53 protein-coding genes (2 of these 53 cut by a window edge) are annotated in these 57,671 nt (G+C 60.8%); 25 read left to right on the top strand and 28 right to left on the bottom strand.

Annotated features, from left to right (window positions below; translation table 11 throughout):
• Positions 1-443, top strand: the end of a protein-coding gene (locus tag NKH43_RS03110) for a lipopolysaccharide biosynthesis protein (protein ID WP_352856535.1). It extends 1,099 nt beyond the left edge of the window; 443 of the gene's 1,542 nt are visible here — the last part of the coding sequence; the start codon falls outside the window, past its left edge; the stop codon is at positions 441-443.
• 181 nt (positions 444-624) lie between these two features.
• Here the strand turns inward: NKH43_RS03110 and NKH43_RS03105 are convergent, their stop codons facing one another.
• On the bottom strand, positions 625-1,707 hold the full coding sequence (locus tag NKH43_RS03105; protein WP_352856533.1) for an NAD-dependent epimerase: 1,083 nt from the start codon (positions 1,705-1,707) through the stop codon (positions 625-627).
• A 305-nt stretch (positions 1,708-2,012) separates the two neighbouring features.
• A complete protein-coding gene (locus NKH43_RS03100) occupies positions 2,013-2,723 on the bottom strand; it encodes a helix-turn-helix transcriptional regulator (protein ID WP_031193850.1) in 711 nt (236 codons plus the stop codon).
• 289 nt (positions 2,724-3,012) lie between these two features.
• Between NKH43_RS03100 and NKH43_RS03095 the strand changes: the two genes are divergently transcribed.
• A complete protein-coding gene (locus tag NKH43_RS03095) occupies positions 3,013-4,752 on the top strand; it encodes a sensor histidine kinase (protein WP_352856531.1) in 1,740 nt (579 codons plus the stop codon).
• A 182-nt stretch (positions 4,753-4,934) separates the two neighbouring features.
• Here NKH43_RS03095 and NKH43_RS03090 read toward each other — a convergent pair whose 3' ends face one another.
• Complete coding sequence (locus NKH43_RS03090) at positions 4,935-5,609, bottom strand: LuxR C-terminal-related transcriptional regulator (protein ID WP_352484593.1); 675 nt, start codon at positions 5,607-5,609, stop codon at positions 4,935-4,937.
• 511 nt (positions 5,610-6,120) lie between these two features.
• Between NKH43_RS03090 and NKH43_RS03085 the strand changes: the two genes are divergently transcribed.
• The 5 genes from NKH43_RS03085 (at position 6,121) to NKH43_RS03065 (ending at position 11,106) form a co-directional block, all read left to right on the top strand.
• Positions 6,121-6,843 carry a nucleotidyltransferase family protein gene (locus NKH43_RS03085; protein WP_031193847.1) on the top strand — a complete coding sequence of 241 codons (723 nt, stop codon included), beginning with the start codon at positions 6,121-6,123 and terminating at the stop codon, positions 6,841-6,843.
• 47 nt (positions 6,844-6,890) lie between these two features.
• Complete coding sequence (locus NKH43_RS03080) at positions 6,891-8,027, top strand: DegT/DnrJ/EryC1/StrS family aminotransferase (protein WP_352589439.1); 1,137 nt, start codon at positions 6,891-6,893, stop codon at positions 8,025-8,027.
• Positions 8,024-8,698, top strand: a complete 675-nt coding sequence (locus tag NKH43_RS03075) for a sugar transferase (protein ID WP_031193846.1) — start codon at positions 8,024-8,026, stop codon at positions 8,696-8,698. Before NKH43_RS03080 ends, NKH43_RS03075 begins: the two co-directional genes overlap by 4 nt.
• Before the next feature lie 74 nt (positions 8,699-8,772).
• The gene (locus NKH43_RS03070) at positions 8,773-9,777 is read left to right on the top strand and encodes an SDR family NAD(P)-dependent oxidoreductase (protein ID WP_023718555.1); all 1,005 of its coding nucleotides are present in this window, start codon (positions 8,773-8,775) and stop codon (positions 9,775-9,777) included.
• A 66-nt stretch (positions 9,778-9,843) separates the two neighbouring features.
• Positions 9,844-11,106, top strand: a complete 1,263-nt coding sequence (locus tag NKH43_RS03065; RefSeq protein ID WP_023718554.1) for a polysaccharide biosynthesis/export family protein — start codon at positions 9,844-9,846, stop codon at positions 11,104-11,106.
• A 47-nt stretch (positions 11,107-11,153) separates the two neighbouring features.
• Here NKH43_RS03065 and NKH43_RS03060 read toward each other — a convergent pair whose 3' ends face one another.
• Positions 11,154-12,452 (bottom strand): HlyD family type I secretion periplasmic adaptor subunit, encoded by a 1,299-nt coding sequence (locus NKH43_RS03060; protein WP_352856528.1) that lies wholly within the window; start codon positions 12,450-12,452, stop codon positions 11,154-11,156.
• A 242-nt stretch (positions 12,453-12,694) separates the two neighbouring features.
• Positions 12,695-14,446 carry a type I secretion system permease/ATPase gene (locus NKH43_RS03055; RefSeq protein ID WP_023718552.1) on the bottom strand — a complete coding sequence of 584 codons (1,752 nt, stop codon included), beginning with the start codon at positions 14,444-14,446 and terminating at the stop codon, positions 12,695-12,697.
• A gap of 408 nt (positions 14,447-14,854) precedes the next feature.
• Between NKH43_RS03055 and NKH43_RS03050 the strand changes: the two genes are divergently transcribed.
• A complete protein-coding gene (locus NKH43_RS03050) occupies positions 14,855-15,547 on the top strand; it encodes a N5-glutamine methyltransferase family protein (protein WP_023718551.1) in 693 nt (230 codons plus the stop codon).
• A gap of 87 nt (positions 15,548-15,634) precedes the next feature.
• Here NKH43_RS03050 and NKH43_RS03045 read toward each other — a convergent pair whose 3' ends face one another.
• From NKH43_RS03045 to NKH43_RS03000, 10 genes are all read right to left on the bottom strand, one after another.
• Positions 15,635-15,901: an acyl carrier protein gene (locus NKH43_RS03045; protein WP_023718550.1), complete on the bottom strand. Its 267-nt coding sequence runs from the start codon at positions 15,899-15,901 to the stop codon at positions 15,635-15,637.
• Between the two features lie 55 nt (positions 15,902-15,956).
• Complete coding sequence (locus NKH43_RS03040) at positions 15,957-17,513, bottom strand: class I adenylate-forming enzyme family protein (protein ID WP_352856526.1); 1,557 nt, start codon at positions 17,511-17,513, stop codon at positions 15,957-15,959.
• Complete coding sequence (gene asnB / locus NKH43_RS03035) at positions 17,510-19,531, bottom strand: asparagine synthase (glutamine-hydrolyzing) (RefSeq protein ID WP_352856524.1); 2,022 nt, start codon at positions 19,529-19,531, stop codon at positions 17,510-17,512. The genes NKH43_RS03040 and asnB overlap by 4 nt, the downstream gene beginning before the upstream one ends.
• Before the next feature lie 3 nt (positions 19,532-19,534).
• A complete protein-coding gene (nadE, locus tag NKH43_RS03030; RefSeq protein ID WP_352856639.1) occupies positions 19,535-20,518 on the bottom strand; it encodes an NAD(+) synthase in 984 nt (327 codons plus the stop codon).
• The gene (locus NKH43_RS03025; protein WP_352856522.1) at positions 20,515-23,253 is read right to left on the bottom strand and encodes an AMP-binding protein; all 2,739 of its coding nucleotides are present in this window, start codon (positions 23,251-23,253) and stop codon (positions 20,515-20,517) included. Before NKH43_RS03025 ends, nadE begins: the two co-directional genes overlap by 4 nt.
• 267 nt (positions 23,254-23,520) lie before the next feature.
• Positions 23,521-23,769, bottom strand: coding sequence for a hypothetical protein (locus tag NKH43_RS03020; RefSeq protein ID WP_352856520.1), 249 nt, complete (start codon positions 23,767-23,769; stop codon positions 23,521-23,523).
• 11 nt (positions 23,770-23,780) lie between these two features.
• Positions 23,781-24,212, bottom strand: a complete 432-nt coding sequence (locus NKH43_RS03015; RefSeq protein WP_352639384.1) for a hypothetical protein — start codon at positions 24,210-24,212, stop codon at positions 23,781-23,783.
• A 98-nt stretch (positions 24,213-24,310) separates the two neighbouring features.
• Positions 24,311-25,210 (bottom strand): proline iminopeptidase-family hydrolase, encoded by a 900-nt coding sequence (locus tag NKH43_RS03010; protein WP_352639386.1) that lies wholly within the window; start codon positions 25,208-25,210, stop codon positions 24,311-24,313.
• Between the two features lie 173 nt (positions 25,211-25,383).
• On the bottom strand, positions 25,384-25,983 hold the full coding sequence (locus NKH43_RS03005) for a helix-turn-helix transcriptional regulator (protein ID WP_352856518.1): 600 nt from the start codon (positions 25,981-25,983) through the stop codon (positions 25,384-25,386).
• Entirely contained in the window at positions 25,983-26,108 is a 126-nt protein-coding gene (locus NKH43_RS03000) for a hypothetical protein (RefSeq protein WP_352856516.1), read from the bottom strand. Before NKH43_RS03000 ends, NKH43_RS03005 begins: the two co-directional genes overlap by 1 nt.
• Before the next feature lie 301 nt (positions 26,109-26,409).
• On the opposite strand from NKH43_RS03000, the gene NKH43_RS02995 reads away from it, so the two are divergent.
• The 10 genes from NKH43_RS02995 to NKH43_RS02950 all read left to right on the top strand — a co-directional run bounded on the left by NKH43_RS02995 (position 26,410) and on the right by NKH43_RS02950 (position 37,104).
• On the top strand, positions 26,410-28,083 hold the full coding sequence (locus tag NKH43_RS02995; RefSeq protein ID WP_352856514.1) for an ABC transporter substrate-binding protein: 1,674 nt from the start codon (positions 26,410-26,412) through the stop codon (positions 28,081-28,083).
• Between the two features lie 107 nt (positions 28,084-28,190).
• Positions 28,191-29,219 (top strand): ABC transporter permease, encoded by a 1,029-nt coding sequence (locus tag NKH43_RS02990; RefSeq protein ID WP_352856512.1) that lies wholly within the window; start codon positions 28,191-28,193, stop codon positions 29,217-29,219.
• A complete protein-coding gene (locus NKH43_RS02985; RefSeq protein ID WP_352856510.1) occupies positions 29,219-30,193 on the top strand; it encodes an ABC transporter permease in 975 nt (324 codons plus the stop codon). Before NKH43_RS02990 ends, NKH43_RS02985 begins: the two co-directional genes overlap by 1 nt.
• Positions 30,183-31,205, top strand: coding sequence for an ABC transporter ATP-binding protein (locus NKH43_RS02980; protein WP_352856508.1), 1,023 nt, complete (start codon positions 30,183-30,185; stop codon positions 31,203-31,205). Before NKH43_RS02985 ends, NKH43_RS02980 begins: the two co-directional genes overlap by 11 nt.
• On the top strand, positions 31,202-32,188 hold the full coding sequence (locus NKH43_RS02975; protein ID WP_352856506.1) for an ABC transporter ATP-binding protein: 987 nt from the start codon (positions 31,202-31,204) through the stop codon (positions 32,186-32,188). Before NKH43_RS02980 ends, NKH43_RS02975 begins: the two co-directional genes overlap by 4 nt.
• 345 nt (positions 32,189-32,533) lie before the next feature.
• On the top strand, positions 32,534-33,742 hold the full coding sequence (locus NKH43_RS02970; RefSeq protein ID WP_352856504.1) for an ABC transporter substrate-binding protein: 1,209 nt from the start codon (positions 32,534-32,536) through the stop codon (positions 33,740-33,742).
• 11 nt (positions 33,743-33,753) lie between these two features.
• On the top strand, positions 33,754-34,527 hold the full coding sequence (locus NKH43_RS02965; RefSeq protein ID WP_352856502.1) for an ABC transporter ATP-binding protein: 774 nt from the start codon (positions 33,754-33,756) through the stop codon (positions 34,525-34,527).
• Complete coding sequence (locus NKH43_RS02960) at positions 34,520-35,230, top strand: ABC transporter ATP-binding protein (protein ID WP_352856500.1); 711 nt, start codon at positions 34,520-34,522, stop codon at positions 35,228-35,230. Before NKH43_RS02965 ends, NKH43_RS02960 begins: the two co-directional genes overlap by 8 nt.
• Positions 35,231-35,237: 7 nt before the next feature.
• Complete coding sequence (locus tag NKH43_RS02955; RefSeq protein WP_031193840.1) at positions 35,238-36,125, top strand: branched-chain amino acid ABC transporter permease; 888 nt, start codon at positions 35,238-35,240, stop codon at positions 36,123-36,125.
• 1 nt (position 36,126) lies between these two features.
• The gene (locus NKH43_RS02950) at positions 36,127-37,104 is read left to right on the top strand and encodes a branched-chain amino acid ABC transporter permease (RefSeq protein WP_352856499.1); all 978 of its coding nucleotides are present in this window, start codon (positions 36,127-36,129) and stop codon (positions 37,102-37,104) included.
• 19 nt (positions 37,105-37,123) lie between these two features.
• Here the strand turns inward: NKH43_RS02950 and NKH43_RS02945 are convergent, their stop codons facing one another.
• The 4 genes from NKH43_RS02945 to NKH43_RS02930 are packed head-to-tail and all read right to left on the bottom strand — an operon-like array spanning position 37,124 to position 41,150.
• Complete coding sequence (locus NKH43_RS02945) at positions 37,124-38,296, bottom strand: ABC transporter ATP-binding protein (protein ID WP_023718531.1); 1,173 nt, start codon at positions 38,294-38,296, stop codon at positions 37,124-37,126.
• Positions 38,289-39,431 (bottom strand): extracellular solute-binding protein, encoded by a 1,143-nt coding sequence (locus NKH43_RS02940; protein ID WP_352856497.1) that lies wholly within the window; start codon positions 39,429-39,431, stop codon positions 38,289-38,291. Before NKH43_RS02940 ends, NKH43_RS02945 begins: the two co-directional genes overlap by 8 nt.
• A gap of 22 nt (positions 39,432-39,453) precedes the next feature.
• Positions 39,454-40,275, bottom strand: a complete 822-nt coding sequence (locus NKH43_RS02935) for an ABC transporter permease (RefSeq protein ID WP_023718529.1) — start codon at positions 40,273-40,275, stop codon at positions 39,454-39,456.
• Positions 40,272-41,150 (bottom strand): ABC transporter permease, encoded by an 879-nt coding sequence (locus tag NKH43_RS02930; protein ID WP_023718528.1) that lies wholly within the window; start codon positions 41,148-41,150, stop codon positions 40,272-40,274. Before NKH43_RS02930 ends, NKH43_RS02935 begins: the two co-directional genes overlap by 4 nt.
• 247 nt (positions 41,151-41,397) lie before the next feature.
• On the opposite strand from NKH43_RS02930, the gene NKH43_RS02925 reads away from it, so the two are divergent.
• The 7 genes from NKH43_RS02925 to NKH43_RS02895 all read left to right on the top strand — a co-directional run bounded on the left by NKH43_RS02925 (position 41,398) and on the right by NKH43_RS02895 (position 48,359).
• Positions 41,398-42,324 (top strand): ArsR/SmtB family transcription factor, encoded by a 927-nt coding sequence (locus NKH43_RS02925; protein WP_352856495.1) that lies wholly within the window; start codon positions 41,398-41,400, stop codon positions 42,322-42,324.
• A gap of 4 nt (positions 42,325-42,328) precedes the next feature.
• Positions 42,329-42,490: a hypothetical protein gene (locus tag NKH43_RS02920; protein ID WP_352844719.1), complete on the top strand. Its 162-nt coding sequence runs from the start codon at positions 42,329-42,331 to the stop codon at positions 42,488-42,490.
• 18 nt (positions 42,491-42,508) lie between these two features.
• Positions 42,509-44,020 (top strand): arabinosylfuranosidase ArfA, encoded by a 1,512-nt coding sequence (gene arfA, locus NKH43_RS02915; RefSeq protein ID WP_352856492.1) that lies wholly within the window; start codon positions 42,509-42,511, stop codon positions 44,018-44,020.
• A 50-nt stretch (positions 44,021-44,070) separates the two neighbouring features.
• Positions 44,071-45,162, top strand: coding sequence for an ABC transporter ATP-binding protein (locus NKH43_RS02910; RefSeq protein ID WP_023720713.1), 1,092 nt, complete (start codon positions 44,071-44,073; stop codon positions 45,160-45,162).
• 19 nt (positions 45,163-45,181) lie between these two features.
• Positions 45,182-46,099, top strand: coding sequence for a carbohydrate ABC transporter permease (locus tag NKH43_RS02905; RefSeq protein WP_051409714.1), 918 nt, complete (start codon positions 45,182-45,184; stop codon positions 46,097-46,099).
• A complete protein-coding gene (locus tag NKH43_RS02900; RefSeq protein ID WP_352484059.1) occupies positions 46,096-46,944 on the top strand; it encodes a carbohydrate ABC transporter permease in 849 nt (282 codons plus the stop codon). The genes NKH43_RS02905 and NKH43_RS02900 overlap by 4 nt, the downstream gene beginning before the upstream one ends.
• 95 nt (positions 46,945-47,039) lie before the next feature.
• Positions 47,040-48,359, top strand: a complete 1,320-nt coding sequence (locus NKH43_RS02895) for an ABC transporter substrate-binding protein (RefSeq protein ID WP_352856490.1) — start codon at positions 47,040-47,042, stop codon at positions 48,357-48,359.
• A gap of 181 nt (positions 48,360-48,540) precedes the next feature.
• On the opposite strand, the gene minE is transcribed toward NKH43_RS02895, so the two are convergent.
• From minE to NKH43_RS02850, 9 genes are all read right to left on the bottom strand, one after another.
• Positions 48,541-48,813 (bottom strand): cell division topological specificity factor MinE, encoded by a 273-nt coding sequence (gene minE, locus NKH43_RS02890; RefSeq protein ID WP_023720709.1) that lies wholly within the window; start codon positions 48,811-48,813, stop codon positions 48,541-48,543.
• Positions 48,810-49,625: a septum site-determining protein MinD gene (minD, locus tag NKH43_RS02885; RefSeq protein ID WP_023720708.1), complete on the bottom strand. Its 816-nt coding sequence runs from the start codon at positions 49,623-49,625 to the stop codon at positions 48,810-48,812. Before minD ends, minE begins: the two co-directional genes overlap by 4 nt.
• A gap of 19 nt (positions 49,626-49,644) precedes the next feature.
• Positions 49,645-50,364: a septum site-determining protein MinC gene (gene minC, locus NKH43_RS02880; protein ID WP_031194495.1), complete on the bottom strand. Its 720-nt coding sequence runs from the start codon at positions 50,362-50,364 to the stop codon at positions 49,645-49,647.
• Between the two features lie 233 nt (positions 50,365-50,597).
• Positions 50,598-51,599: a substrate-binding domain-containing protein gene (locus tag NKH43_RS02875; protein ID WP_031194494.1), complete on the bottom strand. Its 1,002-nt coding sequence runs from the start codon at positions 51,597-51,599 to the stop codon at positions 50,598-50,600.
• Between the two features lie 107 nt (positions 51,600-51,706).
• Complete coding sequence (locus tag NKH43_RS02870) at positions 51,707-52,759, bottom strand: ABC transporter permease (protein WP_352484056.1); 1,053 nt, start codon at positions 52,757-52,759, stop codon at positions 51,707-51,709.
• Entirely contained in the window at positions 52,759-54,276 is a 1,518-nt protein-coding gene (locus NKH43_RS02865; RefSeq protein WP_352494489.1) for a sugar ABC transporter ATP-binding protein, read from the bottom strand. The genes NKH43_RS02870 and NKH43_RS02865 overlap by 1 nt, the downstream gene beginning before the upstream one ends.
• Complete coding sequence (locus tag NKH43_RS02860) at positions 54,273-55,271, bottom strand: LacI family DNA-binding transcriptional regulator (protein WP_352548902.1); 999 nt, start codon at positions 55,269-55,271, stop codon at positions 54,273-54,275. Before NKH43_RS02860 ends, NKH43_RS02865 begins: the two co-directional genes overlap by 4 nt.
• 258 nt (positions 55,272-55,529) lie before the next feature.
• Complete coding sequence (locus tag NKH43_RS02855; RefSeq protein WP_352856487.1) at positions 55,530-56,636, bottom strand: glycosyltransferase; 1,107 nt, start codon at positions 56,634-56,636, stop codon at positions 55,530-55,532.
• Positions 56,637-56,644: 8 nt separating this feature from the next.
• On the bottom strand, positions 56,645-57,671 hold the 3' portion of the coding sequence (locus NKH43_RS02850; protein WP_023720701.1) for a GumC family protein. It continues 524 nt past the right edge of the window; 1,027 of the gene's 1,551 nt are visible here — the last part of the coding sequence; its start codon lies beyond the right edge, outside the window — the gene reads right to left on this strand; its stop codon occupies positions 56,645-56,647.

The following is a 57,671-nucleotide window of genomic DNA, read 5'->3' as shown; positions in this document are numbered from 1 at the left end:
CACGGGCCGCCCTACTTTCCTCTGGCGGCGCCATAGCGATGGCCATCCCGATGCTTGCGATTATTGAACCTCTGTTGAGCTGGTTCGGCGGAGATTTCAGTACAGCGGCACCCGTCGCGCGGATACTCATTCTCGGATATGTCTTTGTCGCGCTATGCGGACCCCAGATGCTCCTCTTGATGATGACTGGAAACGAATGGGCGGCAGCCGCAACCATGATCGCCGGCGCCGCGGCCAGCATCATGGGCTGTGCCGCAGGAATTGCGCTCTACGGCGCGCCGGGCGCCGCAGTGGGCCTCGCGCTTGCGTTGGCGATTTGGAATGTGGCGATGTCGATTTATATCAGCAAACGGCTGAAAATTATCCCTGGGCTGATCTTTGCGCTGGCGTCGCTCAGAACGCGCGCAGTCGACGGCCAGCCGCCTCATTGGTTCCTGCGCTGATCTGATGTTATCGCGCCCGATACTCGACGGCATCAGCGTTCAGAAATTTCGAGTCCAAGATTGTGTCGGATAGAGGCTGGCGGGGGCGGCTTTGGGGCCGACACTCGCTTTATTCTCTGTCCGAAAAAATGCGAAATCTCAAATTTGCCGAGTGGCAGATCGTTGCCCGACAAGGCGCGGCCTACACCGTGGCCTCATCATTCACCGACGTTTGTTGCCGTATGCTGACCGCGGCATCCGTTCCATGAAAGTCCCGGTACCATTCGACAAAGCGTTGCACTCCGTCCTCAAGCGGTGTCGCCGGGGCGAAGCCGACGGCCTTGCGGAGATCGCTGACGTCGGCGCGCGTCTCCAGAACGTCGCCAGGCGGCAACGGCACATCCACGCGAAGCGCCCGGCTGCCAAGGGCGGTCTCGATGATCGAAATCAGCCGGTTGATCTCCTCGGGCCGGTCGTTGCCGATATTGTAGACGCGACACGGCGCGGAACTTGTAGCAGGGTCGGCGGTGCAAGGGTCCCAATTCGGATCGGGCCGCGGCGGTGCAGCGAGTGCCCGAACCACGCCCTCAGCGATATCGTCGACATAGGTGAAGTCTCGCCAGACGCGGCCGGCATTGGCTACTTCGATTGGCTTGCCCTCGATGATCGCGCGCGTGAACAAATAGACCGCCATGTCGGGCCTGCCCCAGGGGCCATAAACGGTAAAGAAGCGCAGTCCCGTCACGGGCAGGTCGAACAAATGGCTGTAGGAATGCGCCATGAATTCATTCGAACGCTTGGTGGCGGCGTAGAAGCTGACGGGATGATCGGCGCCGTGGTGCTCGGAAAACGGTATGGTTCGATTTAAGCCATAGACGGAGCTCGAGGAGGCGTAGACGAGATGACTGACGCCGTAATGCCGGCAGCCCTCAAGGACGTTTAGAAACCCCACTATGTTCGATTGCACGTAGGCGTGCGGGTCAACAATTGAATGACGCACGCCGGCCTGAGCCGCGAGATGGACAAAGTGTGAGGGGCGAACGTTTGAAAACAGCAACTGAACGCGCGCGGCATCCGCCAGATCCATTCGTATCGGCGTGAACTCCGCCTCGCTACAGAGGCGTGCAAACCGCGCTTCCTTGAGCCGCAGATCGTAATAGGGTGTGAAATTGTCGACGCCCACGACTTTGACACCCAGACGCAAAAGCCGCGAGGCCACGTGAAAACCAATGAAACCTGCTGCGCCGGTGACGACGATCGGTCCTGTCCGTGCAAGTCTCTTCACCGCTTGATCCGAACGCGATCGGGCGATTTCCACTTTCTCCGCTGCGGCAAGGACAGACTCGCTGCATAGATCGTTGTCCAACTTGTTGCCTTTCGAATTCCGTTCGACAGTACCGAATTGCCGGTCCGAGATTCCAGATTCCGATATTTACGTCAGCGCATCGAACCTGGTGGAGTTCAGGTAATGTCGGTGCCACGAACCGCGCAACGCGATGCGCGACCTGCCAAATCATGACACTCCAAATTGCGTCGTCTGGATCCCGGACGGACGCCGGCGTCCGGCGATTGCATTTAAGTGGCGGGCCCTTATGGCAGGACCGAAATACGCCCAAGAAGGGCCACCAGTTCCGCCTGGCGTTTCGTTTCGGTCTTGGCGAACAGCGAGGCAAGCTGGGAACGGATCGTGGTGCGGCTGAGACGCCAGCTGCGAGCGATCTCCAAAGGTGCGTCGCCCTGAGCCAAACGCAAGGCGAGGTGCGTTTCTGCGCTCGTCAAGCCAAACATTCTTTGCAACGTGCGAGGATTTGGCCCCGACCTGTTGTCCCGGTCCAGCAACGCCACGATGCTCGTTCCGTCGGGAGCAATAACTCCGTTCTCGTTCAGTATCACCGGCCGGTCGCCCCTGCTGCGGATTACCACCCAGGATAACGAGCCCGGCAGGAATTGGCCCGGAACATTCGCGATCAGCCGCCTTAGGGCGGCCGTAAGCCCGCTCGCCGTGTCAGCCGCTTCGCCCTGGCGCTCAAGCGTGGTTTGGGCGGCTGCGTTCCACTCGACTACTTTTCTTTCGCGATTCAGCACGAGATAGCCACAGCCAATGCGATCAAGCACGCCGGTTATGGATTCCAGACTACGGCCTTTTGGTTCCCCGAGCCTTGCGTCCAATGGATCCGATGCGCGATCGGGAAGGTGACCAGAAGAGGGTCGCGTATTCCGCGCGTCAAAATCGTACTTGGTCCTCGTAGCAATGTACCTACCGCCCGAAGAAGCATCAACATGTCTATCGATCAGATTCATTTTCTACCCCTAACCCAAAGTTTCACACACGCCCGAAAATAAGTATTCGGGATTCGGATAGTCTTTTATGTTTAGATGGATTCTAGTCTTCTATGCGCTGACGGATAACGTGTTCATCACCACCTTGAAAACTCAATATGATCTGACAGTTCTAAGGCAGCTCATAGCCCCTGCTGCATCCGATAAAATGCGCGCTATGATAGCGGTATGGCAATCCGGCAGTGGTACTAAGCTGTACGTTTTTTGCTCTAGTCTCGACGGGCTAGTCAGAAGGTTGTAGTCTGTGTCCATGAGCTCGCAGTCGCGCAGGTCGAATTCGAACCCGTCGGGCAGATTGCTAACTCATATTGCCTCTGCATCCGTACTAGCTGCCACACTGATATTTGAAATAAAATCGTCAGCCTATATTGGGCAAGGCGCCAGTTTTCTGGAATTTGTTCCGGCTATTATTATTATCGCTTATCTCGAAGATCGTGCGCCTGCGCTCGCTGCGACCATTCTGATGGTGGCGGTCGGCCTTTGGGCGCGAGGATACGATCAGATTTCAAATGGCGATTGGGCACGCGCAATCCTGCTTCTGGTTTCGGGTGGGGTGATTGCCATGACGTTCCATCGCCTGCGGCAGGACTTGCGTGAGCTGCTGGAAGTCGCGGAGGCCAGGCTCGCTGCCGTCGAGGCGACCGAAAGCCGCTATCGTTGGGCCTTCGAACGTGCTGCCATGGGATTCGCGAACACCAACGAGAAAGGTGAGTTGCTGCAATCCAACAGACGCCTTTGTGAGATGACCGGGTACAAGGAGGAGGAGCTTTCCCAATTGCAGCTCGATACGCTCGCCCACCCGAACGACCGGGACACCTTGGCGCAATTGTTGGCGGGCCTAGGCAACGACATTGCTTCGTTCGTTTCGGAGGTCCGTCTTTTAAGAAAGGACGGTACGGCATTCTGGGCCAGGCTAACGCTTTCTTCGTCCGTGCCCGAGGGGGGACTCTCGGAGAGCATCTTCGTGGTGGTCGACGATATTTCGGAACGACGAGCTGTTCACGAAGCGCTTCGGGCTCAGAAGGAATGGCTAGACCTCGCTCTGTCTGCTGGACGCTTGGCCACGTGGCGGATCGACCTTAAAGACGGGACAGTCACAGGCTCGGACACGTTCTGGGACGTTCTCGGCTTGGCCCAGGCCAATAGCCGCAGTTTGGAGGAACTATCAGCTGTCGTTCATCCGGCGGACTGGCCAAAGCTGGCGGCATCGAGAAAGTCCGCATCATCGGTCATGAATTACGATGTCGAGATACGCGTCCGCCGACCGGACGGGCATATCCGCTGGGTTGCCCTGCGCGGAAGGGAGGAAGGACATGATGATGGAGGACAGCGGCTTGGAGTGGCTGCCGACCTGAGCGAGAGACGACAAACCACGCTGCTGCGCGCCGCGGCAAAGAAGCGGGAGCGCATTATGCTCGAACAACGCCACAGGTTCGGCAACGTTTTCGCGGTGATCACGGCGCTCGTGAAAATGGTCGATGTTCCTGGAAACAATGTTGCCAAATACAAGGAAATGCTGATCGACCGGATACGCGCGCTCGAGGCAACCCATCTGCTTCTTTCACGCAACGGCAGCGTATCGGGGGCGCTAAACGATCTCGTTGCTCAAGAGTTGCAACCATATATGGGAACACGCGCCATATCGGTCAGCGGTCCTTCCGTGGTGATGTCGGGAGGGGCCGCCGAGAGTTTTGCAATGATCGTCCACGAGCTTGCCACCAATTCCATGAAATATGGAGCGCTTGGCGATCCAAAAGGCCGGATCGACGTAAGCTGGACATTTGCACCTGAAGACACAGGCAGTGAGATCGTGTTCGAGTGGGTGGAATCGGGACGGCGGCGGACCTCGAGCGTAGTCCGTCATGGCTTCGGTTCCATGATAATCGGAGTAGATGGAGCGCCGCTCGTCGGTCACTCTCCCAAACTGGAAATGACTGACCACGGGTTGCGGTATTCGCTGCGGCTGTCACGCAAGGAAATCGGATCCTAGTGCAGTGCTCCGATCGAAAAGCAGATACCTAAAAGACGCGTCGCGCTGAATGGCCTTGGAGATGCGCTTAGGTTCTTTTCCAGGGATGTCGTTGGCCAAAGGCCGCAGCGCAGTTTCGGTATATGCAGTATATGCATGAAAGCTTGGGCGCCGTTTGCATGTCCAAAAGGACGCGCGGCGCTCTAGCTGGCATGTCTCGAAAGCCATGTCTTCAGCATAACCGCAGCTTCTGTCCGATTGCGTACCCCCAACTCACGCAGGACCGCAGCAGCGTGGATTTTCGTGGTCGCCTCTGCGATTTCCAGGTCGCGAGCAATTTCCTTGTTTGAATAGCCTTCCGCCATCAGCTTGAGGACTTCCTTTTGCCTCGAGGTCAGCCTGCCAAGGTTGAGGCCTGTGGTACGTCGCTGTGGGCCTTTCTCGGAGTGTGTATGCGCGTGGGTTGTTTGCGTTGCACCCGGGCGTGACAGAAGTGCAGGAACATAGATGCGGCCGGAGAGGATTTCATTGACAGCCAAAACGACCTCTTCGTCCGTCTGCGACTTTACGATGTAGCCGTGAAGCCCGATCGAAAGAGCCGTGAGTATTTCCGAGCGTGAATCGTTTCCGGAAACGATCGCAAATCGCGTGTCCGGATAGGCGGACAGGATCCCGCCGAGCACCTCCTGATTGAACAGGCCCGGCATATTCAGGTCCAGGATCGCAAGATCCACGAACGATTGCTCTGCCAGCAAACTGAGCACCGCGTCGAAACAAGACGCTTCAAATATCTCCACACCTGGAATGCCTGCGGTCAGTGCCAATCGCAAGCCACGACGATACAAGCCGTGATCGTCGGCGATGACGATTCGATACATTGAACTACCCCAACGCGTATCTGAATGGATTGAACGGTGATGGGCCTGAAAGTCGTAGCCATTCACTCGTCGATTCATCCAGCCGACGCCGCGGCACCCCAACGCCGCAAACGCCAGATTTCTAATATAATCTTAAATGACGGGAAACGCTCCTCTTTTTTTGCCCCTTGTGAGCGAAACCCGCCGAACGTCGTCGAACATGTGTTCTGACCTCTTGGAAAGCTGACAGACCGGCTGGTCGTTCAGCACTGCCATAGGTCTGTAGGTATAGAACAGCAAAACGGCTGAATTGTTACCATTCGAATGCACGACGACATCCACCCCGACGGCCACATACCATCCAGATGCAATGTCCGGATCAGGGATCGGTGGGGAAATCTCACCGGTCTTCTACGGGAAATCTCACCGGTTCTTCTGAGGGGACAAGAACGCGTTTCCCGGGTGCTGACCAGGGTAGGATAACCGGCCCGTGACGATGGCGTTCAGGCCGAATGAACAAGGGAGGACTAGGATGAAAGCGGTGATTCAATGTGGTGGAATGGGAACACGCCTCCGCCCCTTCACTTCGATCTTGCCGAAGCCGCTCATGCCGATCGGTGCACGGCCGGTTCTCGAGATGCTTCTGAAATGGTTGCGACGCAACGGTATTCAGGAAGTCTATATTACAACCGGGTATCTCGGCCACTTGATCCGCACCGTGTGTGGAGATGGCTCGCAGTGGAACCTGAAAATTCGATACACGCAGGAGATGGAGCCGCTGGGCACCATCGGGCCATTGTCTTTGATCAGGGACGAACTGACGGAGCCATTCATCGTTCTCAATGGCGATGTCCTTACGGATCTAAGCCTCAGTCGATTTGTAGCAGCGCACCGTAAGCACACCGATCCAGTGACGATCGCAACAGCCTGTCGCCTGATCAAGATGGATTTCGGCGTCATCGACGAAGTCGACAATACCGTGCAGACCTTTCGCGAGAAACCGACGCTGTCGCATCTGGTCAGCATGGGGATTTACTGCATGAATCCAGACGTTCTGCAGTTCATCCCGTCCGGCATACCCTTTGGGTTCGACGACCTGATGCTCCAGATGATGCAGAACGGCACAACCGTGCACGTGTACAAGCATGAAGGTCTCTGGCTCGATATCGGGCGCGTCGACGACTTTCAGAACGCACAGACCATTTCCTGGGAAGACCAGTCGGCCTCGATCGAGGTCACTGCGACGGCTGCATGATGAAGTCACCAGCGCGGTTCCCACAGTTATCAGTCTAGGAGGTTGTGATGCTCTTGGTCAGTGCCCCGATCTTGGGTGTGCCGGAGAAGACTGCTTTGACCAAGGTCATCGACAGCGGCTGGCTGACCATGGGGGAGCAGGTACGAGCCTTCGAACAAGCCTTTGCCGACGTGCATGGTGCGGAGGATTGCGTCGCGGTCAGTTCTTGTACCGCAGCGCTTCATCTCATTTTGCACGCACTTGGTATCGGCCCGGGCGACGAGGTGCTGGTCCCATCCTTGACTTTCGTGGCGACCGCAAATGCGGTCCTCTATGTTGGTGCGACCCCCGTTTTCGTCGACATCGAGTCGGCCGATGTGCCGCTGATGTCCATCGCGGAAGCCGAAGCGAAATGCACGGCCCGCACCAAGGCAGTCATTCTCGTCCATTTCGCCGGCTACCTCGCCGATCGGGAACAATGGCAGAAGTTCGCCCGTGCCCGTGGGCTGCATATCGTCGAGGACGCGGCGCATGCGCCCGGCCTGAAGGAGGTGGGGACATTTGGTGCCGCGGCCGCCTTCAGCTTCTACGGCAACAAGAACATGACCACGGCGGAAGGCGGGGCGGTGATTGCCAGGGATGCCGGTCTGCTCGAGACGATCCGCCAGGCGCGTGGACATGGGATGACCACCGGGACACGTCAAAGGCTGAACAGCCGCACCCCGCAGTATGATGTCACCATGCTCGGATTCAATTATCGCATGGATGAATTGCGGGCTGCGATCGGATTGGTCCAGCTGCAAAATCTTCAGGAGTGGAATGAGATCAGGCGTATCCTGGTGATGCTGTATCGCCGTCTCATCGCGAAGCATTGCCCGGCCGTGACCATCCCGTTCCACGAGCCGCGGACGTCGGCCTACCACATCATGCCTATCCTTTTGCCGCGTTACGCCGACAGGCAAGACGTCATCGACGCACTGCGCGCGCAAGGGATACAAACCACTATCCACTACCCGCCGGTGCACCAGATGACGCTCTATCGTGAGCTCATTCCCGGTACTCATTTACCGCGCACGGAAGATTTCGCCCAGCGCGAACTCACTGTACCGCTGCATCCGCAGATCACCGCACCTTTGGTCGAAACGGTAGTGGTCGCTCTTGCCGCGGCGGTCAATAACTGCGCTCAGACAGGAACAGCCGCATGAATGCCCTGGACCTAGCCATTCACCGTCCTAACGTCTCGAGCGCCGCCCATGGGGCTGTGAGACGAGCAATCGATCTCGTCATTGCTGCAGCCGCGGCGATCGTCTTCGCTCCGCTGATGCTGCTGATTGCCCTGGCGCTGCTGCTGGAAGGCGGTCGGCCAATCTTCTTTACGCAGACCCGCGTCGGGGCCGGTGCTCGCCCATTCCGCATGTACAAATTCCGCAAATTCAGAGTGCGATGCGATCCCGGTGGCCTGGCGCTGACCATGGCCGATGACAGCCGCATGACGCCAATCGGGCGGTTCCTCGCCGCCACCAAATTCGACGAGCTGCCGCAGCTATGGAATGTCTTCAGAGGCGAGATGGCAATCATCGGTCCACGCCCGGAGAGCCTTGCCTTTGCCGATTGTTTTCGTGGGGGCTTTGAGGACATTTTACAATACAAGCCAGGCTTGTTGGGTCCGGCCCAGGTTCTCTTCCGGAATGAAGCGCATTTTTATCCGCGATCCGTGGACCCGCTATTGTTCTACCGCCAGGTTCTGTTTCCTGCCAAGGCCAGGCTCGACCTTTCCTATTATCCGCAGCGCACGATCGTCTCTGATGTCGTCTGGATGGTGCGCGGCTTGCTGGCGGTGCTTGGCGTCGTTTCGCCGCCGCCGATCGGAACGTGAGAGCAGGTGGAATACCCGCGCTCTCGTGGATTTGCAAAGTCAGTGCCTCACGTCATAGGGGGAACGCTTGGGTCATGGCATACAAGGGCAGGAAAGTTCTGGTTACCGGTGCCGATGGGTTCATCGGGTCGCATCTCACCGAAGCACTCGTCCGTAGCGGCGCGGACGTCACTGCGCTGGCTCTCTACAATTCGTTCGACAGCCACGGCTGGCTGGACGATTTGCCGGACACCATTCGAAGCCAGCTGAACCTCATCCGCGGTGATGTTCGTGACAGCGCGTTCCTTAACCGGATCGTGCGTGGCCAGGCGGTGGTGTTTCATCTCGCCGCACTGATCGCGATCCCATATTCGTATGCCGCGGCCCAGTCCTATGTAGAAACCAACATCCTGGGCACGGTCAACGTCCTCGAAGCGGCGCGGCAATGGGAGACGGAGCGGGTGGTGCACACCTCGACAAGCGAGGTTTATGGCACCGCGCTGACAATGCCCATCAGCGAATCACACCCGTTGCAGGGACAGTCACCATATTCGGCATCCAAGATCGGTGCGGACATGATGGCGGAGTCGTACGCCAGATCGTTCGACGTCCCCGTGGTCATCATGCGGCCCTTCAATACGTATGGCCCACGCCAGAGCGAGCGAGCCATCGTACCGACCATCATACGTCAGGCTCTCGACAAGAAATGCTCGGCGATCATGGTGGGAGACACCAGCCCGATCCGCGATCTTACTTTCGTGGAAGACACTGCGGCGGCGTTTTTGACCGCAGGTTCGGCCGAGCTCGAATTTGGCCATGCCTACAATGCCGGAAGCCAGCGCGCCGTGACGATCTCGGACATATTGGATCTGGTGGTCGAGTTGAGTGGCTGCAAGAAACCAATTCACCGCGACGAGCGCCGCCTGCGGCCGCAGAATTCAGAGGTGCGTGCCTTGCTGGCTGATTCTTCGCTCCTCGAAAGCAAGACTGGATGGCGCGCCCAGACCAGCCTGCGCGAAGGGTTGGAGCGGACCATCGGATGGTGGCAGGGACGCCTCAGCGAAGGCCGGGTGCGCCATGAGATGGGTTACATGACATGAGCTTTCGCCTGGGTGGATTGGCTCCGCAGTTGTCGCTGGATTCGAACCAGAAGGAGATTGTCACCAATGGTCCTTGTTAACCGAATCCTTCTTGTCGTGCTCGGCATGCTGGCTGCCATGGATACGGCCGCTGCAGCGGAAGCGCAGGTCGCCTATCGACTTTCCGCCGGCGACACCGTCGAGATAGGAATTGCCTCCATCCCGGAGCGAACGCAACGTGCCGTGGTCCAGATGGACGGCACGATCGCGCTTCCCGAAGTCGGGATGGTTTCGGTGGGCGGCCTAAGCCCGGCCGAACTGCAAACACGCATGCAGACGATCCTGCCAACCAAGATATTCCACCATCGTCTGCCTGACGGGCGGGAGCAAATGATCGTCATCAAGCCGACAGACGTGACCGCCGTGGTCGCAGAATATCGGCCGATCTATGTGACAGGGGATGTGCTCACTCCCGGACAGCAGGCCTACCGGCCGCTGATGACCGTGCGGCAGGCGATTGCCGTGTCAGGTGGTTTCAGCCTTTTGCGGTCCCGGGCAAACCAGGTTGGCCCCGATCCGGTGGATCTGCGGCGCGATTACGAATCGCTTTGGGGGGAATACACGAGAGACTACTATCACAGCGCCCGCATTCGCGCCGAACTTCAGGGCAAATCGAGCTTCGACATGCAGCCACCACAAGGATCGCCCTTGCCGGCAGTTTTTGCATCGGCGATCGCCCAGGCCGAAGCAGAAGGGCTGAAGCTCTCGTTGGACAACTTCCAGCAAGAGCAGAGCTTTCTCGATAAAAGTGGCAAGGATGCCGCTGCACAAACCGAGACCTTGCTCAAACGCGAGCAGGCCGAAGCGGATGGCGTGAAGGCGGACGAAGACGAGCTGGCGCGCGTAAGGAAAGCGTTCGAGTCCGGAAATCTCACCAATAACCGGCTCGCCGACGTCCGGCGCGCTTTGGTACTCTCTTCCAGCCGGGCACTCGAAACGTCGGTTGAACTTATGAGAGCACGACGTCAGCAGGCTGATTTTGCCAGACAGCACGAACGCAATGACAACCAAAGAAGGATAGGTCTGCTGACTGAGTTGAAAGATACCAATGTGCGTCTTGCCGACATCAATGCAAGACTTCGCGCCGCCAGCCAGAAGTTGCAGCCCACGGGAGCTGCCGCCCTGCCGTTGCCGGTTGCCGGTGAGACGATCCAAGCCGAGGTCACGATCGTTCGCAGGGTCGGCGAAGAATGGCGGAAACAGCCGGCCCAAGAAGACACCGAGGTCATGCCAGGAGACACGATCGAGGTAAGGTTCAGCAGCGCTCTCGAGAGCGCGGCGATCCGATAGATCGGCTGCGCCTCGAGCCAAGCGGCCGCCACTGGGTTGGCAGCCGCTTACTGCCTGAAAGCTCTGGAAAATTGGTCGGTAAGAGGTTTCATCAAGTAGGACCAGACACTGCGCTCGTCGGTTCTTATATGGACTTCGGCGGGCATGCCCGGTTTGAGGATTTTCTCTCCTGTCAGGCAGGTCGCTTCGTTCTCGACATCGATGCGCGCCGAAAAATAGGAAAGCTGACGTTGCTGATCCTTGATCAGATCTGCGGAGACGCGGTTGACCGAGCCTTCGCAAGCCGGTGTAGTGCCGGCGTCGAACGCCGGAAAGCGGATCGACACCTGCTGTCCGGGATGGATCTCATCAATGCGCGACGGAGGAATGGAAGCGTCTACGACAAGGTTGTCGGAATCGGGCACAATCATCATGAGCACCTCTCCGGCGCCAATCACGCCTCCGACGGTGTGGACCGAGGATTCTTGTACCGTGCCTGATTGCGGGGCGCGAATGTCTGTCCTGCCGAGCTCGTCTTCGGCCACCACCTTGCGCTCACTGAGTTCGGTCTGCTTGGCTTCCGTTTCGCGAAGTTCGTTGGTCACGTCGCTCCGCATTTGTTCGTCGAGCTGAAGCACCTGCAGGTCCGTTTCACTGATGTGAGCTTGTACCTCCGCTATCGCTGCGACAAGGCGTCCCGATTCGCCGCGAGTCCGGGTCTTCTCCAGGCTGACAGTGCTCAACCTCTCCTTGGAGACCAACTTCTTTGCGTAGAGAGATTCGACGTCAGCAAGGTTCTTGGTCAGCAGATCCAGAGACTCATCCGTCGCAGACTGCTGCGATTTGAGGCCATCGATCTGACGTTCCAGCTGCTTCGCGCGGCTTTGCAATTGTGCCTTCTGGCCAGCCAGCGCCGCAGCACGGCTTTCGAACAAGGCACGTTCGCCACTGACAAGCGCCGCCACTTGCGGGTCACCCATTTGAACCCGAAGGCCAGGCGGGATCTGCATTTCCGGCAGACCCTGGCGCTCGGCTTCCAGCCGGGCCAGACGAATGGTGGCTCGATTGAGGTCCTCGGTGATTATCTGCAGGTTTGCTCGGGTCAATGTGTTGTCCAGCCTGACCAACACGTCGCTGGCCTTCACGTGATCGCCGTCCTGCGCGAAGATTCCGCCGATGGTGCCGCCGGTTTGATGCTGGACTTTTTTTATGTTGCTTTCGACCACCACAGTTGCAGGCGCAATCACCGCGCCGGCAATCTTGGTCAATCCCAACCACAGCCCTCCGCCAAAGATCAACAGCAAGCTGGTTGCCAAGCCCAAGAGCAGATTGGCCCGGATGCCATCCGGATCCGGCTTCGTTTCCAACGAACGGCTTTCGCCACCGGGCGCGGCGTATGGCGACACGGTAACAGTAGAGCGATACCTCACATATGCCCGGCTGCACCTCTGTGCAGCGGAACGAGAATGTTCTGCCAGGCTCCGGAGCAGATTGCCCCAGGGTAAATTGGCTCTAATGCCATCCGGCTCTGGCTTCGCCCCGGTCGGCTGGCCTTCGCCAGCGACCGCAGCATATGATGACATGGTCACGTTAGACACTAAGCAATACCTCACGCATGCCCGCTTGCACCGTGCTGCAGCGGAACGACAATGTTTGGCTTGTCCGGACGCGGGAAGGGCCGGATCACATTTGCCAGAACGTCTTCGCGCGAACCGAACGAATGGAGCATCCCGTTCGACAGGACGAGTACCTGATCGATGTTGACGAGAGCGGAGGGGCGATGCGCAACGACGATCACGATACCGCCGCGCTGACGCACTGCCAGGATCGCGCCGGCCAAAGCAGCATCGCCGTCTGCATCCAGATTGGAATTTGGTTCGTCAAGAACGACGAGGAATGGATCACCGTAAAGTGCCCTGGCAAGTCCGACGAGCTGCCTCTGCCCAGCCGACAGGGCTGCGCCGCCTTCTCCGATGCGTGTTTGAAAACCCTGCGGAAGACGCATGATCATCTTGTCCACGCCCGCAGCTTTGGCAGCTGCCAACACGCCCCTTGCGTCGCTTTTGCCGCCGAACCTTGAAATGTTGTCGGCGATCGTGCCGTCGAACAGCTCAACGTCCTGCGGCAGGTAGCCAATATGAATGCCGAGCAGCTCTGAATTCCACTGATCGAGCGAGGCGCCGTCCAATCTTACCGTTCCTCGAAGCGGCTTCCATGCCCCGACCAAAGCGCGCACGAGCGTGGTCTTGCCGGAGCCGCTCGGGCCGACGACCGCCAACCCTGCGCCCCTCGCCAAGCGGAAGCTTACATTGAAGATTGTTGGCTTCTGCAGACTTGGTGGCGCGACCGTCAATTCCTCGACCGCAAGCTCCGCCTTTGGGCGTGGCAGTTCCATTGGCTCTTGCTGGCTATCAAAAGCATCCAGCGCTGCCGCCAGCTCGGAATAGCTTTTGCGGGTTGCCAGAAACCCTCTCCAATTTGCGATCGCCACATCGACCGGCGCCAGTGAGCGGCCCAGCAATATGGACGACGCTATGATCACACCCGGCGAGGCCTCGCCCCCGATCACGAGGTAGGCACCAAGCCCCAGCACGCATGATTGCAAGGCCATTCGGAGCGTCTTCGACAGTGAGCTCGCTGCGCCAACGACGTCGGAGAGCCGTTCCTGGTTCTTCAGATAAAGATGACTGACCTCGTTCCAGCGCCGGCTAAGCGGGGCGGACAGGCCCATAGCCTGAACAACCTCTGCGTTGCGGCGGCCGGAATCGGCCAGAAGCCGCTGCGCAACGAGTGTTTCAGACGCACGAGCCGCAGGTTTGCGGCCGATGATCTCCGCAGCCACCGTCAAAAGCACAACGGCGCATGCGCCGAGCGTTGCCAGCACGCCAAGCGCAGGGTGCAGCAGATAGATGACCACCATATAAAATGGTATCCAGGGAGCGTCGAATAAGACTGTCGGCCCCAGTCCGGAAAGAAAGCCACGTAGCTGGTCCAGATCACGAAGCGGATGTACCCGGTTCGCATCCGGCCCGGCAACGAGGGGCAGGGAAAGCGAGGCTGCGAACGCCTTTTGCTGCAGATTTCTATGCAGGCGGCTGCCGATGCGGACCAACAGGCGAAGCCTCACGAAATCGAGGAGCCCGTAGGCCGCGTAAAGTCCCAGCATCCCGACTGTAAATCCGACAAGAGTCGGCACGCTCTGCGAAGGCAGCACGCGATCGTAGACCTGGAGCATGTAGACGGAGCCGGTCAAGGCGAGGATATTTATCAATGCGGAGAAAACGCCTACGCCAACGAGGCCGTGCACACAGCCGAACATCGCGGATCGTAGATCGAGCGAGCGCCCTTTGGTTGACTTCATGATATGCGCTCTTTGACGCGAAATTGCCGCGCAATCTCGTCGGTTCTTTCGATGAGGGACAAACTTTAACCTTCCGGGAAGCAGCAGCTCCGCCCTTCGCTGCTGGAACATTACGAATTGCTTACATATGTGCCTTCTTTGATTAAAATGTAGCAAAATCGTGACGCCAGGCTGAGAATTCGGCAACTGGCTCGCCAGGCTGGGGATAACCGGGTCTGGTAAGGAGATATTCCTAATCATGACACAGCGCAGAAGCTTATGGTCATCTTTGTAGCATCAAGGCGTCGAAGCGTCTGGGGACGGATGGGTTTTGATTTTGTCGATCGAGAGTTAAACGGTTTTGAGATACACTTCATCGGAACGCAATTGTCGGCCACCAACGCCGGCTAAAACGGGGAGGCGAGTGTCGTGAGCGAAGAGATCAATGTTGCCGACGCCTACGGCAGGGGCCGCAGCACCTTCATGGGATTGCAGCTGCTGGTCTCGCCCGGTGCGCTTGTTCCTCGGCCGGAAACGGAACTGCTCGGCAACGCCGCTCTCGATGTTCTGAGCCAACTGAACTTGCCGGTGCCTCGCGTTGTCGACATGTGCTGTGGGGCGGGCAATCTGGCGTGCGCCATCGCGCACCACGCTCCCACCGCGCGCGTGTGGGCAAGCGATCTTACCGACGGATGCGTGGAGGTCGCGCGCCGCAACGTCACCCATCTTGATATGGAGGAGCGGGTAACGGTGCTTCAGGGCGACTTGTTCGGCGCCTTCTCCGGCTTGGAGCTTGACGGCACGATCGACGTGATCGTTTGCAACCCGCCCTATATTTCGGAAAAACGGCTCGAGGGCGATCGTTCGCATTTGGTCGAGCTCGAGCCGCGTGAAGCGTTCGCAGCCGGACCCTACGGTCTGAGCATCCATATGCGAGTGCTCAAGGACGCGCCGCGTTATTTGCGGCGCGGAGGCATCCTGCTTTTCGAGGTTGGGCTTGGCCAGGACCGGCAGGTCATGAGTTTGCTCGAGCGTTCCAAGGCTTATGAGAGTATCCGGGCAGTCACCAACCAGGCCGGCGAGGGCAGGGTGGTTGTGGGGCATACGAAGGCGCAGGCGTAAGCACCGCCGTCGCGACAGGCCTAGACGCGCTGTCGCAACCGGAAACGGTCGGGGACTTGAAACAGAGTTGCGCGAGATGTCGGCAAATCAGTTTCTCTTGCGCATGACATATTGCGCAATTCCCTCGATGGAATCGAGATTCTCGGGCAGCAGCTCGCTGTCTTCGACCGTGATGCCGAAGGTCTCCTCGATGAAGCCGATAACCTCGAGCACCCCCGTCGAGTCCACGATGCCTTGGTCGAGAAGCGAGGTGTCGCTCTCCAGGCTCTCTGGATCGGCTATATAGAAATTCGACGCCAGGAAAGCGCGAATTTGATCGCTGCAGGTATCGGTTCTATCCTTGGTAGACAACATTGATTTCGCCTCCGGTACAAAAATGAATGCTGATCAACTTCGCCCTGATACCGACTCATGACAGGGCGGTTTTTTTGAGTTTGCCCGTGTCGGTCATCGGCAGACTGGGTACGATGACGATCGACTTTGGAACCATGAAGTTTTCCAGTCGTCTCTGGCACTCTTTCTGCAACTGCTTTTCACCGATCATGCTTCCTTGCTCCATCACGACAAATGCCTTCACTGCTTGTCCAAGCAACTCGTCCGGAACGCCGATGACCGCGGCTTCCCGTACGCCCGCAATCTCCATCAACACGTTTTCCACCTCCTTCGGCGCTATCTTCTCGCCCCGCGATTTTATGATCTCGTCGCCGCGACCGACAAAATAGAGGTAGCCCTCGGCGTCCATCCGGCAGTAATCGCCGGTGTACAGGACCTGCTCGCCCGGCAGCGGTCCGGGCTTGAGCTTCCTGGCCGTCGCCTCCGGCTTGCCCCAGTAACCCTTCATCACCGTCGCTCCGCGGATGACGAGCTGGCCAACGACACCGTGGCCGACCCGCCTGTCATGCTCGTCGACAATCCACATTTCCGTATTGGGGATGGCGATCCCGACGCTCAACGGCTTTCGCTCGAGATCCTTCGGCGGCAGGTAGGTACAGCGCTTGCATTCGGTAAGGCCGTACATCGAATAGATACGGGCACGAGAAAATAGCTCCTGAAGCAGGAGAATGTGCTTGAGCGGCAGAGCGGCCGCAGTGTTCGTGACATAGCGAATACTCGAAAAATCCTGATCCCTGAGAGACTTGAGCTCCCCGAGTGCGGCGAAGATGGTCGGTACGCCGGGAAAGCCCGTCACCCTTTCTTGCTTGATCAGCCCAAGGATCTGCGCGGGGAAGGCGAACGAGCGTTCAAGCACCAGCCGGGCGCCCGCGCCGAATGCCATGATCATCTGGTACAGGCCGTAGTCGAAGGCGAGCGGCAGGACGTTGAGGATCACCTCGTCTTCAGCAAGCGCCAGGTATGAGGAAATCGAGGCGCACGCGGCAACCATGTTTCGGTGCGTCAGCATCACGCCCTTGGGCTCGCCCGTCGAGCCGGACGTATAAATGATTGCAGCAAGATCGATATCGATGCAGCGGCGCGCGGGCGGCGTGCTGCGGGCTGCCGCGACCGCAGTTTCCCAGCGCACAGCATGCGGCAGTTCTTGCAGGTCGTCGCGTTCGATCGGCCCGGAGACGATCATGCAGCGCAACGATGGGCAATTCCGCGCCGGCTCCCTGAAAATCGAATGCAGGTGGTTGTCGGTGATCAGTGCCGTCGGGCGGCAATCGTTGAGCAGATAACCAAGCTTGTCGCTTTTGGTGAGTGGATTGACGATGCACACCACGGCGTTGGCCTTGAGCACGGCCCAGAAAGCGACGACGGCCTCGACAGTGTTGTCGGCGAAGATCACCACCCGATCGCCGCGCGCGATTCCGGCCTGGCTCAAATGATGCGCTATGGCGTTCGAGCGCATATCGAGATCGCCGTAGGTGACACGTTGATTACCGCACACCAGGGCCACCTTCCCGCCGAGCCGGCTGGCAGAGTGGATGAGATAGTCGTGCAGGAGCGGTACGGCGCCATGCATCATGCGAGCACCTCTGCGCGATGCTCGCGGTCGATATCGACGCTGAGCTTGAGCGTGCGAGCTCCACTTGGTCGGCTCGCGATAAATTGCTCATGAAGAAGCTGCGTCGACAGCACCCCGACCAGCGCCATATTGTCGGAGTTGGACAGGTCGGCGCCGCCGGCGCTGGCCTGGCACTTGCTCAGGAGACGGGCAACCGACTTAGGATCGAAGACGTTTGCCTCGCGCAGCGCCGCCTCCGAAAGTGCTTCGCGAATATAGGCCGGAGCGCCATCGGCGACGAAGCAAAGCGCGTTGGGGGCCCGGTAGGGCTGCTTCTTGCGAGTGACGATTTCCGACGGCACAATCGGTTGCGCCACACGCTTCAGAACATGCTTTTCATCGAGCACGCGCAGCTTATAGGCGGCCGGAAGCGAATTCGCGAGCCTCACGAGTTCATGATCGAGGAATGGGAAGCGCCCCTCGACGGAATGGGCCAAGAGCATCCTGTCCCCTTGCGATGAAAGCAGGTATCCCGACATCAGCGTCTGGATCTCGATATGCTGGTCCTGCGCAAGGGAGCCCCATCGCGAAAACTCCGCCGGCAGGCGGGCAAGCAGCTCGGACACGGCGTTGCGGCGCTCCGTTTGGGCCCGCATGTCTGCCGAAAACAGCCGCTTGATAGCGCTCGTGGTACGCCAGCGCGTGCCATGCGCAAAACCAGGTGCGTCATGGGCGTGGATGTCGCGCCCGAAAAACTGGCGTGCCATCGCCTGCTGTTGCACCGGCGAGCGGCTGAGATAGGGATAGAGGCGCTCCAGCAGCCGGGAGCGCCGCGTCGAGGCGGGCTGGCGTCCCCAGAAACGGCGGACCTTGCCCTCGCGGAACAGATCGTAGCCGGCGAACATTTCGTCGGCCCCTTCGCCGGTCAGCACGACCTTGATGCCATGCTGACGCACCAGTCTCGATAGCAGGAACAGCGGCGCCGGCGCGGTCCTGAGGATTGGCCGCTCGGTGTGGTAGATCACCTCAGGGAAGATGCCAGCGATATCGCTGCGCGAAACAACCACCTCATGGTGCTCGCTTCCCGCGACGCCGGCAACCAGGCGCTGGAAATGAGTCTCGTCATACTCGGCGTCGGCAAAACGCAGGGAGAAAGTCTGGAAGCGCCCGCCGGCGAAGCGTCTTCCAAGCGCGGCGACCAGCGAGCTGTCGAGCCCGCCGGACAAATAGCAGCCGACCGGCACGTCGGCGCGTACTATCCTGAGCGCCGTAGCGGCTTCCAGGGCGCCGCGCACTTCCTCCACCGCGTCATCAAGTGAACCGGCGAATTCGTCATCGCCGGGTCCGTCAACCTCTGGATAGCTTGGCTTCCAAAAAGCCCGCTCGCGAACGATGCCACTGTCATAAATGCGAATGTGCCCTGGAGTGAGTTCGCTTACTCCTCCAAACACGCCTTGTGGCGGCACGACGGTCCAGAGCGTGAAAGTCTGATCGATGCCGGCTGGATCGAAGGCGCGGGGTATATCCGCATCGGCCGCGAAAATGGCCTTCACCTCGCTGGCGAAGTAAAGCCGTCCGCCGTGCTCGCAAAAATGCAGCGGACAGATGCCGAACCGATCCCGCGACAAGACGAGTCGACCCGCCACGGAGTCCCAAATGGCGACTGCCCATTGCCCATTCATCCGCTCGAAGGCGGCCTCGCCCCAGGCATGATAGGCATGGACGATGACCTCCGTGTCGCTGCGTGTGCGGAAGCGAAAACCGAGCGCGACCAGGTCTTGTCGCAGCTCGATGTAATTGAAGATTTCGCCGTTAAAGACGATCCACATTGTGTCGCCCGCGCCAGCGAGTGGCTGCTGGCCACTGGCGAGATCGATGACGGACAGACGGGCATGCGCCAATCCCGCACGTTTGTCCCGGTAAAGACCGCGCTCGTCCGGGCCGCGATGCGCCAGTGTGCCTACCATGCGCATCAGCGCATCACGGGAAGGGGGCGCCGCGGCGGCGCTCAGCGACACAATTCCGGCGATGCCGCACATCGCCTAGCCCTCGCCCATTGAAGAGGACACCAACGGCCGCGCGTGAAGATAGCGTGCGGCGCGCCGTTTGCTGTCGATATCCTTGAAAACTTTCTGAACCTGCACCACGGTGAGACCGGTGGCCTCGGCGACGTCTTCGCTAGCGATCCCGTGGTTTAACCCGTAGAGGCACAAATCCATCAGATAATAAGGCAGTGCGAAGTAGAACTCCTCCTGGCTCTGCGCCATCGAGAAGGTGTCCGTGGTGGGCGGTCTGCGCTGGACCTCTTCCTCCACCCCAAGATATTCGGCCAACTGGTAGACCTGGGTCTTGTAGAGGTGAACGATTGGCATCAGGTCGGCGATTCCGTCGCCCTGCTTGACGAAGAAGCCCTGGTCGTATTCCAGGCGGTTCGGCGTGCCCGCTACCGCGTAGTTGAGGCGGTCGGCATGATAGTACTCGGTCATCTTGCGCAGGCGCTGCTTGTAATTGGTTGCGGCGACGATCTGCAGATAGGCTGCCGACGGCAGACGCACCGTGTCGGTCCTGCCCTCAGGGTCCTGAACCGTGAGGCGCGTGATGTTGAGACCATTGCTCTCGAGAACTGAGGCCAGCACCAGCTTGCATTTCCAGCCGTCCCCATATTCGGGAACGACAGTCTGGATTGCCTCGGTCTGCCGACAATAGGCGCCGATCGCTTCGAGGGACGGTGTTATGTCCTCCAGGATCGCATCGATGCCAAGCTGTGCGGCGACAGTGCGGCCAAGCCTTAGCGAGTCACCGGAGGAGTGGCGCTCCGGCATGAATATTCCGAGGACCTTGTCTTTCCCAAAGGCGCGAACACACAACGCCGCGACGACGGAGCTGTCGATGCCGCCTGAGAGGCCGACAACCGCGCCTCGACGTCGCAGCGTGCCAAGGACCTGCTGGCGCAGGATCTGGACGATGCGATCGACCTCCGCAGCAGCGTCGAGCACAAGCGCGTCCTTGCTGAATGTTGAGATCAGGTCGATAGCTTGTACTCCAGTTTGCGAGACTCGGTTGGCGAATAGGTTTGCGCCACCGCTTTCTCGATAAGCGGGCGGTTGGTGGCGAGGTGAGGTTCTACGACCAGATCGATGTGGCTGCCGACGATCGGAATCACGTCCAGACGTCCGAAAGCGCGATCCCAGCCGATGGCCAGAGGCATTCCGGGTCGAGCACAGCGGAACAGGGTGCCTGTGATCGGCAGCGCCGGCTTTGGCTCGGCCACCCACTGGAAGAAGGCTCGCGCGCGCAAAACCTCTTGCAGTTCCAGTTTGGTTCTAAAACTCGTCGCGTTGAACTGTCCCTGAGCGAAACGATCGAGAAACCGGACCAGTTGCGCCTCGCGCCTCATTGCCACGGCGACTTTCGCGAGGGCCCGGCAAGCCATCCGATAAGCGGATACGCGGTTGGTTCGGATTCGATTGAATGTGCGCGTAAACGTCTCCCAGCGAGCGCTTCGCTCGCCGACGAGACTGGTGTCGAGAATGCCAAGGAACCTTACGGTCCGCCCCGCGGCCAGCAGCCGCGCCGCAACTTCGAAAGCGACAGCACCGCCGAGCGAATGACCGAGAAGTCGTATATGACCCGCGGGTTGAGCGCGGCGGATCTGCTCGACGGCGGCATCGGCCATGTCGGAGAGGCTGTTTTGCCCGCGCAGGATCATGGTCAGGGCTGGGTACCTGATCGGGGCAACGCGGGTGATCTTGCCCATCGCTGCTGCAAAGGCAGCAAGGCTCGGGCCGTAGCCGACGGATCCCGGGAACAGAAAAAGAATTGGAGGATCATGCTTCTGGGCGCGCGCGCTTTGGTCGCCTGCCTGTGCAGACGCGACCGCCTTGACCATCTCGTCCAGGCTCATTCCAACGGTGAACGCCTCAAGGCCGAGTTCCTGCCCGATGGCGCTTTCGATTTCCATGACGCAGTGCAGCAGCTTCAGCGAGTCTCCTCCGGCGTCATCCCAGCGTCCCGCCGCTACGCGCGTATTGAGGATGCTGGTCCACGCCCGCTGGACGATCTGCTGCGCCGTCAGCTTGCCTCGCGGCTCGAGCGGACGCGCCGTCGCTGCCGTCCCTCTGGCTGAAAGATCCATCTCTGCAAGTGTCGAGATGTCCACCTTGCCGCTTGGCAGACGCGGGATCTCGGCGATCGTGTGTAACCGCAAGGGACGCAGCGGCGGTGGCAGATTGGTCCTCACAAGCTGGCGAAGCTCGTCCGAAAAGCTCGCTTCGGCCGAGCGCCGAGGAACGGCAAAGGCGACAAGCTCATTGGCCGCAGTCACGATTGCCACGGCATCCGCAACAGCAGGCGCGCAACGCAGCACCCGTTCGAGTTCGGCTGGCTCGACGCGTCGACCGTTGATCTTTACCTGCCGTCCCTTGCGACCGACGATGTGCAGTAAGCCTTGATTATCAAGTCGGACGAGGTCACCTGTCGCGAAAATCCGAAGGCCTGGATCGTCCGGGTCTGATGTCGCCGGCATAACCGCCCCGTCCTCCCAATGGCCAAGCAAGACATACGGGCTCCTGATCAGAAGCTCTCCGCTGCGGCCCGATTGAACGCAGCGGCCCGCTTCGTCGACAATTGCGAAGGTGATTCCAGGCAGCAGCCAACCAACTGGAACCGAATCTCCATGCTCCGGCCAGTCTCGCGGCAAGAACCATTGTGAGCCGGTGGTCTCGGTTGACGAGTAACCGATCTGGATGAGGCACGTATCGGAGACGGCCTTGCGCAGCAGTGCGATGTCGGTCCAGGGCACCTTCTCGCCACCGATCCGGGCGACTCTAAGCGAATGGAACGCTTCAGCAGGTCCGTCGGCCATGAGCGCGCGAAGCAGCGCCGGCACCAGATAGGTGATTGTCACGCCTTCGGATCGCACTAGGCGCTGAACGGCGCGCAAGCCGACCGCTTCGACTTCGACCAGATGCAAAGTGGCCCCGGTGAGAAGGGCTGCAAGAATCTCCCGGTACCCGGCGATTGTGGCGGGGCCGGTCAATGGCAGGAAAACATCATCCGAGTTGATGTGGCATGCATCGACATATTGCTGGACCCGGCACAGCAAGCTGCGCTGGCTGTTAACGATGCCTTTGGGGCGGCCTGTGCTCCCTGACGTATAAAGCACGATGGCGGGCGCATCGACGGAGACGGGGTAAGGCTGAGGCACTTGTACCGATTGCGAGGCCGCACTGGTGGGCACATCGATCCAACTGACTTGGTGAGGCAAACCGGCGGGTCGGACATTGCCCTCGCCCAGGATGGCCGAGAGCCGCGCCCCCGCCACGATTTCCAGGATCCGCGAGCTGGGATCTCGCGCGTTGAGTGGCACCGAAAGTCGCCCAGCCGTCATGCTTGCCAGCATGGCGATGGGATACCAGGCCGAGTTGGCCTGAAGAATCCCTATCGCCTGTCCGTCTGGGACGGCGGCAGCGATCTGGTAGGACAGCGTCTCAACTGACCGGAGAAGCTGGGAATAAGTCAGACGATTGGCGCCGTCGCTGATTGCAAGCTTGTCGGGGTGCTGGCGGCCCATATTTCTCAGGTGATCGAATACGGCAACGTTGGTAAAATCAGTGCCCAATCCTTGAAATGGGCGCAGTACCGGACCACCCTGATCCAGTGCGTATTGTGGAACACTTGACCATTTATTGGAGGTCGTTGTCTGACAATCCACCGCTAGATCCTGATCCGCGACTTCTGATCCCAAATATGCCGAAGACATGAGTTGCCCACGCTAAGATTAGGATCACTTATCGCCTCCCGCCCCAATCTTTTCATCGATCATTCTGATGATGCCCCGATCTTCGCCCAAGGACGCTTGGTTAGTCACTTCGCCTGTTTCGCAAGCCGCCGGCAGAGCCAATCATGCCGGGCTCGCGTGGTGCGCTTGACGCAGCGAGCACTGGCGTTCGTGCCAAGTTGGCAACGCCTGTTACACATCTGCCAAGGTGGGATCGAAGACGGAATCGCCGCTATTCAGGCACATTGCCTATTCTGTGGTTCTCCCGGGCGATACCGGCAATGGTTCAGTATCGGAGTAGCTGCCGGCGACAAAACAATATGCATAGATCTGTCCCCGATTTTCGTCAGTCACGCGGATCCAGTCTTTTTCCCACTTTCGGAAGGTAATATGTCCATCGATCACCATGGCCGCAGCCTTGAACGGACTCGGCGCGTTGACGACGCGCACCGAGATCACATCGTCGCCGTCCATACGCTCGACGAGATACGTCTGCATCAAGCCTCCCGCTAAACCACCCGCACTTTAACGCCGGCTAATAGATTCGGTTGCAACGTGCTTGGCGAAACTTGGGGTGGACACGTTCCATACCTGCAGGCACCTTCGCACTCGGCGTCGGCCGCGATGGTCTCGCCTGTCGGCAACGGTTCGCGCGCCCTGAGCGTCGAGACCAAAAGAAGCTCAAGACAGCTCAGCGGGCTGAGATATCGGCCGGATGGCTGAGCGCGCAGCCTGCGCGCCGCCCAGACCGGCACCATCGCCGCGCCGATTTCGGACGTCACCAACCCCTTTTTCGCCGAGTTCGTACGCGGACTGGAGACGCAGCCCACCAGCGCGCCGAGCGCTATAATATTCTGCTGTTCAACACCGAGGAGAAACACGGCACGCGAAGCGCGCGAGATCGACCGGGTGCTGGAGCGCCGCATCGACGGCATCGTCATGGCACCGGCGGCGGCAACGAGGAGTTGCTCGCCGACCTCGCCGAGAGCGGACTGTCACTCGTCTTCGGCCACCGCAGGCTGAAGGCCGTGCTGGAACGTCAGTCGTATTTGGCCAGGAAGCGCCCGACGGCGGCGAGGCAGTCGTGCTTTTCCTCGACATGCGGCATGTGGCTGGAATTCGGGAAGACCAAACCTTCGACGTGCGGGATAAGATCCAGAAAGGGCTGGACGCAGGCCTCGGTCGCTTCGTCGTAGAAGCCGCGGAAAACCAGGGTCGGCGCCTCGATCTGATGCAGGCGGTCGACGATGGTCCAGTTCCGCATCGTGCCGATGACGTGGAACTCATTGGGACCATTCATGGTGTGATAGACGGTCGGATCTTCCTCGATTGCCGCAAATGTCCGGGCGACCTCTGGCGGCATCGGAACGACGCGACAGACATGGCGGTCGTAGAAAGCCTTCGTCGCCGCAACATATTCCGGATGATCGGTGGTTCCTGCCGCTTCGTGCCGGTCGAGCGCGCTTTGCACATCGGCTGGCAGCCCGGCGCGCAATTGCCGGGCTCCTTTCACCCACAGCACCATCGAGGCCAGCGAATTGGCCAGGATCAATGCCTTGAGCCCCTCCGGGCGGCGCACCGCGTGCTCGGCCGAAAGTATGCCGCCCCAGGATTGGCCCAGCAGGGCGTAGCGGCTGGCAATGCCGAGATGGGCGAGCAGCGCATCGAGTTCGCCCAGGAAGAAATCGACGGTCCAGAAGTCACCGCCCTTATCCGGCAGATGGGTCGATTTGCCATTGCCGATCTGGTCGTAGTGGATGACGGCTCGTCCGGTTTCGGCAAGCTCCTTGAATGAATCCACATAGTCGTGCGTGCAGCCCGGTCCACCATGAGCGACGATCAGGGGCAGCTTGCCCGAGGTGAGGTCTCCGGTCACTCGGTACCAGGTGCGATAGCCCTGGTATTGGCTAAATCCTTCGGTGATCGCATGCGCCGTCACAATCAAAGCTCCGCATCATGGCGCGGCAGGGGCCGAAGTGTGGACCCCTCCCAAGCCTTGTTTTGCGGCCGACGGTACTAAGCGGCCCGGCGCATTTACAGCTAGCACTATTTATAGGTTTGCCGGTTATGGGTTTGCCCGAGGCAAGGCCGATCGCCCGCAGGTCGAGAGCCTCAATGCTCCGGTTCAAGCAGCCGGTAATGGGCGGCGAGCGCGATGGCATGGAAGCGGTTGCGCGCGCCAAGCTTTCGCGTGGCCGCGTTGAGGTGCAGCGTTGCGGTAGGCACCGCGCGGCCAATCTCGCGCGCGACCTGCTTGGCCGTCAGTCCGGCAGCGGCCAGGCGCAGGCACTGGCGTTCGCGCGACGTCAGATGGACATGTTGGCAGGTGCGGATTCCAGCATCGAAACCGGCATAGACGGAATCATGCAGCAGATGACCCAGATCGCCGATCTCGGCGATGAAGGGTCTGGCTTCGGCCTCGAACCCGGCCTCCGGATCGGCACGGATAGCGGTGAAGGTGGCGAGATCGCCGCCGGCAAGGCGAATGGGTACGGTGACGCCGCAGGTCATCCTCGTGTCAAGCAGATAGCTGACCACAGGATCGTGCTTGGACTGAAGCACACGCTGCATGACGTTGCTCTGAACGCCGTTGTGCGACCAGAGAAACGGTCTCGATACCGCGAGCGCGGCCTCCTGCACCGGGTCGAGCTGATAATATCCGCCCTTGCACCAGAGATCCTGCATGTCGCGCGGCACGTTGCGCAGAGCCATCAGCGAGGCGTGATAAGCTCGCCCTTGTGGCTGACCGGCACCGGCGTATAGTCGTAGATGAATGCGGTGAAACCGATGGGCTCCAGCACCTCCGTCGCCATCGCCATGGCAGCGTCGATGCTCATTCCAGTTCGGAACCGGCTCTCTAGATCGCCTGGAGGGCTTTGCATCCGGCAAGCTTACCCGCTGATGATTGCTTGTCAAATAGCCATGTCGGGCGACTGCTCAACAAATAGGCGGGAATAAGCCTGTCCGACCCTATCTATCTTAATAGCTATCCCGTCCGGCTTCGCTCGCCGTAGTCTTTTGCGATTGGGCGAAGTAGCGAACGCCGTTCGCAAACCCAGGACTGTTTTCAGCCGCGCGGTGGTCGATCGACCGGATTCAGCGCGGCAAAAGCCGACACGCCTCCATGAGGGAACAAATATGCGACCCCAAAAAGCATTTGCAGCGTTGATACCCGGGCTGGCTCTGCTCGGCGTGACGATGATGTCGCCGGCAAGCGGTGCCTTGGCCGCCGAGGGCAAGCCAGGCGGCACGCTCCGATTGCTGGCCAATGCCGCGGCAGGCACCGCCGATCCGCACATCAATTACACGCTGCAGTATTTCCAGATCAATTATGTCCTCTACGATGGCCTGGTGACCTACAGGAAGGCCGGAGACAAGACCGGCTTCGAGGTCGTCGCGGACCTGGCGGAAAGCCTCCCGCAGGTCGAGAACGGCGGCAAGACCTATGTCTTCAAGCTGCGCAAGGGCATCAAGTTCGCCGATGGCTCGGACGTCACGACCAAAGACGTGGTCGCTTCGTTCCAGCGCATCTTCAAGATCAGCGGGCCGACGGCCGGGACCTTCTACAAAGGCATCATCGGCGCGGATGCATGCTTGAAGGCGCCCGCGACATGCTCCCTCGAAGGTGGCCTGTCTGTCGACGATGCGGCCGGAACCATTACCTTCAACCTGGTCCAGCCGGATGCCGAGTTCCTGCAGAAGCTTGCCGTTCCACACGCGTCGATCCTGCCGGCGAGCGCGCCGCTCAAGGACGCCGGCACCGATCCGATTCCGGGCACCGGACCCTATATGATCGCCAGCTACGACCCCAACAAGCTGATGAAGATTGTGCGCAACCCTCACTTCAAGGAATGGAGCAAGGAAGCGCAGCCGGCCGGATATCCGGACGAGATCGACTATGAATTCGGCCTTACCGACGAGGCGGCGGTGACGGCGGTCGAGAATGGCCAGGCGGACTGGATGTTCGATCCGCCGCCGTCCGACCGTCTCGCCGAACTCGGCACCAAATATGCCAAGCAGGTCACGGTTCACCCGCTGACGGCGATGTGGTACGCGCCGATGAACACCAATCTGGCGCCGTTCAACGACATCCGCGTTCGCCAGGCGGTGAACTTCGCCATCGACCGCGCCGCGATCGTCAAGCTTTTCGGCGGCAGCAATCTGGCGCAGCCGGCCTGTCAGATCCTGCCGCCGGGCTTCCCGTCATTCGCAGCCTATTGCCCGTTCACCGCCAATCCGGGTGAGAAGTGGTCCGCGCCGGATATGGATAAGGCCAAGCAATTGGTTGCTGAATCGGGAACCGCAGGTCAGGAGGTGACGATCATCACCGAGGACACCACTGTCTCCAAGGCGATCGGCGTCTATCTGCAGGACGTGCTCAACCAGCTTGGCTACAAGACGTCGGTCAAGCCGATTTCGCAGAACATCCAGTTCACCTACATCCAGAATACCAACAACAAGGTGCAGATTTCGATCTCGCAATGGTTCCAGGATTACCCGGCGCCATCGAATTTCCTGCAGGTCTTGTTCAGCTGTGCCTCGTTTACGCCAGGTTCCGACGCCTCGGTCAATATTTCGGGGTTCTGCGACAAGTCGATCGACGCATCGATGAACGAGGCAGAGGCAGCCACCATCGCCGATCCGGCCAAGGGCGCGACACTCTGGACCGCCATCGACAAGGCGGTGACGGACAAGGCGCCGGTCGCCGTCCTGTTCACGCCGAAGCGGGTCGATGTCATCTCGTCCAGGCTGAAGAACTTCACCTTCAGCCCACAATTCTACTGGATCGTCAGCCAGTCTTGGGTGGAATAACCTCCCGGAGCCAATGCGACGGAGCGCCGCCGGCTCTCCGTCGCATTTCCTTTTCCGGCGGATCAGCGCATCTTTCAGGCCGAGATTTTTCCTAGGCAATCCTGTTCATGGTCAATGTCATTGCGGATCAGCCCGCCATCTCGGTTCGCCGGGCCACCGATGGCCCGTGGCGCACGGCATGGCGCAAGCTGAAAGGCGATCGTTCGGCAATATCGGCATTCGCCGTGCTCGTCGTCGTCGTGATCGCCTCGCTCGCGGCGCCGCTTTATGCGCGGTACGTCTCCGGCACCGATCCATTTGTGACCAATCTCAATGGCGAGGTCGTCGTCGATGGGGTGACCCAGCCGGTGCTGCAGCCCTCCACAGAAGGCCTTGGCCTCGGCATGACGCCGATCGGGCCGACGTGGCGCATCGGTCCCTACCTGCTCGGAGCCGACAACCAGGGCCGCGACGTCGCGGCGCGGCTGCTTTACGGCGGACGGGATTCGCTGTTGATCTCGGGTGCTGCAGCCGCGCTGTGCCTCGTCCTCGCGACGTTTCTGGGGGGCGTCTCCGGGTTCTTCGGTGGCATCGTCGACATCGGCCTGTCGCGCATTCTCGACGTGCTCTGGGCCTTCCCGATTTTCCTGCTGGCGATCTCGCTGTCGATCGTGCTGATTGCGCAGAGTATCCAGATCGGTCCATTCGAAATCCGCTCCGGCAGCCTGTGGCTACCGGTCTTCATCATCGGCATCGTCTATGTGCCCTATGTGGCGCGGCCGATCCGTGGCCATGTCCTGACCTTGATGCATGCCGAATTCGTGACCGCTGCGATCGGCCTGGGCGCGTCGCCCTGGCGCATCCTTTTGCGCGACATCATGCCCAATGTGGTGACCCGGATCATCGTTTTCGTGCCGTTGATCCTGGCGCTCAACATGATGACGGAATCCTCGCTGTCGTTCCTGTCGATCGGCGTGCAGCCGCCGGATGCCAGCTGGGGCACCATCATCCAGGACGGCCAGGGCCTGCTCTATTCGCGGCCGGTCGTTGCACTGGCGCCGGGGCTGGCCATCGTCATCACGGTCCTGGCCCTCAACATTCTGGGCGACGGCGTACGCGACGCGCTCGATCCGAAATCCTCGCCGAGGGGCGTCTAGTGGTTGCCGCGCTCGGCTTCCGGCTTGGCCAGATGGTGCTGGTCATGTTCGGCATAAGTGTCGTTGCTTTCCTGATTTTCTTTGCGACGCCGGGCGCCGATCCGTCGGCGCGCATTGCCGGCCGCAATGCTTCGCAAGAGACGTTGATCCAGGTGCGCCACGATTTCGGTCTCGACCGGCCATTGCCGGTGCAATATGGGCTGATGATGAACCGGCTTTTCATCAGCCGTGATCTCACCTCCTTCGTCAATCGCGGGCAGCGCGTCATCCCGACCGTGATAAGCGCCATTCCCGTAACGCTGTCGCTGGTCGGCGGCGCGGCAGTGCTGTGGGTGCTCGGCGGATTGATCGTCGGGGTGATCGCAGGCGCAACGCGCGGTACACTCGTGGATCGGGCGCTGATGATCCTGAGCTTGATAGGCGTGTCGATCCCGGTCTTCTGGCTGGGCGAGGTCGCCAACCTGCTGACACAAAGCCGCTGGCACGACAGCTGGCTGTTTTCCTGGGTTCCTCCGCTCGGCTACATCCCCCTGACCGAGAACCCCTGGGGCTGGTTCAAGGCTCTCGTCATTCCGTGGTTCACGCTGGCAACCCTCTATGTCGGCCTCTATGGACGGGTGCTGCGGGCAAGCCTGATTGAGATGATGCAGGAGGATTTCATCCGCACCGCCCGGGCCAAGGGGATCGGCGAGCGCCGGGTGTTGCTGCATCATGGCCTCAGGACCTCGCTGGTCGCATTCGTCACCATGTTCGGCCTCGATTTTGGTGCCCTGGTCGGCGGCGGCGCACTGTTGACCGAAGTGGTCTTCGGACTGCAGGGTGTCGGGAAACTGACCTATGAGGCACTGCAGACCCTCGATCTGCCGATGATCCTGGCCACGGTGATCTACGCCGCCTTCTTCGTGGTGATGGCAAACTTCGTCGTCGACGTCGTCTTCGTCATCATCGACCCGAGGGCACGCAATGTCGGCTGATGCTCCTCTTCTGGTGGTCAAGGACCTCACCGTCTCCTTCCGCAGCGACGAGGGCCTGGTGCGAGCGGTGGGAGGCGTCTCGTTTGCCGTCGAGCAGCGCGAGATCGTCGGGGTGGTCGGCGAATCCGGTTCGGGCAAAAGCCAGACCTTGCTCGCCATCATGGGGCTGATCGACAGCCCCAACGCTATCGTCTCCGGTTCCATCCGTTTCATGGGACAGGAACTGATCGGGCTCAGCCGGCGTGCGCTCGACGCCATTCGCGGCCGCCAGATCGCGATGATCTTCCAGGATCCGATGTCGGCGCTCACTCCTGTGCATACGATCGGCAACCAGATCGGCGAGCAGGTGCGCGCGCATGAAAAGGCGTCGGCGAAAGCCGCGCGGGCGAGGGCCGTGCAATTGCTGGATGCGGTCGGCATCGCAAATCCGGATCGGGTCGTCGACAGCTACCCGCACCAGCTTTCCGGCGGCATGCGCCAGCGTGCGGTGATTGCCATGGCACTCTCCTGCAACCCGGCGCTGCTCGTCGCGGATGAACCGACCACAGCCCTCGATGTTACCGTGCAGGCGCAGATCCTCGAATTGATCGGACGATTGCGCGACCAGTTCGGGTCGGCGGTGATCCTGGTCACGCATGATCTTGGCGTCGTTGCCGAAGTCGCGGACCGGGTGCTGGTGATGTATGGCGGACGCTTTGTCGAGGAGGGCGGCAAGAGCAGCGTGTTCCGGGCGCCGCTGCATCCCTACACATGGGGCTTGTTCGGCTCGATCCCGCCGATGGGGGGACCACGTCCGGCCCGGCTTGCCGCTATCCCGGGGATTCCGCCCTCGCTCTCCAACCTGCCGAAAGGCTGCGCCTTCGGCCCCCGGTGTGCCTTTCGCCACGACGCCTGTCTGGTCCAGCTGCCGATCATGCAAGGCGAGAGCCATCGCGCCGCCTGCGTGTTGCCGGAGTGCACGCGCAGACAATTCGCTGTCCAAAGGCCTGGCGGCGTGGAGATGCAACGATGAATGCCGTGCCGCGCCCGCTGCTTCGCGCCGGCGATCTGTCGAAACGTTATAGCGTCGGCCGCTCGATCTTCCCGGCACAGCGCCGGACCGTACATGCGGTCGATAAGGTGTCTCTCGACATCTGGCCCGGGGAAACGCTCGGCATCGTCGGTGAGTCCGGTTGCGGCAAATCCACGCTTGGCCGGTGTCTGGTGCGTCTGACCGAAATCAGCTCGGGGTCGCTGGAATTCGAGGGCCGCGACATCAGCGATGCCTCCCAGCGCCAGCTTCGTCCGTTGCGGCGGCAGATGCAGATGGTCTTTCAGGATCCCAGCGCTTCGCTCAATCCGCGCCGGCGGGTCGGCGATCTGCTGGCCGATCCATTCCGTATCCATGAACGCCTCTCGGCATCGGAAATGGCGGATCGCGTGGCCGACCTTCTGCGCCGGGTCGACTTGTCGCCCCAGCACGCATCGCGCTATCCGCACGAATTCTCCGGCTGCCAGCGCCAGCGTATCGGCATCGCCCGTGCGCTGGCGCTGCGGCCACGGCTGATCGTGGCCGACGAGCCGGTCTCGGCGCTCGACGTCTCGATCCAGGCGCAGATCGTCAACCTGCTCGCCGATCTGCGCGAGGAGTTCAACCTGACCTATGTGTTCATCGCCCACGACCTTTCCGTGGTGCGTCAGATCTCGAACCGTGTGGCGGTCATGTATCTGGGATCGATCGTGGAGAGCGGGCCGACCGACGAGGTCTTTGCGGCGCCCAGACACCATTACACCGCGGCGCTGCGTTCCGCCGTTCCGATACCCAGCATCGACCGTGCGCGGCGCGGGCGGTTGGTACTCAAGGGCGAGCTGCCAAGCCCGATGAACCCACCTTCGGGATGCCGGTTCCACACCCGCTGCCCAGCCGCCACCTCCCTCTGCCGCAGCCAGCGTCCGCTTCTTCAAAGCATCGGCGATGGCCGCCTGGTTGCATGCCATCATCCAGCCGGCGGTTGAGAACACACGTTTCTCGTTCACCTGCATCATCTGATCACGACCGCTCGGGCCGGGATTTCATCACGGCACGTCGGCTTCAGAGAGATCAGGCGCCATCTGGACCCCGCACGATCCGGCCCTATGTTGCGCTTCGACGTCCGCGGCATGGGCACCGCGAGCCTAATACTAAAGTAACTGTTCTCGCGTTGCCGCGCGATGCTACGATCTGAGGGACGGGCATAGCCGGCCGTACAGCGCTGCGATTTTCCGCCGGAGAGGACGGAATATGGGAGGCCACTCTTCGTGCCGCAGCAGGCAGCCGCCGACATGTTGCTCGGTTGTCGACCATAAGGGAGGAAGTCACCAATGAAGATATCGTACCTGGCCTCGGCCGCGCTTCTTGCAGCGACTGCGATGCCTGCCGCAGCCGCCGAGATTTCTGACGGCAAGGTCAAGATCGGCATTCTCAACGACCAGTCGGGCGTCTATGCCGATTTCGGCGGCAAGTGGTCGGTCGAGGCCGCCAAGATGGCGGTCGAGGATTTCGGCGGCAAGGTACAAGGCGCGCCGATCGAGATCGTCAGCGCCGACCACCAGAACAAGCCGGACATCGCCTCCAACATTGCGCGGCAGTGGTATGATACCGAACAGGTCGATTCCATCATGGAACTGACCACCTCCTCGGTGGCGCTGGCCGTCCAGGGGATTTCCAAGGAAAAGAAGAAAATCGACATCGTCACCGGCGCCGCGACCACCGAGCTGACCGGCAAACAATGCTCGCCCTATGGCTTCCACTGGGCCTATGACACGCATTCGCAGGCGGTAGGAACCGGTGGCGCTCTTGTCCAGCAAGGCGGCGACAGCTGGTTCTTCGTCACCGTCGATTATGCATTCGGCTATTCGCTCAAGGAGCAGACCGCCAAGTTCGTCGAGAGCCATGGCGGCAAGGTGGTTGGCGAGGTGCGCTATCCGCTCGGCTCGACCGATTATTCATCCTTCCTGCTGCAGGCGCAATCGTCGGGCGCCAAGGTCGTCGGGCTGGCGAACGCCGGCCTCGACACCTCCAACTCGATCAAGCAGGCGGCCGAGTTCGGTATCGTGCAGGGCGGTCAGCGACTTGCAGCGCTTCTGTTCACGCTGGCCGAGGTGCATGGGCTTGGCCTCGAGGCAGCGCAAGGCGTGGTGCTGACCGAAGGCTTCTACTGGGATCGCGATGACAAGAGCCGCGAGTTCGCCCAGCAGTTTTTCAAGCGCACCAACCGCATGCCGAACATGATCCAGGTCGCCACCTACTCGGCAGTGACGCAGTATCTGAAGGCGATCGACAAGGCCGGCACCGACGCGACTGAAGCCGTCGCCAAGGAATTGCATTCGATGCCGGTGAACGACGTCTTTACGGCGAACGGCAAAGTGCAGTCCGACGGCAACATGGTCCACGATATGTATCTTTATCAGGTCAAGTCGCCGAGCGAGAGCACCAAGGAATGGGACTATTACAAACCCCTTGCCACGATCCCCGGTAACGAGGCGTTCCTGAGCCCCAAGGAAAGCGGCTGTCCCACGGCCGGCGAGTGATTGGCGGGCCGATGGCGCCGCCCGAACCGAATGGGCCGCGGGTGGTGCTTTCCGCCCGCGGTTTGCGGCGCGACTTCGCCGGTTTCGTCGCTGTCAGGAATGTCGATCTCGACCTCTACCATGGCAACATCCACGCGCTAATCGGGCCCAACGGCGCCGGCAAGACCACCGTCTTCAACCTGCTTACCAAGTTCCTGCCGCCGACCAGCGGCAGGATCGAACTGCTTGGCCACGACATCACCCGCACGTCGCCGGCCAAGGTCGCGCGGATGGGCCTGGTGCGCTCGTTCCAGATATCGGCGGTGTTTCCGCATCTCAGCGTGCTCGACAATGTGCGCGTTGCGTTGCAGCGGCCGGGCGGGCTCAGCGTTCAGTTCTGGCGCTCGCTGGCTGCGCTCGATCGATTGACGCCGCGCGCCGAGGAGCTTTTGCGGTCTGTCGGCCTCGACGATGCCAAGAACATGCCCGCCGCCGATCTCTCCTATGGCAGGAAACGCGTGCTCGAGATCGCCACGACGCTGGCCCTCGATCCGAAAGTGCTGCTGCTCGACGAGCCGATGGTCGGCATGGGGCATGAGGATGTGCGCACGGTTTCAGACATCATCCGCTCGGTCGCCAGGGACCGCGCCGTGCTGATGGTCGAGCACAATCTGACTGTAGTGGCCGATCTTTGCGACTGGATAACCGTCATGCAGCGCGGCGAAATCCTTGCCGCCGGCGACTACGCCACGGTCAGTCGCGACGAACGGGTGAGGATCGCCTATATGGGCACCGCCGATGAGTGACGCCGCGCCTCTTCTCGCAGTCCGCGGCCTCAACGCCTGGTATGGCGAAAGCCATGCGCTTCACGGCGTCGATCTGGAGGTCTTTCCAGGTGAAACGGTGACATTGCTGGGCCGCAACGGCGTCGGCAAGACCACGACATTGCGCGCCATCATCGGGCTGATCCGCCAGCGGACCGGCCAGATTGCTTTCGACGGCAAGGATCTGATGCGCCTGCCACTGCACCGGACGGCGCATCAAGGCATTGGCCTGGTGCCGGAGGAACGCGGCATCTTCGCGACGCTGACCGTGGACGAGAATCTGGTCCTGCCGCCGATCGTAGCCGAGGGCGGCATGAGCGTGGAGGAAATATTCGATCTCTTCCCCAATCTGAAGGAGCGCCGCAACAGCCCCGGCACCAGGCTGTCGGGCGGCGAACAGCAGATGCTGGCGATCGCGCGCATGCTGCGGACCGGCGTGAAAATGCTGCTTCTCGATGAACCGACCGAGGGACTGGCTCCCGTTATCGTGCAGCGCATCGGCGATCTGCTGGCGACGATGAAAAAGCGCGGCATGACAATCCTGCTGGTCGAGCAGAATTTCCGCTTTGCCAGCCGTGTCACCGATCGTTTCTATCTGATGGAGCACGGCAAGGTGGTGGCGGGCTTTCCGGTCGGCGAACTTCCGGATCGCATGACGCTGCTGCATGAAGTGCTGGGTGTATGATGGCGCCATGACGATGATCTTCGGAATACCCGTTCAGGCATTCCTCGGCCAATTGCTGGTCGGCCTCATCAACGGCTCTTTCTACGCAATGTTGAGCCTCGGCCTGGCCGTCATATTCGGCCTGTTGCGTGTCATCAATTTCGCCCACGGTGCGCTCTATATGCTCGGCGCCTTCATCGGCTATCTGCTGCTCACCCGGTTCGGCATCGGCTATTGGCCAGCTCTGATCCTATCGCCGCTGATCGTCGGCGGCTTCGGTGTCGTGGTCGAGCGCCTGGCGCTGTCGCGGCTTTACGATATCGACCCGCTTTACGGTCTACTTTTCACCTTTGGCCTCGCGCTCGTGCTCGAAGGCGTGTTCCGTTACTACTATGGGGTATCGGGAAGTCCTTATTCCGTGCCGCCGCTGCTCTCCGGCGGCACCAATCTCGGCTTCATGTTCCTGCCAAATTACCGCGGCTGGGTGGTGGTCGCCTCGATGATCGTCTGTTTCGGCACCTGGGTGCTGATCGAGAAGACCAAGCTGGGCTCCTATCTGCGCGCGGCAACGGAGAACCCCCGCCTGGTCCAGGCTTTCGGCGTCAACGTGCCGTTGCTGCTGACCCTTACCTACGGCCTCGGCTGCGCTCTTGCCGGTCTCGCCGGCGTTCTCGCTGCGCCGATCTATCAGGTAAGCCCGCTGATGGGATCTGATCTCATCATCGTCGTGTTCGCCGTTGTCGTGGTCGGCGGCATGGGATCGATCCTCGGGGCGATCGTCACCGGTTACATGCTTGGGCTCGCCGAAGGCCTGACCAAGGTTTTCTATCCCGAAGCCTCCAATCTGGTGGTCTTCGTCATCATGGCGATCGTGCTTCTGGTCCGGCCCGCCGGTCTTTTCGGAAGGGACGTCTGAGATGGCCGAACTCTCACTTCGCGAGACGCGCGCCAAAAGTTCGGTATGGCTTGAATGGACGCTGGTGGGGCTCGGCATCCTAGCGCTGCTGGTGGCGCCTTTCTTCGTCTATCCGATCTTCCTGATGAAAATGCTGTGCTTTGCGCTGTTTGCCTGCGCGTTCAACCTTCTGCTCGGCTACACCGGGTTGTTGTCCTTCGGCCATGCGACGTTCTTCGGCGGGGCAGCCTACTTCAGCGCATATGCGGTCAAGGTCTGGGGCTGGCCGCCGGAAGCGGGCATCCTGCTCGGCGTCCTGGGTGCCGCGCTGCTTGGCCTTGTGATGGGCTTCTTTGCCATCCGCCGGCAAGGCATCTATTTCGCCATGATCACGCTGGCGCTGTCGCAGATGTTCTTCTTCTTCTGCGTGCAGGCGCCGTTCACCGGAGGTGAGGACGGCATCCAGGGCGTGCCGCGCGGCAGGCTGTTTGGAATGCTCGACCTGAACGTCTCGATGAACATCTACTATTTCGTTCTGGCGGTCTTCCTGATCGGCGTGTTCGCCATCTGGCGCGTCATCAACTCGCCTTTCGGCATGATCCTGCGTTCCATCCGCGAAAACGAGAGCCGGGCAATTTCGCTTGGCTATTCCGTCGCCAACTACAAGCTGGCGGCTTTCGTCATGTCGGCAACATTGGCCGGGCTGGCGGGCGCGCTCAAGGCGATCGTTTTTCAGTTTGCCACGCTCACCGACGTCACCTGGCAGATGTCGGGCGAGGTGATCCTGATGACGCTCCTCGGCGGCATCGGCACCATGGTCGGGCCGATCATCGGCGCCAGTCTGGTCGTCGGCCTGGAAAACACGCTCGCTACCTCGAATTTTCCGGTGACCATCGCCACCGGCCTGACCTTCATGGTCTGCGTGCTGGTTTTCCGGCGCGGTATTGTCGGTGAGGTCTATGCGCGGTTTCTCGGGCCAAGGGGTGACGCGAAAGACTGAACGGCTCAGCGCCTCGTCGCTACGCGATACGTACGCCTTGCGCGTCGAGAAGCACGCAACCCAGCGGGTCGAAGCAGACATCGACCGTTTCGCCTTCACGCAGCGGCTGGCCGTCGATCAGCGTGTTGGCGCGCAACGGCGTGCCAGCGCCGATGTCGATCTCGTAGACCGCATTGCCGCCGAGATAGGAGGTCGAGACTATTCGTCCCGACAGCCTGTTGGCAGCACCGGCGGTGCCGACGGTAAGCTTCTGCGGGCGAACGACGACGGTGATCGCGCTGCCGGCCGTGAGCGCCTTCGGTGCGGCCGCCTTCACGACATGGCCGCTGGCCAGCGCGATCGTTGCCATGTTGCCGTCCATCGCCGTCACGCTGCCGGGCAGCATGTTGGCCTTACCCAGGAAATTGGCGACGAATGCGGTGGCCGGCTGGTCGTAGACCTGCGCCGGGGAACCGATCTGCTCGATCAGGCCGGCGTTCATCACGACGATGCGGTCGGACATCGACAAGGCTTCTTCCTGGTCGTGCGTCACAAAGATGGCGGTGATGCCCGTCTCCCGCTGGATTTTCTTGATCTCGACGCGCATGTCCTCGCGCATATTGGCGTCGAGCGCCGACAAGGGCTCGTCTAGCAGCAGCACTTCCGGTTCGAAGACGATGGCGCGGGCCAGTGCGATGCGTTGCTGCTGGCCGCCCGAGAGCTGTGACGGCAGCTTTGTCTCACTGCCGGGCAGCCGCACCATATCCAGCGCCTTCTTGACCCGGCGCACGATTTCCGGTTTCGGCACGTTCCGGTATTTCAGCCCGAATGCGACGTTGTCGAAGACGTTCTTGTGTGGAAAGAGCGCGTAGTTCTGGAACACCAGGCCGATGTTGCGCTTGTAGATCGGGATGTCGTCGACGCGCTTTCCGCCGATCGAGATCTGCCCGCTGGTGATATCCACCAGGCCGGCGATCGATCGCAGGATCGTGGTCTTGCCGCATCCGGACGGCCCCAGCAAGGTGACGAAACTGCCCTTGCGGATCGCCAGTGAAAAATCGCGCACGGCGGCGAACTTGCCGTAGAAAATATCGATGTCGCGAAACTCGACCGCAGGCTTTCCTGTCGGCTGGCTTTCGCCCCGAGCGAGCGGGTCGCGATCAGCCCCGGCCGATGCCGGCCGGGGCTGATCGTGGCTGTTATCGTCATGCACCTTTCGACACCCTGTCCCATTGCTTGGTCCAGGCGTCTTCGTTCTTCGCCCAGTAGAGCGGATCGGCGAAGGTCAGCGACTTCATCGATCCGGTCGGGTCGAAGGCCGGAAGCGCTGCGATCTTGTCGGTCAGCTTCACCTTGGTCGGATCAAGCGAGGGTGGATAATTCTGGCCTTCGGCGACAGCGATCGACGTGGCCGGATCCAGCATGAAGTTGATCAGTTCCTCGCATTCGGCCATCGGCGATCCCTTGAGCACCAGCATGTCCTCCATCCATGCGTATGAGCCGGCGGGGTCGAGATAGCCGATCGGCTGGCCCTGCTGCTGCAGGGCGGCGACGCGTCCGGACCAGGCATCGGTAACGACGATTTCGTTGCGCGACAGGAGGTCCATCAGTTCCGCGCCGGAACTCCAGAACTTCTTGGCCAGGTCGCGGGTCTCGCGAACCTTGGCCCAGACCGCATCCATGTCCTGGATGTTGTTGGGGTCCTGTTTCGTCTGCAGCGCCGCATACCAGACGCGCGTCGTCATATCGGCGTAGCCGCCGACCTTGCCGGCATATTTCTTGTCGGTAAGCAGGTTGGCGCCCTTTTCCTTGGCTTCCTCCGGCGAGATGACCTTGTTGTTGTAGGCGATGCCGGTGGTGCCGTAATCATATGGCACTGCCGACAGCTTCGGCGTGATCTTGCGGAACGGCTCGATCATGGCGGTCAGCACATTCGCCATGTTCGGAATGTTCGCCTCGTTGATCTCCGAGTTGAAGCCGCCATTGACGTATTTGATGTAGTAGTTGACGCCGGAAGAATGGACGATCTGGAAGTCGCCCGGCTTCGACGTCTTGATCTTGGTGATGATCTCGTTCTCGTCGCCAAAGGTGCCCTGGACGACCTTGACCTTGGACTTGGCGGTGTAGGGCTGGAACGCGTACTTATCGATCGCCTCCTGCACCACGCCGCCCCATCCGTCGAAGCGCACTTCCGAAACCGCGGCCAGCGCGCGTCCCATCCAGGGCATGGAAAGCCCGGGGGCGGCGGCAGCGGCGGCCGTCAGCGTCAGGAATGATCGCCGGCTGATGTCGCCATTGGCATAGCGTTCGTTGAGCCGTTCCAGTCGTTTGGTGGTTGTCAGTTTCATTTTCATTCTCCCATTTTCATTTTCACTTGCCTGCCTTGAACCAGGTGAGGCTTTGCAGGATGAGCCCACCAGCCAAGGGAATGCCGACCGTCAAAAGGATCATGACAGTGCCCAGCGCGTTCACCTCGGGGCTGATCGAGATCTTCAGCATCGAGAGGATTTGCGTCGGCATGGTCTCGACGCCCGCCGGTCGCCAGAACAGGCTGGCCGAGGTGTTGTCGAACGAGATGGTGAAGGCGAGCAGCACGCTGGCAAGCACTGCGGGAATGAGCAGCGGCAGCGTGATCTCGCGGAATGTCGACACACGCGGCGCCCCGAGCGACAGTGCCGCCTCCTCATAGGAACGTTTAATGCCGACCATGCGCGCCTGAACGATCAGCACCACGTAGGGGAGCGTGAGCAGAATGTGGCCGAGTACCAGAAGCGTCATGCTGCGCGGTTGGTCGACGGCTTTGATCATGACCAGCAGGCCGACGCCCAGTATCGTCTCGGGGACCAGCGCGGGAAGAATGACAAGCGTGTTGATCGCCTGCTTGCCACGGAACTCGAAGCGCACCAGCGCCAATGCCGCCATGATGCCGAGCAGCGTCGTCACCGTTGCCGTCACCAGGGCAATCCACATCGATGTCCGGAAGGCATCGAGGACCGGCCCGTTGGTGAGCAGCTTCTCGTACCAGCGCAGGCTGAAGCCGGTGAGGGGAAAGCCGCCAAACATCGAGGCGTTGAAGGAAAGCACGACCGTGGCGAGGATCGGCGCGAACATGAAGACATAGACGCACACCGTGATCGCGCCGGTTAGCCGCCACGCCCATCTGCCTTCGCGATCGGGATGCTCCGCTCTCATGCACTGAGACCCTTCATGATCTGCGACAGGCCCATATAGCGGCTGTAGGCGGCCGCGGCCGCACCGAGCAGAACGAACAGGACGATGGAAAGCGTGGCGCCCATCGGCCAGTTGAGCTGCCCCATGATGGTGTCGTAGATCAGATTGCCGAACAGCGCGTCGCGGCTTCCCCCGAGCAATTGCGGCGTCACATAGGAGCCGGCCGCCAGCACGAAGCAGAGCAACAGTCCGGCGCCCAGCCCCGGAATCGACAGCGGCAGGGTCACTTCGCGGAACGCCTGTGCGCTGGTGCAGCCCATCGAGCGGGCGGCGGCGATCAAGGTGCGGTCGATGCCCTCCAGGCTGACATAGACGTTCAGGATCATGTAGGGCAGCAGAAAATGCAGCAGCCCCATGATGACGGCGCCCTCGGTGTAGAGCATCGGCAACGGCTCGTTGATGACCCCCAGCCGGATGAGCACGACGTTGATCAGCCCCTGTTCGCCGAGAATGTGGATCCACGAGAATGTCCGGATGGTGAAGCTGATCCAGAAGGGCACGATGAGCAGCAACAGCAGCAGCCATTTGTGCTTGAAAGTCGTGGCCCAGATGAAATAGGCGGGGAAATAGCCAAGGATCGCGCAGATCACAGCGGTGATGGCGCCGACGCGAACGGTCTTCCAAAGAAAGCCGTGATAGTAGCTGTCGGTGAGGAATTCCTTCCAGTTGTCGAAGGTCAGCACCGCCGACTCCACCCCAGCGGTAACGAAGGTGAAAAACGTGTAGACAGTCATCATCGCGATCGGCAGCAGCAGAAGCAGGGTAAGCAGCAAAAGCACGGGCGCGACGAGGACCCAGGCCAGTCGCTGATCATATAATTTCCACCCTTTGGTCACGACCCGTCCAACCACTTCATGTCCAAGCCGCCATCACCGGGCTCGGCTCCGGACTAGATTGGGCGATCGGCGTTCAGGTGTCCACTCTGCATATGGCTCCTGCACAAATTCTGTGCAGGGCCACCGCACGACCGTCGCCCTGCTGGATTTAACAAATTGCTCGGGTTCGCCTGCGCATTGATTAAATCAGATATCCCGATATACAGGATAATTTCGGATATAGATTTGGCATGGGCCCGGGCATTTTATGAGTCGCAATTTTCTGGTGATTGAACCTGAGGAAGGCATTGCCGTGCTAAAGGGGCTTGCCTCCTCGGCGCGTATCTCGATGCTGAAACTGCTGCATGAGAAGGGGCCGATGAATGTCAACGAAATCGCCGCCGTGCTGTCGCTGCCGCAGTCGACCGTCTCGACCAACATCCAGGTGCTGGAGGATGCGGGGCTGATCCGCACCGAGAACCTGAAAGCGAAGAAAGGCAGCCAGAAAATCTGTTATCCGACGGCCGAAGAAGTGCTCGTCGTGTTCAAGAGCGAATATCGTGCGGTCAAGAACGACGCGATCGAAGTGTCGATGCCGATCGGGCTTTACACCGGCTTCGAGGTTACCGCGCCCTGCGGCCTTTGTTCGCCGGACGGCATCATCGGCTTGCTCGATGTACCGAACACTTTCCTCGATCCGGATCGTATGAAAGCCGGGCTGTTGTGGTTCACCCGCGGTTTTGTCGAATACCAGTTTCCCAATAATGCCAAGCTCGCCGATGCCGAGATCACCGAGCTCGAAGTGGCGATAGAGCTGTCTTCGGAAGTGCCGGGCACCAGCGCCGATTGGCCCTCGGACATCACGCTGACGATCAATGGCGTCGATGTCGGCACCTGGACGTCGCCGGGGGATTTCGGCGACAAGCGCGGCGTCTTCACGCCGTCCTGGTGGAAACTCAAGGGTTCGCAATACGGCAAGCTCAAGAACTGGCGAATTGCCAATGACGGCACCTATGTCGACGGCCTCAGGATTTCCGAAACCGGCCTCGCCGCACTCGATCTGAAGAGCCATCATTCAATCCGCGTCCGTATCGGCGTCAAGGACGACGCCAAGCGCCCCGGCGGGATCAACATTTTCGGCAAGGGCTTTGGAAATTACGATCAGGACATCCTGCTCCGGATCAAAACTGGTTGATATCATGAAACCGGGTTCTGAAGATAACGCCGCAATTTCAATGAACTGGCTTTCTGCTGAGCCAAAACCTTCGTCTAATTGTCCTACTTTTGGCTATTTTGGCTTGACGAAGGGCTGCCAATTCCTCTTTGATATCGGGCAAGATGATTTAAATCATCGTTTGTGATATCGATGGGAGGAATGCATGAAGGCAGCCGTTACGGCACATCCGCATTATGTTGTCTCGGAAATCGATCCGAGGCTCTACGGATCCTTCATCGAGCATCTCGGGCGGGCAGTTTATACCGGCATCTACGAGCCAGGCCATCCGACGGCGGATGCCAATGGCATGCGTCAGGACGTCATCGATCTCGTCAGAGAACTTAATGTTCCGATCGTCCGCTATCCCGGCGGCAATTTCGTCTCCGCCTACAATTGGGAAGACGGCATCGGCCCCAAGGAAGAGCGCCCGGTGCGGCTCGACCTCGCCTGGCATACGTCGGAAAGCAACGAAGTCGGCCTGCACGAATTTGCCGATTGGTGCACCTCCGCCAACACCGAGATGATGCTTGCCGTCAATCTCGGCTCGCGCGGCCTTGACGAAGCCCGCAACCTTCTGGAGTACGCCAACCACCCCGGCGGCAGTAAATGGAGCGACAAGCGCATCGCCAATGGCCGCAAGGAGCCCTTCGACGTCAAGCTCTGGTGCCTCGGCAATGAAATGGACGGCCCCTGGCAGATCGGCCACAAGACCGCGGACGAGTATGGCCGCTTAGCGCATGTGACGGCCAAGGCAATGCGCGCCTTCTCCAAGTCGCTCGAGTTGGTGGTCTGCGGCTCTTCGAATGCCAAGATGCCGACCTACCCTGAATGGGAAGCGACGGTTCTCGACCATACCTACAACGAGGTCGACTACATCTCGCTGCACATGTATTTCGACAACGAAGCCAACGACGCTTCGAACTATCTCGCCATGAGCGAAAAGCTCGACGACTACATTGTCTCGGTCGCCGGCGTCATCGACTATATCAAGGCCAAGAAGCGCTCCAACAAGCAGGTCTACATCTCGTTCGACGAATGGAACGTCTGGTACCATTCCAAGGAGCAGGACAAGAAAATCCTCGGCGGCAGCGACGGCTGGCCATTCGCCCCGCCGTTGCTCGAAGACATCTATAATTTCGAGGATGTGCTGCAGGTCGGCCTGATCCTCAACACCTTCATCCGCCGTTCCGATGTCGTCAAGATCGCCTGCCTGGCACAACTGGTCAACGTCATCGCGCCGATCATGACCGTTCCGAATGGCCCGGCATGGCGGCAGACGATTTTTTATCCCTATCTGTTTGCTTCTAACTACGGCCGCGGCAATGCGCTGGATCTCAAGGTGGAAAGCCCGACCTATAAATCCACCGTTGCGGGCGACGTCGCCTACGTCGACATTGCCGGCGTGCACGACACGAAGACCGGCCACGTCACCTTCTTCGCCGTCAACCGCCATTCGAGCGAGGCAATCGAAACAGTGGTCGACCTCACCGGCTTCGGCGCAGCGGAAATCGTCGATCACCGGGTCGTGGCGCACGCCGATCTGAAAGCCGTCAATTCGGCCGAGAACCCAGGCAATGTCGGCCCAAGGAAGGGTGAGGGCGCCTCACTCGCCGGCGGCAAGCTGAGCCTGTCGCTGCCGGCCTATTCCTACCAGGTCATTCGCCTGAGGCTCTGAGTTCAGGCGGATCATCGAGACAAGCGCAAGCGCTGAGGAGGAGCGTCGACGTGACGGCCGATATCGAGATCAGAAACGTGAGCAAGCAGTTCGGTGCCATGACGGTGCTGGATCATCTGTCGCTCTCCATAAGGGCACGCGAATTCATCGTGTTCCTGGGGCCGTCCGGTTGCGGAAAATCGACGCTTCTTCGAATGATTGCCGGTCTCGAAGCTGTCGATAGCGGCGAGATTGCCATCAACAATGAGCGCATCGATCATCTGCCGCCGGGCAAGCGCGGCATTGCCATGGTGTTCCAGTCCTATGCGCTTTATCCGCATATGACGGTGCGCGACAACATGGCCTTCGGGCTTGCGAATATCGGCGTTCCAGGCAAGGTCATCGAGGCGCGCATCAACGAAGCCGCCCGCATCCTCGAAATGCCGCATTTGCTCGATCGCAAGCCGGGCCAGCTCTCCGGCGGTCAGCGCCAGCGCGTCGCCATCGGCCGTGCGATCGTCAAGGAGCCGAAGGCGTTCCTGTTCGACGAGCCGCTCTCCAATCTCGATGCGGCGTTGCGCACCCGCACCCGCATCGAACTTGCCCAGCTTCATCAGCGCCTGCAGTCGACGATGATCTTCGTCACCCACGACCAGGTCGAGGCAATGACGCTCGCCGACCGCATCGTCGTCATGAACAATCGCAAGATCGATCAGATCGGCACTCCGATGGAGATCTACGAGCGTCCGGCGACCAAATTCGTCGCAGGGTTCGTCGGTGCGCCGGCGATGAACTTCGTTGATGCGACGCTCAACAAATCCGGCGAGAACGCCACGGCCAGGTTTGCGGACGGCATCTCGGTGCAGACCGAGATCGCCTCCAGCCAATTGACCGATGGCAAGTACACTTTCGGCATCCGTTCGGAAGACGTCCGTATCGTTGCCGCCGGACAGGGCAATGCCGATGGCGTGGTCGATGTGCTCGAGCGGCTCGGCGAACGCACCCTGATCTACGCGCGGCTGGGCGATGGCCAGCAGATAGTCGGTTCCGATGCCGGCAACAGTCGCGTCGCCGTCGGCGACAGGATCGGGCTCGCCTTCGACGGCCAGAAATCGCATCTGTTCAATGAGACCGGCCGCGCCTGGCATGCGAGGGAGGCCTGAGATGGTTGACCGGCTGGCGATGTCCCCGACCGCGACGCTTGCTGTCGGCGCCAGAACGCCGACCGCCGACATCTATGCGCCGCAATGGCGAAACTTCATTTTCGTTGCGCCATTCTTGTTCTTCTTCACGACGCTGCTGCTCTTCCCGCTGCTCTGGGGGATGTGGCTGAGTTTCCACAAGGCCGACACGTTCTCGTCCGGAAATTTTGTCGGTTTCGGCAATTACGTCAGGCTGTATCACGACAAGGTCTTCCTGCAATCGATCTGGAACACCTTCTACTTCGTGCTGCTGACGGTGCCGACGCTGGCGCTGATCGGTCTTTTCCTGGCGCTTTGCCTCAATCGCCGGACGCGCACTGCTGCGGTTTTGCGGACGCTGTTCTTTTCCTCGTCGGTGCTGTCGGTCACCATCGTCACGCTGATCTGGCGCATCGTCTTCATTCCGAATGTCGGTCTGTTGTCGACGATCTACGGATGGTTCGGCGCGACCGCCCCGGCTTTCATTTCCGATCCCAACCTGGCGATGGTCGGCATCGCCATTGCCACCATCTGGTGGTGCATCGGCCTGCCGATGATGCTCTTTCTCTCGGCGCTCCAGCAGATTCCGCAGGATATCTACGAGGCGGCGGCGCTGGACAATGCCAATCGCTGGCAGACGCTACGCTCGATCACGCTGCCGTCGATCAAGCGGACCTTCATCCTGGTGATCATTATCCAGATCGTGCTGCAATTCCAGCTGTTCGGCCAGGCTTGGCTGATGACGCGGGGCGGTCCGAACAACCTGACCAAGCCGATCGTGCTCTACATCTACGACACCGCATTCCGCCGCTGGGATCTCGGCCTGGGCGCCGCTGCATCGGAAATCCTGTTCATCCTCATCCTGATCGCGGCCATGGCCCAGTACCTGGTGACACGCAGCAGGGGAGACCAGGCATGAGCGCTCCAGCCGCTTCCATCAAGGGACGGGCATTTGGCGACCATTTGTTGCTGGCCCTGGTCCTCCTGCTTTCGATCGTCATGATCGCGCCGGTTCTGTGGGTCATCGGCCTGTCACTCAAGGACAATGCGGAGCTGATGGCAGATCCGAATTCGGTGTTTCACGCGCCCTATACGCTGAAGAACTACATCAACACGGTCGGCACCTCGTCGGTGTTCATCTGGGTGCGCAACAGCATCATCGTCTCGGGCGGATTGACGCTCGGCACCTTGATCCTGTCGTCGCTCGCCGGCTACGGCTTTGCACGGCTGAATTTCCCCGGCCGAGACGTGCTGTTCGTGATCGTGCTGTTCGGCCTGGCGGTCCCGGAGCAGGCCGTGCTCGTCGCCCGTCACCAGATCTTCAGCATGCTGAAGTTCCACAACACCTATCAAGGGCTCATTCTGCCGGGCCTTTCGGCTCCGTTCGGCGTCTTCCTGATGACCCAGTATTTCAAAGCCATCCCGAAGGAGTTGGACGAAGCCGCCATGCTCGATAACGCCAGCCGGCTCAGGATTTTCTGGAAGGTGCTTCTGCCGCTCACGCTGCCTGCGCAGGCAACGCTCGGCATCTTTACCTTTCTCGGCGCGTGGAACGATTATTTCTGGCCGCTGATTTCGGCAACGAGGAAGGACATGTTCACGCTGACGGTCGGCATGGCCTCGACGCAGACCAACTTCGCCCAGTCCGAAGGCATCGGCTTCCTGATGGCGCAGGCGGTGTTTGCCGGTGCACCGATCCTGATCGTCTACCTGTTTTTCCAGAAATACATCGTCACGGCGGTCTCCGGCGCTGCGGTGAGATAACGAAGATTGCCTGACGGCCGGGGGGAATGCGCAGCGATTGAAGCACGAAGGCCAATCCAGGGTGGAGCGGCGGAAACTCAGTAGGAGGAACTGATATGAAACTGAAGAAAATGCTGTTTGCCGCAGTCTCTGCGGGCGCAATGATGCTCGCTAATCCAAGCTTCGCGGCCACGGAACTGAGCGTGCAGCGCTTTTTCGGCGCCTGCGATGCCGATTTCGGCACCAACACCGATCCCACCAAAGCCGTTGGCGAATGCGGAATCATCACCTCGCTGATCAACAAGTTCAACGCCGACAATCCCGATGTCCACGTCAACGTCACCACCGTGGAATGGCCCGGCTACGATCAGCTGACCGCGCAGTTCGCTTCAGGCGACGCTCCGGACATCGTCACGATCCATGAATCCGTACTGTCGGATTATCAGTCGAAGGGCCTGTTGATGCCGCTCGACGATCTCTTGACGTCAGTCGGCGTGACACCCGACGCCTTCACCGACGCGGCGCGCAATGGCGCCACCAAAGACAGCAAGATCTATGGCCTGCCGATCGACAGCTGGACGATGCTCTATCATGTCAACATGGATCTTTTCAAACAAGCCGGCCTCGTCAGTGCCGACGGCACGCCGATTTTTCCAAAGTCGCCCGAGGAACTGCTCGCCCAGGCCGAACAGTTCAAGCAGAAGACGGGCAAGCCTTATTTCGTCCAGAACCTGACCAATGAGACTGCGCTCTACACACGCAATCTCTACACTTATCTTTTCCAGCAGGATTCCGATTTCTTTGCCGATCCGAAGCATGTGAAGTTGAATACGCCGGAAGCCAAGAAGGTCGTCGAGATGTACAAGGCGATCTTCGAGAAGGGCTACACCACCAAGGACCTCGATTATGGCGGCTCGATCAATGCCTTCCTTGCCGGCGAGGGTGGCGTCCACCTCAACGGCACCTGGGTGGTCGGCGATTACAACGCCCAGTCCGAAACCAAGGGTACGGCGCTCAACAAGGGCGGCTATGCGGTTTATCCGTATCCGCAGCTGTTTGGCGGCACCCACGCGCAATATGCCGACGGCCACACCTGGGCCGTGTCGCAGAAAGACCGCACGCCTGAACAGATCGCGGCCATCGGCAAATTCCTGAAGTTCTTCGCCGACAACGACTTTGAGTGGTCGCGCACCGGTCACCTGCCCGCCTACAAGGCCGTCATCACCTCGGACGCCTTCAAGGCCCTGCCGCATCGCAACACGATCTCTGCGGTCGCCGACCTCGGCAAGCCGCTGCCGTCGGCCGTACAGCGCCAGTTTGCGATCCAGGACATTATCGGCGAAGAGATGAGTGCAGCAATCAGTGGCCAGAAGGACGTCGACACCGCCCTTGCCGACATGGAAAGCCGCGTCAACGAATTGCTCGCCAACATTTGACCACGGGTTTCGAAAGGCCCTCCCAAGGCGCCCCCGCGGCTGGAAACGGCCGCGGGGTTTTGGTGAGGCGGTGGTTGCAGTGGTTATTGCGTGACTTGCCCGTGGCGACCGGGTCGAACACGCCAATCACGGCGCCGCAACCTCGGCAGCAGCCGACGCGAGCCCTGACTGGAGGATTCCGCTAGAACGCCGCGGCCATGGGCATTGCGATCTTGTTGGGGATCTGGATGTCGATCTCCAATCTCGACGTCGTTTCGCCGTGATCCATGCTCACCTGCAGGAAATCCTGGTCGACCTGAACATGCCGGGCGATCACCGCCATGATCTCCTCGCGCAACACGGAGACGAGATCGGGCTGGTTGCGGCTTCGACGCTCGTAAGCCAACAGCAGTTGCAAGCGCTCGCGCGCCACGGGCGCGCTGCCGCGGCGCTTGAAGATATCGAGCAGGTTCATGCTGCCCTCCTTCCCAACAGCCGGTCGAGGAGGCCCCTCCGCTCGAAAGGCAGAACGACCGGCAGGTCCTCGCCCTCGAGTCTTCTTGCCGCGTCGATATAGGCGCGTGCGGCGGGGTTGGTGTTTTCGCTGAGCGTAACCGGCGCGCCCACATTGGATGCGCGCAGCACGTCCTGGCTCTCGGGAATTATTCCCAGCAGAGGCGTGGACAGGATCTCGAGAACGTCATCAATGCTGAGCATCTCGCCGCGGGCAGCGCGGGCAGCGTCATAGCGCGTGACGAGGACGTGTTTGGCAATCGATTCACCTTGCTCGGCTTTCATCGTCCTGGAGTCGAGCAGGCCGATAATGCGATCGGAATCGCGGACCGAGCTCACTTCCGGGTTGGTCACGATTACCGCCTCGTCGGCAAAGCGCATCGCAAGCTGCGCGCCGCGCTCTATGCCGGCCGGGCTGTCGCAGAAGACATAGTCGAAAACCGAGCGCAGCTTGTCGATGACATCGGCGACGCCTTCCTCGGTGAGAGCATCCTTGTCGCGCGTTTGCGAGGCCGGCAGCAGGAACAGCGTGTCGAGCCGCTTGTCACGGATCAGCGCCTGCGAGAGCTTGGCGGTTCCCTGAATGACGTTGACGATATCGAAAACAACGCGCCGCTCGGCGCCCATGATCAGATCGAGGTTGCGCAGGCCGACATCGAAGTCGACGAGGGCCACCCGCTTGCCGGTTTTCGCGACCGCGGCGCCGAGAGCGGCCGTCGAGGTCGTCTTGCCGACACCCCCTTTGCCGGACGTGACAACCACTACCTTGCCCATATTTGTGCCTCCAATGTTGTTAGTTGAGCGGTGCGACGCAAAGTGCGCCGTCCTCGAGAAAGGCCTGTACCGGCCTTCCTCGCGAGGAGGCGTCCATCTCCTCGGCGGTGCGGTACCAGCCGTCTACCGCCAGAAGTTCGGCTTCATTTTTCCGGCAAAAGATACGAGCCGCAGAATTTCCCGTGGCGCCGGCGAACGCACGCCCACGCAGCGTGCCGTAGACGTGGATCGACCCCCCGGCGATGATTTCGGAACCGGAACTGACGGAGCCGACAATGACCACATCGCCATCGGGGTGAAAGATCGACTGGCCGGAGCGGATCGGTGCCTTGATCATCAATGAGTTCGGCGCCTCCGGCTCTTCCGTCTTGGCCTCAGCGGCGGCTTTTGGGTCCGGCTGCACGTAAAGCGCGTCAGCGGTGGCCTCCTTGGCGCCAACGAGGAGCGGCGGCAGATCAGCATCGAGACCAACATTGCCGTCCGCCTCGATCGCGTAGATGCGAATCCCGCGCTCCGCGAGCTGTGAGACCAGATCTTCGATCTCGCCCGCCTCGGGCTTGAGCATATTCAGGTCGAGCACGACCGGGCGACCGGCAAAGAAGCCGGGAGAGTTTTCGGTCCAGTGATCCAGGCTTTGCAGCCATTCCCCCAACGGGGCCTCAGGGGTGAGGGTGAAGGCTACAAACGAGCGCGCTCGAAAGCGTATGGACTTGTTTTGGATGGGAGCGACGCAGGTCACAGAGGCGACTCCTTACTGATTGGTTAAGGCTAGCCCGGCATGGTTAACGAACAGTTAATGGCGGCCTTCCGAGGCTTCCATTCTTGCTGTTTCGGAGCGCACCGACGGTCGATCTGATTGGACCCTGGAGACCCTCGCCGTTGCCGAAGACCGGCCGATGGGCGGAAATGAGGCGTTGCGACGGTGCGGAGGTGCCATTCGACCTCCGCACCGCAATCGCCATGGCACTTTTGTCAGTTACCCATCATCTGCTTGGCGTTTTCCGGCGTGATCGCCGTCGTTGCAACTGTGACCGTCGGCTCGACGGATGTGGCGCAATCGAGAAGAACCGACTTTGCCATATCGATCGCCTCCTTGGCGCCCGTCGGATAAGTGAAGGTTGCAGCCCATTCGCCTTCGGCAACGGCCCGGATGCCGCCGGCAGGACCTGGCAATCCGTCGGTGCCGATGATCTTGATCTGCCCTTCCTTGCCGGCGCCCTTGGCGGCAAGGCGCGCTCCGGCGGCCATCATGTCGTTGCTGGCGTAGACCATCTTGATATCGGGATTGGCCTGAAGCATGGCTGCGAACGCCGTCTGTGCCTTGTCCGGCAGCCAGTCCGCCGCCTGCTCGGCGACGACCTTGATCTTGTCGTTCTCCTTGACGCCGTCCTTGAAGCCGTTGAGCCGTTCCACGGCAGGGGTCGAACTGGGCAGCCCTTCCAGAACGGCAACTTCACCGCCGTCAGGAAGCAGTTTCGTGGCGGTATATTTGCCGGCTTCGAAGGCGATCTTGTAATTGTCGCCGCCAATAAAAGCCGTGTAGTCCTTGCCCGGATCGCCAACCGTCTTGCGGTCGAGCTCGATGACGGGGATGCCGGCCTCCATGGCCCGCTTCACCGCCGGCGTCAGCGGCGATGCTTCGAAGGGCGATATCAGCAGCAGGTCGACCTTCTGGGTGATGAAATTGTCGACCTGTGAGGTCTGGGTGTTCACGCTGCCGGCGCCATCGGCGATCTGCAAGGTGAACTGGGACACTGCCTTGGCGGCGGCGGTGAGTTCGTCATTGACGTGCTGGCGATACGGCTCGGCATTGTTGGCCTGAGAAAAGCCGATTACGAATTCGCCGGTCTTGGAGCAAGCCTTGACCAATGGTTCCGCAGCTTGAGCCCCTCCGGCGGCTGCGAGAAAGGTCCCGGCAAGCAGACACGTTTGCCAGGCCCTTTGTCTGCTATTGCGTGTGCTCCTGATAACCATGGTTGTTTCCTTCCTGTCGATGCCCTTGGCTCGACTGTTGGTTTGCTGAGCTTCACTCTCCCGACGCCGGGTAAGCTGGCGTTCAGGGGTCTTCCAATGTCGCCCACTTAACGGACCAGACCTTCGCGGCGACGGACGAGGGACTGAAGAACCGCCGCCAGGATGATGATCGCGGCTGTCGCGAGCAATTGCAGGGCGGGTGTGATGTTGTTGAGTTGCAGGACGTTGGCGAGCGCGCCGAGCATGATCGTGCCGGCGACCGTGCCGACCATCGATCCGGCTCCACCGAACAGGCTGGTACCGCCGATGACGACCGCGGCGATGGCGGTAAGTTCGTAACCGGCGCCGTCATTGGCACTGCCGAAGTTGAACTGCCCTGCATGGACGATGCCGGCGAGAGCGGCCGCGAAGCCGGTGATCGCATAGACGGTGATCTTGACGGCGGACACCGGAACGCCCGAGAGGCGCGCCGCCCGCTCATTGCCGCCGACGGCAAAGACATAGCGGCCAAAGCGGGTCGTGTTGAGAACCACTGTGGCGATCGCCGCAAAAGCGATGAAGACGATGGTTGCCACCGGCACCACATTGTTGAACAAGCGCTCGCCCAGAATGGCAAATACCGGAGGGGCAAGCCCGGGTCCGTCGCCATAGGAGATGTTGATGTACTCGTTGCCCGAGACGACCAGGGCCAGACCGCGCGCGGCCTGAAGGCCCGCGAGGGTGACGATGAAGGGCTCAAGGCGGAAGCGCGTCGAGATCGAGCCCTGAACGGCACCGAAGACCACGCCGGCAAGAAGCACGGCAAGGATCGTCGGCACGAGGCCAACGCCACCATTGATCATCATCGTGGCCGTGACGACACTGGCCAGGCCAAGCAAAGCGCCAACCGAGAGGTCGATCCCCGCAGTGATGATGACGAAGGTCATGCCGATCGCGATGATGCCGGTCTCGGACACGGCGCGTACGATGTTGGCGATGTTGTCCGGGGCGATGAACAGTATCTGTCCGTGCCGGCGCGGCGAGAAGATGATGCCGCCGATCACGACGACCACCAAGCCGATCAGGCTCTGGAAGCGGACGATGAGTGCAAGCGGATCGCGCCGCTTCTGAGCTGTCTTGCCGCTCGGCAGTTCGGTATCCGCCGTGCTGGTGTCGGACATCAGGAGGCCTTTCCGGTTGCGGCGGCAAGCACCGTGTGTTCATCGACGCCGCGCTCGAATTCCGCCACGTTGCGGCCCTCCCGAAGAACCACGATGCGATCGCATAGGCCAATCAGCTCAGGCATTTCGCTCGAGGCGACGAGTATGCCGAGGCCTTGCGATGCCAGATCGCGAAGCCTGGCATAGATTTCCGCCTTCGCGCCGACGTCGACGCCACGCGTCGGTTCATCCAGCAACAGCAGCCGCGGATTGCCGAGGATCTCCTTGGCGAGCACCACCTTCTGCTGGTTGCCGCCCGACAGCGCGCCGACCGGGATGGCCGCATTGCGCGGTCGTATGTCGAATTGGCCGAACGAGCGCGCCACAGCGGCTGCTTCGCGTGCAATCGACATGAAGCCGCGCGGCGAGATTCGTCGCAGCACCGACATGACCAGGTTGCGGCCGACCGCTGTACGCAGCATCAGCCCGCTTCCTCGCCTGTCGTCGGTGACGAGGGCGACGCCGGCCCTGCGCGCAGCTCTGATGGACTCGAGGCGCACCGGGCGATCGTCGACCTCGACGGTGCCGGCCCAACGGCCGGCCAGGCCGGTGCCATAGAGCGCGCTGAGCAACTCGGTACGGCCGGCACCCATGACGCCCGCCAGGCCGACAATTTCGCCCTCATGCACGTCGAGCGAAACGTTTTGGGGAACCTGCCAGCCGGCGCTGGCTCGAGCGGGATGGAAACGGGCGTCCTTGAGATGAAGGAGCCGGCGACCTGCGGTGCGTGTGCGTTTCGGGTAAAGGTCCTCCAGAGGCCGGCCGACGAGAAGGCTGACCAGTTCGGCCTGTGGTGCGTCCGGGGCTGTCGTCCCGGCCACGCGGCCATCGCGCATCACCGTTACCCGGTCCGCAACTTGGGGAACCTCCTCAAGCCGATGCGAGATGTAGATGATGCCCACGCCGGTGGCACTGAGCTTGCGCATGATGGTGAAGAGCCTGTCCACCTCGCTGACCGTCAGGGCCGCCGTCGGCTCGTCCATGATCAGGACACGCGATGCATAGGACAGTGCCTTGACGATCGCCACGACCTGACGATGCCCGATCGACAGTTCGCCGACGGGCCGTTCGACATCGATGTCCAACTCGATGGCGGTCAGCCGGGTGCGGGCTTCTTCGCGCATCCTTGCGACATCGAGAAAACCGCCGGGCTTCACCAACTCGCGACCGAGGAAAAGATTGGCCGCGACATCGAGGCCAGGCACGAGATCGAGTTCCTGGAAGATCGTGGCGATGCCGGCGGCCTGCGCTTCGCGCGGATTGGCAAAATGCACCGGTGCGCCATCGATCGTGATCGTTCCTTCGTCAGGGGCGTGCACACCGGACAGGATGTTCATCAATGTCGACTTGCCAGCGCCGTTCTCGCCCAGCAGGGCATGGATCTCGCCCACGCGCAGTTCGAAATCGACGCCGCGCAAAGCGTGAACGCCACCGAAACGTTTAACGACGCCATTCATGGTCAGAAGCGGCGAAGTCATGCCGGTCTTCCGCAGGATGCGCGCAGGCGCAGCGTTGGCTCAAGGCGAACCGTGCGTCGTTGGCCATCTGGAAGTCCAATCCGCTCAATCAGCAACGCGGCTGCCTGCCGGCCCAAATCCTCGCAGGGCTGTTCGACCAGCGTCAGTCGCGGCTCGAAGTAATCGGCCCATTCGAAATCGTCGAAGCCGACCACCGATATGTCCCTGGGGACAGTGAGCCCTCGCTCACGGACCGCGCGCATCACGCCTATCGTCGACAGATTGTTGCCGGTCACCAGGGCAGTCGGAGGCACCAGCAGCGACAACAGCGCATGGGCGGCGGTGCTCGCACTGGCGGTGGTCGCGTTTCCCGTCACGACGTAGTCCGGCACAAACTCCAGGCCGTTGGCCTCCAGTGCCGCGCGAAATCCGTTCATGCGCTCCAGCGTGGTGGCAAATCCCCGCTGTCCGGCAACAAAACCGATGCGGCGATGTCCGAAGGACACGACGTGGTCGATCAGCGCGCGGATGGCCTCGAAATTCTCGACACCGACCTGATCAAAGCGATCGTCAGGTAGTCGGTCGATCAAGACGCAGGGCAGGGACCGTTCCGAGAGATATCGCAATGCAGCTTGCGGCGCGGCAGAGGGCGCCAGGATGATCCCGTCGACGCGTCGCTGGTGCAGTGCCTGGACGACAGCCAGTTCCTTGTCGGAATCGTCCTGCGTATCCGACAGGAACACCATGAGGCCAAGGCGCGCGCACTCGGTCTCGACGGCGCAGATGATGTCGCTGAAATAGGGGTTTGAGATCGCCGAAATCGCCAGGCCGACACTGCTCGTCGAGGCCAGCTTTAGCGAGCGTGCGACACTGTTGGGCATATAGCCGAGAGCAGCGATCGCCTCGCTCACCGATCTGGCAGTGGCCGGGGAGACATAGCGGGTTTGATTGACGACGTGTGAAACGGTCGACACCGACACGCCTGCCCTGCGAGCGACCTCGACGATCGTCGTCATCGCGGAGCTGTCGCGCTCGACGTGGTGACGGGCAAGCGCACGCACGCTCCTCCTCGAATCTTGCGTTTCCCAGTCTCACAATCTTTGAATCCGCCTGGGCGGCCGTTGTGACTTTCCGAAAGCTAGCGCCATCGAAACGTTTGCGCAACCGGTTTTCTGGCTTGATGTGACTTGCTTGCGCCGAAATCAGCCAGGACTTCCGTGCCGGCCATCAGCTGCGGCTGGATGCCACCGCGATCTGTTGGCCGGGCGCGACAACTAGAGCAAGGCTTCGTACCGATCGCCAATCCTGTCGACTGTGAAATCCGCCGCCCGGCTTTTCAGGACGGCAGCAGGGGTGGGGTGGTCCAGCATCTCGGCCATCGCCTTCGCCAGGGCTGCGGCGTCACCGACCGGCACCAAGGTGCCGAAACGGCCGTCACCGAGTATCTCGCGCGGGCCATGCGGAGCATCGGTGGAGATTACCGGGACACCGGCAGCCATGGCCTCGACCAACACGTTGCCAAAGCCTTCGCTGGTGGATGTAAGGACGAACAGATCGGCTGCGGCATAACAGGCTGCCGGATCGTTGACGTAGCCGGCAAAGAGCACGTCAGGGCCGATGCCGGTCTCTTCGGCATAGGCGTGCAATTCGGCAGCCAGCGGACCTTCGCCGAAGATGACAAGCCGGGCACGGCGGCCGGCGCGCAGGGCAGCGAAGGCCCGCAGCAAAGTCCGGTGGTCCTTGACCGGCACCAGGCGCCCGGCGGTGGCGATGACCGGGCCATATCCCATCGCTGCCAATTTTGCCTGCCAGGCATAGGAAGTCCCCTGCGGTGCTTCAGCCGGCGGCAGCGGGTTGCTGATGACCACGACCTTGGATTCGGGGAAGCCGCGGGCGATGATGTCACGGCCGACACCCGCCGAAACGGCGATGGCTTTGGTCGCGCGCGCTGCAACCAGCGCGGAAAGCCAGATCGCCAGCCTCGCGCCGAGGCCGCTCGCAGGCAGCGAGGCGGCGGCGTGGAAGCTTGGAAAGAATTTTGCGCGGCTTCTGGCCAACATGAGTGACAGCGCCATGACCAGATTGGCGAATTCCGGGGCACTATAGACCGCATCAGGATCAAGGCGGCGGAACAAATTTGCGCTTCGCACGATGCCTTTTAGCGTCGCCGACTTGGCGTAACCCTCGCCGCGCAAGAGAAGGCCGAAGTCGACCAGATGCACGGCGGCGGAGCGCAGCGCCGCGTTAGGCCCTTGCGCGTTCCAGGTAAAAAGCGTGACCTCGTGGCCACGCGACGCCATTTCATTTGCCATCAGGACGAAGACACGCTCGGCGCCGCCGCCTCGCAGGCTGGCGATGTGGAAAACGATGCGCTTCGCCATGCCTTGCTTCAGGCTCGGCTGGCAGCAAGGTCTGATCTGTTCGGCGGCCGGCGCATGTCGCGGATAATGCCCATGCCAATGGCCAGCAGCATGCCCAGGGCAAAGCCTGCGAACGCTCCTGCGCCTGCCACCAGGGCAGTGCGCGGGGGCCATGAGCGCCCTGGCGGGGGCACCGCGGTCGAAATCACCTGTACGTTTGTGGTGTCGATCTGCTCGCGCTCGCTGATTTGGCGCGCACGTGACAGAAAGCTCTCATAGACCGCTCTCTTCGAGGCCGCATCGCGTTCAAGCTCACGCAGGGCGACTTCGGACTCGCTGTCGGTGAAAACGTTGCTCTTCAGATCGTTCATCCTGGCGTTGAGAGAGGCCAACGAGGCCCTGGCCTTGTCCAGGCTGGACTTTGCCGTTCCGACGGTGCGGGAGAACTCGGCTCGGAGTTGCGAGTTGACGGTCTCGAGCTCCGTCCTCAGCCTGACAATCGTCGGGTGGCGCGGACCGAAGGTCATCGACTGTGAGTCGATCTGCTGTCGCAGGCTGTTTGACCTGTCGCGCAGCGCCGCGAGCGCTTCCGAAACCGTGGGGTCGGGATTGGCCCCATTTATCCCGGAGGCAACCAGGGCGTCGTAACTTGCCTGCGCGGCGATGACGCGCGATTGCGCATCGACGATTTCGCCGTTGAGCTGCGTCATCGTCTGCGAACTGACGAGCTGGCCGTTGCTGGAGGACAGGTTGTGGCTGCGCCTGTAGCTCTCGACCTTCTCTTCGGCAGCCTGCACGTCGCTCTTGAGTTGGCCAAGTCGGCTATCGAGGGCAGCCGCGGCACGGCTGGCACCGGCAGCTTCGGCCTTGGCCAGTTCTTCCTGGAAGTTTTTGACTATGGCCTGCGAGATCAGGATCGCTTTGGCAGTGGTTTCCGCGGATACCGAGAGGGTTGTGACAAACGAGGTTGGGTCCGCAGCGGCGTTTACCCGGTCCGCCAGGTTCTTCAAGGCGATAAGCTTCGGGTCGGGCTTCGCCACCGCGCCAGACGTAGAC

It is taken from the genome of Mesorhizobium sp. M1163, from assembly GCF_040318415.1.
Classification (GTDB): Bacteria; Pseudomonadota; Alphaproteobacteria; order Rhizobiales; family Rhizobiaceae; genus Mesorhizobium.
This window is presented reverse-complemented; position numbering and strand designations above follow the sequence as displayed.

Coding starts and splice junctions, on each gene's coding strand:
- NKH43_RS03100 (WP_031193850.1), bottom strand. CDS start 2,723: ATGAATCTGATCGATAGACATGTTGATGCTTCTTCGGGCGGTAGGTAC.
- NKH43_RS03095 (WP_352856531.1), top strand. CDS start 3,013: ATGAGCTCGCAGTCGCGCAGGTCGAATTCGAACCCGTCGGGCAGATTG.
- NKH43_RS03090 (WP_352484593.1), bottom strand. CDS start 5,609: ATGTATCGAATCGTCATCGCCGACGATCACGGCTTGTATCGTCGTGGC.
- NKH43_RS03085 (WP_031193847.1), top strand. CDS start 6,121: ATGAAAGCGGTGATTCAATGTGGTGGAATGGGAACACGCCTCCGCCCC.
- NKH43_RS03080 (WP_352589439.1), top strand. CDS start 6,891: ATGCTCTTGGTCAGTGCCCCGATCTTGGGTGTGCCGGAGAAGACTGCT.
- NKH43_RS03075 (WP_031193846.1), top strand. CDS start 8,024: ATGAATGCCCTGGACCTAGCCATTCACCGTCCTAACGTCTCGAGCGCC.
- NKH43_RS03070 (WP_023718555.1), top strand. CDS start 8,773: ATGGCATACAAGGGCAGGAAAGTTCTGGTTACCGGTGCCGATGGGTTC.
- NKH43_RS03065 (WP_023718554.1), top strand. CDS start 9,844: ATGGTCCTTGTTAACCGAATCCTTCTTGTCGTGCTCGGCATGCTGGCT.
- NKH43_RS03055 (WP_023718552.1), bottom strand. CDS start 14,446: ATGAAGTCAACCAAAGGGCGCTCGCTCGATCTACGATCCGCGATGTTC.
- NKH43_RS03045 (WP_023718550.1), bottom strand. CDS start 15,901: ATGTTGTCTACCAAGGATAGAACCGATACCTGCAGCGATCAAATTCGC.
- NKH43_RS03040 (WP_352856526.1), bottom strand. CDS start 17,513: ATGATGCATGGCGCCGTACCGCTCCTGCACGACTATCTCATCCACTCT.
- asnB (WP_352856524.1), bottom strand. CDS start 19,531: ATGTGCGGCATCGCCGGAATTGTGTCGCTGAGCGCCGCCGCGGCGCCC.
- NKH43_RS03025 (WP_352856522.1), bottom strand. CDS start 23,253: ATGTCTTCGGCATATTTGGGATCAGAAGTCGCGGATCAGGATCTAGCG.
- NKH43_RS03020 (WP_352856520.1), bottom strand. CDS start 23,769: ATGCAGACGTATCTCGTCGAGCGTATGGACGGCGACGATGTGATCTCG.
- NKH43_RS03015 (WP_352639384.1), bottom strand. CDS start 24,212: ATGACGATGCCGTCGATGCGGCGCTCCAGCACCCGGTCGATCTCGCGC.
- NKH43_RS03005 (WP_352856518.1), bottom strand. CDS start 25,983: ATGGCTCTGCGCAACGTGCCGCGCGACATGCAGGATCTCTGGTGCAAG.
- NKH43_RS03000 (WP_352856516.1), bottom strand. CDS start 26,108: ATGAGCATCGACGCTGCCATGGCGATGGCGACGGAGGTGCTGGAGCCC.
- NKH43_RS02995 (WP_352856514.1), top strand. CDS start 26,410: ATGCGACCCCAAAAAGCATTTGCAGCGTTGATACCCGGGCTGGCTCTG.
- NKH43_RS02990 (WP_352856512.1), top strand. CDS start 28,191: ATGGTCAATGTCATTGCGGATCAGCCCGCCATCTCGGTTCGCCGGGCC.
- NKH43_RS02980 (WP_352856508.1), top strand. CDS start 30,183: ATGTCGGCTGATGCTCCTCTTCTGGTGGTCAAGGACCTCACCGTCTCC.
- NKH43_RS02975 (WP_352856506.1), top strand. CDS start 31,202: ATGAATGCCGTGCCGCGCCCGCTGCTTCGCGCCGGCGATCTGTCGAAA.
- NKH43_RS02970 (WP_352856504.1), top strand. CDS start 32,534: ATGAAGATATCGTACCTGGCCTCGGCCGCGCTTCTTGCAGCGACTGCG.
- NKH43_RS02965 (WP_352856502.1), top strand. CDS start 33,754: ATGGCGCCGCCCGAACCGAATGGGCCGCGGGTGGTGCTTTCCGCCCGC.
- NKH43_RS02960 (WP_352856500.1), top strand. CDS start 34,520: ATGAGTGACGCCGCGCCTCTTCTCGCAGTCCGCGGCCTCAACGCCTGG.
- NKH43_RS02955 (WP_031193840.1), top strand. CDS start 35,238: ATGACGATGATCTTCGGAATACCCGTTCAGGCATTCCTCGGCCAATTG.
- NKH43_RS02950 (WP_352856499.1), top strand. CDS start 36,127: ATGGCCGAACTCTCACTTCGCGAGACGCGCGCCAAAAGTTCGGTATGG.
- NKH43_RS02940 (WP_352856497.1), bottom strand. CDS start 39,431: ATGAAACTGACAACCACCAAACGACTGGAACGGCTCAACGAACGCTAT.
- NKH43_RS02935 (WP_023718529.1), bottom strand. CDS start 40,275: ATGAGAGCGGAGCATCCCGATCGCGAAGGCAGATGGGCGTGGCGGCTA.
- NKH43_RS02925 (WP_352856495.1), top strand. CDS start 41,398: ATGAGTCGCAATTTTCTGGTGATTGAACCTGAGGAAGGCATTGCCGTG.
- NKH43_RS02920 (WP_352844719.1), top strand. CDS start 42,329: ATGAAACCGGGTTCTGAAGATAACGCCGCAATTTCAATGAACTGGCTT.
- arfA (WP_352856492.1), top strand. CDS start 42,509: ATGAAGGCAGCCGTTACGGCACATCCGCATTATGTTGTCTCGGAAATC.
- NKH43_RS02905 (WP_051409714.1), top strand. CDS start 45,182: ATGTCCCCGACCGCGACGCTTGCTGTCGGCGCCAGAACGCCGACCGCC.
- NKH43_RS02900 (WP_352484059.1), top strand. CDS start 46,096: ATGAGCGCTCCAGCCGCTTCCATCAAGGGACGGGCATTTGGCGACCAT.
- NKH43_RS02895 (WP_352856490.1), top strand. CDS start 47,040: ATGAAACTGAAGAAAATGCTGTTTGCCGCAGTCTCTGCGGGCGCAATG.
- minE (WP_023720709.1), bottom strand. CDS start 48,813: ATGAACCTGCTCGATATCTTCAAGCGCCGCGGCAGCGCGCCCGTGGCG.
- minD (WP_023720708.1), bottom strand. CDS start 49,625: ATGGGCAAGGTAGTGGTTGTCACGTCCGGCAAAGGGGGTGTCGGCAAG.
- NKH43_RS02875 (WP_031194494.1), bottom strand. CDS start 51,599: ATGGTTATCAGGAGCACACGCAATAGCAGACAAAGGGCCTGGCAAACG.
- NKH43_RS02870 (WP_352484056.1), bottom strand. CDS start 52,759: ATGTCCGACACCAGCACGGCGGATACCGAACTGCCGAGCGGCAAGACA.
- NKH43_RS02865 (WP_352494489.1), bottom strand. CDS start 54,276: ATGACTTCGCCGCTTCTGACCATGAATGGCGTCGTTAAACGTTTCGGT.
- NKH43_RS02860 (WP_352548902.1), bottom strand. CDS start 55,271: ATGACGACGATCGTCGAGGTCGCTCGCAGGGCAGGCGTGTCGGTGTCG.
- NKH43_RS02855 (WP_352856487.1), bottom strand. CDS start 56,636: ATGGCGAAGCGCATCGTTTTCCACATCGCCAGCCTGCGAGGCGGCGGC.